This is a genomic window from Delftia sp. SD018, from assembly GCF_017355445.1.
Lineage (GTDB): Bacteria > Pseudomonadota > Gammaproteobacteria > Burkholderiales > Burkholderiaceae_C > Comamonas > Comamonas acidovorans.
In genome coordinates this window covers 112,981-167,968 of the sequence record NZ_JADDRN010000002.1, presented here as the reverse complement: position 1 = coordinate 167,968, position 54,988 = coordinate 112,981, and the positions used below count along the sequence as shown (strand labels likewise).

The window sequence follows — 54,988 nt, the reverse complement described above, 5'->3', positions numbered from 1 at the left end:
GCCGGCCGGGTACATGTCGAAGTAGCTGGACAGGTAGCGCTTGCCGTCCGCATCGCCCCACAGGTACAGGGGCATGGAGGGAATGGGCTGGGTGCAGACCAGCTCGCCCACCTCGTCGATGACGGGCTGGCCCTGCTCGTTCCACGCCTCCACGGCCGCGCCCAGCTGGCGGCACTGCATGATGCCCGGCTGCTGCGGCAGTTCGCGGTGGCCACCGATGAAGGCGCCCGCAAAGTCGGTGCCCCCCGAGATGTTGTTCCACCAGATGTCAGGCCGCCCCATGCTGGCGAACTGCGCCGTGCCCCAGCTTTGCACCTCCGGCGACAGCGGCGAGCCCGTGGTGCCCAAGCTGCGGATGCGCGACAGGTCGCCGCACTGGGCCAGGTCCACGCCGGCCTTCATGCAGTTGGCGTAGAAGGCCGCGCCCGAGCCGAAGCTGGTCACGCCGGTCTCGGCCGCGAAGCGCCACAGCACGCCCCAGTCGGGCCTGTCCTTGCTGCCGCCGGGGCTGCCGTCGAAGATCACGCAGGTGGTGCCGCCCAGCAGGCCCGAGACCTGGGCGTTCCACATCACCCAGCCCGTGGAGCTGTACCAGTGGTAGCGCTCGCCCCAGCTGTTGGGGTGGTAGCTGCAGCCCACGTCGTTGTGCAGGGCCTTGAGCTGCAGGGCCACCAGCACCATGCCGCCATGGCCGTGGACGATGGGCTTGGGCAGGCCGGTGGTGCCGCTGGAGTAGACGATCCACAGCGGATGGTCGAAGGGCAGCCATTCGGGCTCGAAGGCCGCCGTGGCCGCGTCGTCGCGCGCTGTGACTTGGCCGTAGTCGGCGGCATCGGCCAGCCTCGCCTGCAGATCCAGGTTGGGCACAAGGACCACATGCTCCACGCTGGGCAGGCCTGCGCGCAGCTCCGCCAGCACGGCCATGCGGTCGATATCGCGCCCGGCGTAGTGCACGCCATCGACGGCGATCAGCGCCTTGGGCGCGATCTGGCGAAAGCGGTCCAGCACCGCGTTGGTGCCCATGTCGGGCGCGCAGATGCTCCAGACGGCGCCCAGGCTGGCCGTGGCCAGCAGGGCGACCATGGCCTCGGGAATGTTGGGCAGGTAGGCGGCCACGCGGTCGCCGCGGCCCACGCCCTGGGCTTTCAGGTGCAGGGCCAGGGCGGCGACCTGCCGGCGCAGGTCGGGCCAGGACAGTTCGCGGTGGCGGCCCGTCTCGTTGCGGCTGACCACGGCGGGCATGCCTGCCGCATGGGCGGCATCCACATGGCGCAGCGCCTGGCGCGTGTAGTTGATCTGGGCACCCGGAAACCACTGGGCGCCGGGCATGGTGTTGCGCTCCAGCACGGCCGTGTGCGGCGTGGGCGACTGCAGCGCGTTGTAGTCCCAGATGCTTTGCCAGAAGGCGTCCAGGTCGGTGACCGACCAGCGCCACAGCGCGTCGTAGCTGTCGAACTGCAGGCCGTGGCGCTCGCGCAGCCAGTCCTGGTACAGGCGGATCTGGGGGATGAAGGCAGGGGTATGGCTCATGACCGGCCACGGTACGCGCGCGCTGCCCGCGAGCCCAGACGGGAAAGCCACTAGCCTGGCACCTGGGCGACAAAGTCTGCGGGCCGGATCGCGTATCTCCGCACAAACACTGGGAAAAAATTTCCGCTCCACCCCACCTGCCAGAAAACAAATGCCTCTAATATCGCGCCAATTTTTTACAAGGAGCGATGCCACATGGGCCTTTTCCAATGGACGGAAAAATCCGCCAACCAGCTGCAACGGGGAGGCGTGATCGGCCCCGATGAGCGCCTGCCCTGGCCCCAGACCGGGCTGATGGGCATACAGCACGTGATCGCCATGTTCGGCTCCACCGTGCTGGCGCCCATCCTCATGGGGTTCGACCCCAACGTGGCCGTGCTCATGAGCGGCATCGGCACGCTGATCTTCTTCCTGATCACGGGCGGCAAGGTGCCCAGCTACCTGGGCTCGTCCTTTGCCTTCATCGGCGTGGTGATCGCCGCCACGGCCTATGGCGGCAAGGGCGCCAACGGCAACATCGGCGTGGCGCTGGGCGGCATCATTGCCTGCGGCGCGGTCTATGCGCTGATCGGCCTGGTGGTGCAGATGGTGGGCACGCGCTGGATCGAGCGCTTCATGCCGCCCGTGGTCACGGGCGCCGTGGTGGCCGTGATCGGGCTGAACCTGGCGGCCATCCCCGTCAAGAACATGGCGGCCAACAACTTCGAATCGTGGATGCAGGCCCTGACCTTCGTCTGCGTGGGCCTGGTGGCCGTGTTCACGCGCGGCATGGTGCAGCGCCTGCTGATCCTGGTGGGCCTGATCGCCGCCAGCCTGCTGTACGGCCTGTTCACCAATGTGCTGGGCATGGGCAAGCCCGTGGACCTGTCGGGCGTGATCAACGCCGCCTGGTTCGGCCTGCCCCAGTTCCACGCGCCCGTGTTCAGCGGCCCGGCCATGGTGCTCATCGTGCCCGTGGTCATCATCCTGGTGGCCGAGAACCTGGGCCACATCAAGGCCGTGACCGCCATGACCGGCAAGAACCTGGACCAGTACATGGGCCGGGCCTTCATCGGCGACGGCGTGGCCACCATGGTCAGCGGCGCGGCCGGCGGCACCGGCGTGACCACCTATGCCGAGAACATCGGCGTGATGGCCGCCACGCGCATCTACTCGACGGCCGTGTTCTTCGTGGCCGCCGTCCTGGCGGTGCTGCTGGGCTTCTCGCCCAAGTTCGGCGCGCTGATCCAGGCGATCCCGCTGCCCGTGATGGGCGGCGTGTCCATCGTGGTGTTCGGCCTGATCGCCGTGGCCGGCGCCAAGATCTGGGTGGACAACCGCGTGGACTTCTCGCAGAACAAGAACCTGATCGTGGCGGCCATCACCCTGATCCTGGGCACGGGCGACTTCACGCTCAAGTTCGGCGACTTCGCGCTGGGCGGCATCGGGACCGCGACTTTCGGCGCCATCATCCTGTACGCGCTGCTGGATCATGCACGCGACGATCAGCCACTGATTCACTGAATGTGAGCACACGCAAACATTCTTTGAGCCTTTGACTGCGCGGCAGGGCCTTTACGGGGAAACCCGAAGCCCCCTGCCAGCGCTGCTACCATCGGTTTCCGGAGATATACCGCCCTTGCGTTCTTGCATGGGGCGGTTTTTTTTAGGCTTGCAAGCCAGCGCTGCGGCACCCTGCCGGCTGGCGCGAGCCGTCAGCCGGAGCCATAGATGTCCCTCGCAGACCGCGTACGTTTCCCAGAATTCCTTTCGCGCACCATGACGGCCGAGCAGGCCGCCGCCCTGATCCCCCACGGCGTCAACGTCGGCATGAGCGGATTCACGGGCGCGGGCTACCCCAAGGCCCTGCCCCAGGCCATCGCCCAGCACGCCAAGAGCGAACACGCGGCCGGCCGGCCCTACAAGATCAATGTCTGGACCGGCGCCTCCACGGCCGCCGAGATGGACGGCGCCCTGGCCGAGGCCGGCGCACTGGGCCAGCGCCTGCCCTTCAACACCGACCCGACCTGCCGCGCCAGGATCAATGCCGGCGAGATCGACTTCATCGACATGCACCTGTCCCACGTGGCCCAGCATGCGTGGTTCGGCTTCCTGGGCCCCATGAGCGTGGCCGTGGTCGAGGTGCTGGGCGTGACCGAGGACGGACGCCTCATCCCCTCCACCGCCGTGGGCAACAACAAGACCTGGCTGGAGATCGCCGACAAGGTGATCCTGGAGGTCAACACCAAGCCGCCGGCCAAGATGGAAGGCATGCACGACATCTACTACGGCACGGCCATCCCGCCGCGCCGCGTGCCCATTGCCCTGACCCATGCCGATGACCGCATCGGCGAGCCCTACCTGCGCGTGGACCCGGCCAAGGTGGTCGCCGTGGTCGAAACCCACAAGGGCGACCGCGACAACGTCTTCGCCCAGCCCGACGCCAACTCCAACCTGATCGCCGCGTCCATCATCGACTTCCTCGCGCACGAGATGAAGATGGGCCGCCTGCCCAAGGAGATGCTGCCCATCCAGTCGGGCGTGGGCAACGTGGCCAACGCCGTGCTGGCCGGCCTGCTGACGGGGCCGTTCGAGAACCTGCTGGGCTTCACCGAGGTGCTGCAGGACGGCATGCTGGACCTGCTGCGCGCAGGCAAGATGAGCCGCGCCTCGGCCACCTCGATCTCGCTGTCCGGCAGCGCCTACAGGGACTTCGAGGAGAACATCGACTTCTACCGCGAGCGCATCATCCTGCGCCCCCAGGAGATCAGCAACCACCCCGAGCTGGTGCGCCGCCTGGGCGTGATCGCCATGAACTCCATGATCGAGGCCGACATCTACGGCAACATCAACTCCACCCACGTCATGGGCACGGGGATGATGAACGGCATCGGCGGCTCGGGCGACTTCGCGCGCAACGGCTACCTGTCCTTCTTCGTCACGCCCTCGGTGGCCAAGGGCGGCAAGATCAGCTGCATCGTGCCCATGTGCTCGCATGTGGACCATACCGAGCACGACACGCAGATCATCGTCACCGAGCAGGGCCTGGCCGACCTGCGCGGCCTGTCGCCGCGCAAGCGCGCCCAGGTCATCATCGACCGCTGCGCCCATCCCGACTTCCGCCCCCAGCTGCAGGACTACTTCGACCGCGCCCAGCGCCAGGGCGCGCTGCACACGCCCCACATCCTGGGCGAAGCGCTGAGCTGGCACCAGCGCTTTGTCGAAACGGGCGACATGCGCGCCTGAACCGCGCAAGCGCGCCAGCGCGCAGTCTCCTGGGCTACAGGCGGCCATCGGCATGGCTGCCCGGACTGGCGTAGCATGCAAGGACGGCCCACGGGGCCGTCTTTTTCGTTGCACCCACAGGACTTCTCCCATGCCGATCTGGAAGCGCAGCTTCACCCTTGAAGACATCACCTCGCTGAGCGCCGACACGGCCGTCTCGCACCTGGGCATCGAGTTCACCGAGATCGGTGACGACTTCCTGCGCGGCCGCGTGCACGTGGACCAGCGCACCTGCCAGCCCTACGGCATCCTGCACGGCGGCGTGAACGTGGTGCTGGCCGAGACCCTGGGCTCGGTGGCCGCGGCCTGCTCCATCCCCGAGGGCTGGCGCAGCGTGGGCCTGAACGTCTCGGCCAACCATGTGCGCGCCGCGCGCCAGGGCTGGGTCACGGGCACGGCCCGCCCCGTGCACCTGGGCCAGACCACCCATGTCTGGGCCATCGAACTGCACGACGAAACCGGCCGCCTGACCTGCACCTGCAGCCTGACCATGGCGCTGCTGCCGCCCACGCATGCGCAGAACGTCAAGCTTGCCGCGCAGCCGCCGGTGGCGGCACAGCCCTGATCAAACCCCCAGCAACTCCGACAGGCGCTCCGGCTGCGCCAGCAGCTCCCGCGAGTCGGCCTGCAGCGCCAGTCGGCCCTTGGCCATGACCACGGCGCGGTCGGTGTGGGCCAGGACCTTTTTGTAGTCGCGGTCCACGATCAGGGTGGAGATGCCGGTGCTGCGGATGGCGGCGATCACGCGCCAGATTTCGGCGACGACCAGGGGGGCCAGGCCTTCGGTGGCTTCGTCGAGGATGAGCAGGCGCGGATGCGTCATCAGCGCGCGGCCTATGGACAGCATCTGCTGCTCGCCGCCTGAGAGCTGGTCGCCGCCGTTGGACAGCCGCTCCGCAAGCCGGGGGAAGGTGTCGAGCACGCGCTCCAGCGTCCAGTGGCGCTCTCCCTGCAGGCCGGGGCGGGCGCTCATGACCAGGTTCTCGCGCACGCTGAGGTTGGGGAAGATGCCGCGCCCCTCTGGCACATAGCCAATGCCCAGCCGCGCCATGCGCTCGGGCGGCGCGCCCGTGCAGTCGCGGCCATCGGCGCGCAGGCGGCCGGAGCGTGCCGGCACATAGCCCATGAGTGTGCGGATCAGCGTGGTCTTGCCCATGCCGTTGCGCCCCAGCAGGCCCACGGCCTGGCCCGCGCCCAGCGCCAAGCTCACGCCCTGCAGGATGTGGCTGTCGCCGTAGTAGGTATGCAGCTCGTCGATGGCGAACATGGGCTCAGTCATCGTCTTCTCCGAGATAGGCAGTACGGACCACGGGATCGACACGGATCTGCGCTGGCGTGCCCGTGGCCACCACGCTGCCGTTGACCATCACGGTGATGCGGTCGGCGATGCGGAACACGGCGTCCATGTCGTGCTCGACCAGCAGTACCGCATGGCCGCGCTTGAGCTCCTGCAGCAGGGCCAGCATGCGCTCGGTCTCCTCGGCGCCCATGCCGGCCAGCGGTTCGTCCAGCAGCAGCACGCGCGGGCCGGTGGCCAGGCACATGGCCACTTCCAGCTGGCGCTTGGCGCCGTGGCTCAGCGTGCCGGCCACGGCCTGGGCCTGCCCGGCCAGGCCCGCACGCTCCAGGGCCGCATGGGCCTGGCGCAGGCTGGCCGCGCAGCGCTGTGCGGACAGACCCAGCTGCCAGGGCCTGAGCGCCATCTGCGCCTGGGCCGCGAGCCGGCAGTTCTCCAGCGCCGAGAACTCGGGAAAGATGGTGGTGCGCTGGTAGCTGCGGCCCACGCCGGCACGCGCACGCCGGGGCTGGGGCATGCGCGTGACGTCCTGGCCGGCGAGCGCAATGCGCCCCGCGCTGGCCGCCAGTTCGCCCGAGAGCATGTTGACCAGGGTGGACTTGCCCGCGCCGTTGGTGCCGATCACGGCATGAACCTCGCCCTCGTGCAGGTCCAGGTCCACGTCGCCCACGGCCGTGAGCCCGCCGAAGCGGCGCGTGAGGCCGCGCACCGAAAGCAGTGCCGCATCAGCCATGTCCGGCCTCCTTGTGGTGGACCTCGTTGTGCACTCCAGCGCGTTGCCGTGCAAGGCCCGCCAGCCCGATCAGCCCCATCAGTCCTTTCGGCAGCAGGGCCACGAGCACGATGATGGCCAGGCCCAGGCTCAGCTGCCAGTGGTCGGCCATGGGGCCGACGATGGCATGCGTGGACAGCACCTCCTTGAGCGCGATGAAGGCCACCGTGCCCAGCACGGCGCCGCGCAGCGAGCCCAGGCCGCCGAGGATGACCATCAGCAGCACCTCGCCCGAGTGGTGCCAGGACAGCAGCTCGGGGTTGACCACGGCATCGCGCACCGCCAGCAAAAAGCCTGCCACGCCAGCCAGCATGCCGGCCAGCACGAAGGCCGCGAGCTTGTACCCGTAGGTGGTGAAGCCGGCCGCACGCATGCGCTGTTCGTTGACGCGTATGCCCGCCAGCGCCGCGCCTAAGCGCGACTGGCGCAGCCCGGCCAGGAAGGCATAGACCAGCATCAGGGCGGCCAGCACCACGTAGTACTGCACGCGCGGGATTTCCATGTCGATGGCGCCCAGCGCGGGCCGGGCCATCAGGTAGATGCCATCGCTGCCGCCGCCGATGCCCGTGTCATGGACCACGAAGTAGGCCATCTGTGCGAAGGCCAGCGTCACCATGATGAAGTAGATGCCGCGCGTGCGCAGGCTCAGCAGGCCCACCAGCAGCGCATAGCCGCCCGAGGCCAGCAGCGCCCAGCCCAGCATGGCCGGCAGGCTGCCGCCCTCGTTGCCTGCGGACAGCACGGCGGCATAGGCGCCCAGGCCCATGAAGGCCGCATGCCCCAGGCTCACCAGGCCCGTACCGCCCACCAGCAGCTGTAGGCTGAGCGCGAAGATGGCCAGGATCATGGTCTTGACCACCAGGCCCGACAGATAATCCGACCACCAGGGGCCGGCCAGCGCCAGCAGCGCCACGCAGGCCAGCGGCACGGCGCAGGCCTGCCATCGGCAGGCGCGCTGCGGCATCTCTACGGGCTGCACAGGCTGCAGGGGCTGCACGGCGGCCGCCAGCAGGGCCGGAGAAGGATTGGATACGGCCATTGTTCAGCTCCTTTGCCCCATCAGGCCCTGGGGCCGCCACACCAGCACCACCGCCATCAGCAGGTAGACGCTCATGCCGCTGAGCTCCTGGAAGAACAGCTTGCCGAAGGTATCGACAAAGCCCACCAGCAGCGAGGCCAGCAGCGCGCCCGTGATCGAGCCGATGCCGCCGATCACCACCACCACGAAGCAGATGATGAGCACGTTGCCGCCCATGCCCGGATAGACCGAACTCATGGGCGCGGCGATCATGCCTGCCAGTGCAGCCAGCGCCACGCCGATGGCGAAGACGATGCGGTACAGGCGCTTCACGTCGATGCCCAGGCCGCGCACCATGTCGCGGTTGCTGGCGCCCGCGCGCACCATCATTCCCAGGCGCGTGCGGTTGACCACCCAGTACAGCGCCAGCGCCACCAGCAGGCACACGCCCGAGGCGAACAGCCGGTACCACGGATAGCTCATGAGCCCGCCCAGCGAGAAGCTGCCCGACAGCCAGCCGGGCAGCGGCACGCCATGCACGTCGTTGCCCGCCAGCAGCGAGCGCAGCTCCTCGAACACCAGGATCAGCCCGAAGGTCATCAGCACCTGCTGCAGGTGCTCGCGCTCGTAGAGGTAGCTGAAGAAGGCCCACTCCAGCGCATAGCCCAGCACCACGGTCAGCGCCACGCCGGCCAGCAGCATGGTGATGAAGTGCTGGCCCAGCAGCGGGGACAGCGCAAAGGCCATGTAGGCGCCGATCATGTAGAAGCTGCCATGGGCCAGGTTGATCACGCCCATGATCCCGAAGATCAGCGTCAGGCCCGAGGCCAGCAGGAACAGCAGCAGCCCGTACTGGACGGCGTTCAGGCACTGCACGAGAAAGGTGGCAAGGTCCATGGCGATGTCCGTATGCGTCCGTATATGAGTGCGCCCCGCGCCTCACATGCGGCAGCCGCGGCCCGTATCGCCCAGGGCCTTGATGGCCACGCCCATGCGCTGGTTCTCCTTGCCCACGACCTTGCGCAGGTACATGTCCTGCACGGGGTTGTGCGACTTGCTGATGGTGAAGTCGCCGCGCGGGCTGGGGATGGTGGCCTTCTCGATGGCCTGGCGGAACTCGGCCTTCTTCGCGATGTCGCCGCCCGCCGCCTTCAGGCCCACGCCCAGCATCTGGGCGGCGTCGTAGCCCTGCACGGCATACACATCGGGCATCAGCTTGTAGGCCTGGGCATAGGCGGAGCGAAAGCGCCGGTCGCGCTCCGTGCCCAGCTCGTCGGCGTAGTGCAGCGTGGTCAGCACCCCCTGGGCGGCCTCGCCCTGGGCCTCCAGCGTGCCGTCGGTCAGAAAGCCCGAGCCGTACAGCGGGATGGTCTTGTGCAGGCCGGCCGCGTGGTAGTCCTTGACGAACTTGACGGCGCCCGCGCCCGCGAAGAAGGCAAACACCGCATCGGGCCTGGCGGCTGCGATCTCGGTCAGCAGGGCCTGGAACTCCACGTTGGGAAAGGGCACGGTGAGCTGCTTGCTGACCTTGCCGCCCTCCTTCTCGAAGCCTTCCTTGAAGGCATTGGTCATCTCCTCGCCGGCCGCGTATTTCCAGGTGATGGTCATGGCGGTTTTCCTGCCTTCCTGCCTGGCCGCCACCACGCCCATGGGATAGGAGGACTGCCAGTTGGAGAAGGACGAACGGAAGATGTTGGGCGCGCACATGGCGCCCGTGACCGCATCGGCGCCCGCATTGGGCACGATGAGCACGGTGCCGCTTTCCTTGGCCGCGCGCGCCATGGCCATGGCCACGCCCGAATGCACGGTGCCCACCAGCACATCGACCTTGTCGCGCTTGATCAGGCGGTTGACGTTGTCCGTGGCCTTGGCCGGATCGGACTCGTCATCGACCTTGAAGAACTCGATCTCGCGCCCGCCCAGCCTGCCGCCCTGCTCGCTCACGAACATGCGAAAGCCGTTCTCTATGGCCGAGCCCAGCGCCGCATAGGTGCCGCTGTAAGGCAGCATGAAGCCGACCTTGATCCTGTCCTGCGCATATGCGCCGCAGGACAGGGAGGCCGTCAGGGCGAGGACGGCCCAGTGTTTGCGATCGGTGTTCATGCGTGTCTCCTTGTGGTGGATGGGTCTTGCTTTGCGGGTCTTGCTCACACAATTCATTTCGGTTCTCCATGGCACTGCCACGCCCCTTGAAACTGGCGCGTCCCAAAGCGAGGGACACCGAGGAAGGGCCGCCCCGCACCGAGGGTGTCGTCCCCCTCCCTCGCTCAGCGAGTAGAGAGGGGGAAGCCGCGTAGCGGCTCAGGGGGTGTACTGGCCTCGCGCTCTCGGAGCCTGAAACGCTGGATCTTTCCGGTGGCGGTCTTGGGAAGTTCGTCCACGAACTCGATGAAGCGCGGGTACTTGTAGGCGGCCAGGCGCTGCTTCACGAAGGCCTTGAGTTCGGCCTCGGTGGCGCTGCAGCCGTCCTTGAGCACGACGAAGGACTTGGTCTTGAGCAGGCCGTCGGCGTCGGTCTTGCCGATCACGGCGGCCTCCAGCACGGCCGGGTGCTGCATCAGCGTGGCCTCGACCTCGAAGGGCGAGACATAGATGCCGCTGACCTTGAGCATGTCGTCGCTGCGCCCGGCATAGGTGTAGTAGCCATCGGCGTCGCGCACGTACTTGTCGCCGCTCTTGAGCCAGCCGCCCTGGAAGGTCTCGCGCGTTTTGTCGCGGTTGCCCCAGTACATGAGGGCGGCGCTGGGGCCCTGGATGAACAGGTCGCCCACCTCGCCATCGGCCACGGGGCGGCCGTCCTCGCCGCGCAGCTCCACGCAATAGCCGTCCACGGGCTTGCCCGTGGTGCCGTAGCGGATGTCGTCGGGCCGGTTGGACAGGAAGATGTGCAGCATCTCGGTGGAGCCGATGCCGTCCACGATGTCGGCGCCGAAATGCGCCTTGAAGCGCTGGGCGATCTCGGCCGGCAGCGCCTCGCCGGCCGAGGAGCACATGCGCAGGCTGACCTGCTCGCGCGCGGGCAGCAGCGGCGAGGCCAGCATGCCCGCAAAGCCCGTGGGCGCGCCGAAGAACACCGTGGGCCGGTGCTGCACCCAGCGCGCAAAGGTGGCCTCGGGTGTGGGCCGCTCGGCCATCAGCAGCACGGTGGCGCCCACGCTCAGCGGAAAGCTCAGGGCATTGCCCAGGCCGTAGGCGAAGTAGAGCTTGGCGGCGGAAAAGCAGATGTCGCCCGGCCCAGACCCAGCACCGGGCCGCCATAGAGTTCGGCCGTCCAGTACGGATTGGCATGCGTGTGGACCGCGCCCTTGGGCTTGCCCGTGGAGCCCGAGGAATACAGCCAGAAGCCCGGGTCATCGCCCAGCGTGGGCGCCGGTGCGGGCAGCGGCGGCTGCGCCGCCAGCCAGGGCTGCAGGGGCGCAAAGCCTGCGGCGCGCGCCGCCGCTTCGTCGCCGGCCACCCAGACATGGCGCACCTCGTTGGGCGCCCGGTCCAGCGCCTGGCGCAGCACGGGCAGCAGCGCATCGCAGGTCAGCACGGCCTGGGCGCGGCTGTGGCCCAGCATGTAGGCGTAGTCGTCGGCCGTGAGCAAGGTGTTCACCGCCACCGGCACCACGCCCGCATACAGCGCGCCCAGAAAGGCCACGGCCCATTCATGGCGGTCGTGCATGAGCAGCAGCACGCGTTCCTCGCGGTGGATGCCCGCCGCCAGCAGGCCGCTGGCCATGCGCTGCGCCTGCTGCTGCAGCTGGCCGTAGCTCAGCGTGCCGTGGTCGTCGATGTAGGCGATCTTGCCGGGCCGCCCCTCATCGAGCGCGAACAGGTGCGCGGCGAAATTGAAGGGCTGGGTGAAGTCGATCATCGGGGTCTCCTTCGACATCGGGCATCCGGCCCGACTTGTGATCTTCCGCACAACATGCAATATTGTGCGTGCATCAGAAAGATAGTTAGAACACCACCGAGCGTCAAGCACTATATTGCATGGCTGGTGTTAACCCCGACTGTTTATCATTCACGCCCTCTTCAAGGAAACTCTATGGACCAGTTCGAGACGGCAGCCCAGTCCGCCGGGGCGGCGGATTCCCTCTCAGAAGCCCCCAGGAACCAGGTGCTGCAGGCGCTGGGCGAGCGTGTGCGCAGCCTGCGCTCGCGCCGGGGCATGACGCGGCGCGCCCTGGCGGCGGCGGCCGATGTCTCGGAGCGCCACCTGGCCAACCTCGAATACGGCACGGGCAACGTGTCGGTGCTGGTCCTGCACCATATTGCACAGGCCCTGCAATGCTCCATGGCCGAGCTGCTGGGCGACGTGACCACCACCAGCGCCGAATGGCTGCTGATCCGCGAGCTGCTGGAAGGCCGCAATGAAGAGGACCTGCGCCGCGTGCGCCTGGCCGCAGGCGAGCTGCTGGGCACGGCGCCCAGCGACCGCCAGCGCCACACGCGCATTGCCCTGATCGGACTGCGCGGCGCAGGCAAGTCCACGCTGGGCCGCATGCTGGCCGAGCAGCTGGGCGTGCCCTTCCTCGAACTCAACCAGGAAATCGAGCGCATTGCGGGCTGCAGCGTGCGCGCCATCCACGACCTGTACGGTGCCAACGCCTACCGCCGCTACGAGCGCCGCGCGCTGGAGGAAGCCGTGCAGATCTACAGCGACGTGGTCATCGCCACGCCGGGCGGCATCGTCTCCGACCCGGCCACCTTCAACGAGCTGCTGTCGCACTGCACCACGGTCTGGCTCAAGGCCCAGCCCGAGGAGCACATGGCCCGCGTCGTGGCCCAGGGCGACACCCGCCCCATGGCCGCCAATCCCGAGGCCATGGACGATCTGCGCAGCATCCTCGAAGGCCGCGCCGGCTTCTACGCCAAGGCCGACCATGTGGTGGATACCAGCGGCCAGACGCTGGAGCAGAGCTTCGATCAGTTGAAGGCACTGTTCCTGCCCGTACGCTGAGACGGCGGCAGCAACCCACGGCATCCAGGCCCCAGGCCTGGATTTTTTTCGCCTGTGCTGGCTGGTGTTTACCCTGGATATGGCCAAAACACGCACTATCGTGCGTGTTGCTGCGTGCATCTTCTGGATGAATCTGCATAATTGTGCCTGCACCGTATCTGCGACTGCACTATTTTTCATCCAAGAGGCCGTCCATGCACCCGTCCAGCCCCACTGTCGATTACCGCACCGAGCCCGCCCAGTACCGCCACTGGTCGTTCACCGTCGAGGGCGCCATCGCCCGCATGCAGCTGAACATCGCCGAGGACGGCGGCATACGGCCCGGCTACAAGCTCAAGCTCAACAGCTACGACCTGGGCGTGGACATCGAGCTGCACGACGCGCTCAACCGCATCCGCTTCGAGCATCCGCAGGTGCGCACCGTCATCGTCACCAGCGGGCGCGACCGCATCTTCTGCTCGGGCGCCAACATCTTCATGCTGGGCGTGTCCAGCCATGCCTGGAAGGTGAACTTCTGCAAGTTCACGAACGAGACGCGCAACGGCATCGAGGACAGCTCGCGCCACTCGGGCCTGAAGTTCCTGGCCGCCGTCAACGGGGCCTGCGCGGGCGGCGGCTACGAGCTGGCCCTGGCCTGCGACGACATCGTGCTGATCGACGACCGCTCCTCCTCCGTCTCCCTGCCCGAGGTGCCGCTGCTGGGCGTGCTGCCCGGCACGGGCGGCCTCACGCGCGTGACCGACAAGCGCCATGTGCGCCATGACCTGGCCGACATCTTCTGCACCAGCGTCGAAGGCGTGCGCGGCCAGCGCGCCGTGGACTGGCGCCTGGTGGATGCCGTGGCCAAGCCCGCGCAGTTCGAGGCCGTGGTGGCCGAGCGCGCGCAGCGCCTGGCCGAGGGCAGCACGCGCCCCGCCAATGCGCAGGGCATCACGCTCACGCGCCTGGAGCGCGCGGCCACGGACGACGCGCTGCACTACCGCCATGTCAGCGTGCAGATCGACCGCGCGCGCCGCAGCGCCACGCTGACCGTGAAGGCGCCCACGCTTGGGCAAGGCCCGCAGCCCGCCACCCTCGAAGCCATCGAGCAGGCCGGCGACGCCTGGTGGCCGCTGGCCATGGGCCGCGAGCTGGACGACGCCATCCTGCACCTGCGCACCAACGAGCTGGACGTGGGCACCTGGCTGCTCAAGACCGAAGGCGATGCCGCCGCCGTGCTGGCCGCAGACGCAGCCCTGCTGGCCCACCAGGACCACTGGCTGGCGCGCGAGACGCTGGGCCTGCTGCGCCGCAGCTTTGCGCGGCTCGATGTGTCCTCGCGCACGCTGTTCGCGCTGATCGAGCCCGGCTCCTGCTTCGTGGGCATGCTGGCCGAGCTGGCCTTCGCGGCCGACCGCGCCTACATGCTGGTTCTGCCAGATGACACCGAGCGCGCCCCGCGCATCCAGCTGGACGAATTCAATTTCGGCCTGCTGCCCCTGGTCAACGACCAGTCGCGCCTGCAGCGCCGCTTCTACGAGGAGGCCGCGCCGCTGGAGGCCGCGCGCGCCGCCACGGGCCGCGCGCTGGACGGCGACCAGGCCCTGGCCCTGGGCCTGGTCACGGCCGCGCCCGACGACATCGACTGGGACGACGAGATCCGCATCGCCATGGAAGAGCGCGCCGCCATGTCGCCCGATGCGCTCACGGGCCTGGAAGCCAACCTGCGCTTTGCCAGCCGCGAGAACATGGTCACGCGCATCTTCGGGCGCCTGTCGGCCTGGCAGAACTGGATCTTCAACCGCCCCAATGCCGTGGGCGACAAGGGCGCTCTCAAGCTCTACGGCACGGGCCAGAAGGCCGGCTTCGACTTCAACCGCGTCTGACCGCAGGCACGCCCCGAAACATCCACGGAGACCCCACCATGAGCGCCATCAACTACAGCGAGAAGATCCCCAACAACGTCAACCTCGGCGAAGACCGCACCCTGCAGCGCGCGCTGGAGAGCTGGCAGCCCAACTTCCTGAACTGGTGGGGCGACGTGGGCCCCGAAGGCTCCACCGACTACGACGTCTACCTGCGCACCGCCATCAGCGTGGACCCCCAGGGCTGGGCCCAGTTCGGCCACGTGAAGATGCGCGACTACCGCTGGGGCATCTTCCTGAACCCGGCCGAGGCCGACCGCAAGGTGCACTTCGGCGACCACGCGGGCGAGAAGGCCTGGCAGGACGTGCCCGGCGAGCACCGCGCCAACCTGCGCCGCATCATCGTCACCCAGGGCGATACCGAGCCCGCCTCGGTGGAGCAGCAGCGCCACCTGGGCCTGACCGCGCCGTCCATGTACGACCTGCGCAACCTGTTCCAGGTCAACGTGGAGGAAGGCCGCCACCTGTGGGCCATGGTCTACCTGCTGCACAAGCATTTCGGCCGCGACGGCCGCGAGGAGGCCGAGGCCCTGCTGGAGCGCCAGTCCGGCGACGAGAACAACCCGCGCATCCTGGGCGCCTTCAACGAGAAGACGCCCGACTGGCTGTCCTTCTTCATGTTCACCTACTTCACCGACCGCGACGGCAAGTTCCAGCTGGCCGCGCTGGCCGAGAGCGCCTTCGACCCGCTGGCGCGCACCACCAAGTTCATGCTGACCGAGGAGGCCCACCACATGTTCGTGGGCGAGTCCGGCGTCTCGCGCGTGCTGCAGCGCACCTGCCAGGTCATGAACGAGCTGCGCACCGACGACGTGGGCCGCCTGCGCGCGGCCGGCGTGATCGACCTGCCCACGCTGCAGCGCTACCTGAACTTCCACTACAGCGTGACCATCGACCTGTTCGGCGCCGACCAGTCCAGCAATGCCGCCACCTTCTACAGCAGCGGCCTCAAGGGCCGCTACGAGGAAGGCAAGCGCACGGACGACCACCGCCTGCACGACCAGCACTACAAGGTGCTGGAGGTCGTGGACGGCAGGCTGCAGGAAAAGGAAGTGCCCATGCTCAACGCGCTCAACGAGGTGCTGCGCGACGACTACATCAAGGACTCCAACGCAGGCGTGGGCCGCTGGAACAAGGTCATGGAAAAGGCCGGCATCGACTTCCGCCTCACCGTGCCGCACAAGGCCTTCAACCGCCAGATCGGCGCGCTGGCCGGCGTGCGCATGAGCCCCGACGGCCGCGTGGTCAGCGAGCAGGAATGGCGCATGCGCGAGGCCGAATGGCTGCCCACGGACGCCGACCGCGCCTTCGTCGCCTCGCTCATGGGCCGCTGCGTGGAGCCGGGCCAGTTCGCGGGCTGGATCGCGCCGCCGGTCATGGGCATCAACCGCCAGCCCGTGGATTTCGAATACGTGCGCTTCAACTGAAGCGCCGCGCCAGCAGGGAGTCGCCCATGACAGTCGCCTTGGTAGAACACGGCATCCTCACGCAGCACCTGATCGACCCGGAGATCTGCATCCGCTGCAACACCTGCGAGGCCACCTGCCCCGTGGGCGCCATCACGCACGATGACCGCAACTACGTGGTCCTGGCCGAGCAGTGCAACGGCTGCATGGACTGCGTCTCGCCCTGCCCCACGGGCGCCATCGACAACTGGCGCAAGGTGCCGCTGGCGAGCGCCTATCCCGTGGCCGAGCAGTTGCTCTGGGACGAGCTGCCCGAGGAACTGCCGCCTGAGGCGCTGGTCCAGGCACAGGACGCAGGGGATGCGCCCGCCGCCGAGGACCTGAGCCAGGCCCAGGCCGTGATCGCGGCGGCGGCCACGCGCGGTGCGGATGCGGCCCGGCCCGACGACCAGGCCGATACCCAGGTGTTGCGCAGCGCCAGCTACGGCGCCACCGTGCCGCCCTGGTCGGCCGCCCATCCGTACACCAACCTGCATGGCCCCAGGAGCCCCGTCACGGCCACCGTGGTCGGCAACCTCAACTGCACGGAGGCGGGCTTCGACAGCGAGACCCACCACATCGTGCTGGACTTCGGCAGCCAGCCGTTCCCCGTGCTCGAAGGCCAGTCCATCGCCGTCATCGCGCCCGGCACCGATGCCCAGGGCCGCCCGCATGTGGCGCGCCAGTACTCGGTGGCCAGTGCGCGCAATGGCGAGCGGCCCGGCTACAACAACCTGGCGCTGACCGTGAAACGCGTCACCCAGGACCACCAGGGCCGCCCCGTGCGCGGCGTGGCCAGCAACTACCTGTGCGACGCACGCATCGGCGACAGGGTCCAGGTCATAGGCCCGTTCGGCCAGTCGTTCCTGATGCCCAACCATCCCCGCTCGCACATCGTGATGATCTGCACGGGCACGGGCAGCGCCCCCATGCGCGCCATGACCGAATGGCGCAGGCGGCTGCGCAAGAGCGGCAGGTTCGAAGGCGGCAAGCTCATGCTGTTCTTCGGCGCACGCACGCCGCAGGAGCTGCCCTACTTCGGCCCGCTGCAAAGCCTGCCGCGCGACTTCATCGACAACAACCTGGCCTTCTCGCGCGTGGCCGGCCAGCCCCGGCGCTACGTGCAGGATCTGCTGCGCGAACGTGCGGCCGACCTGGCGGCCCTGCTGCGCGACGACAACGCGCACTTCTACGTCTGCGGGCTCAAGAGCATGGAGGAAGGCGTGGTGCTGGCACTGCGCGACGTGGCGCAGCAATCGGGACTGGACTGGGAACAGATCGGTACACGCCTCAAGCGCGAAGGCCGGCTGCATCTGGAGACTTATTGAATCGCCACAGGCCCATACGCATCGCTGGCCAGGGCCTGGGCCAGGATCCAGGCCGGGTCCACCAGCTCGGCACCGCGCGCCAGCGGCGACTGCGGCAGGGCCAGCGGGATCTCGGTGCAGCCCATGATCACGGGCACATCGCCATGGCGCTGCAGCAGCGGCGCCAGCACCTCGCCGAAGCAGCGCGCGGCCAGGTCCATGTCGCCCTGCTTGACGCCGTCGTAGATGCCCTGCATGAGCCGCGCGCGGCCCTGCGCATCGGGCTGCAGCGCGGTGATGCCGCACTCGGCCAGCGCCGCGTCGTACAGGCCGCTGTCATAGGTGCCCTGCGTGGCCAGCACGATGGCCTGCTGCGCGCCGCCGGCCTGCAGGTGCAGGGCAGCCTGGCGCGCGATGTGCAGCACATGCAGCTGCGGAAACAGCGCCTGCAGCTGCCCATGCCAGGCATGGGCCGTGTTGCAGGCCAGGGCCACGCTGCGCACGCCCAGCGCCGCCATGCGGCCCACGCCCTGCAGCAGGTGCTGGGCCGGCCCCGTGGGCGACTGCGGGTCCGCGCGTAGCGCGGCGCTGCGGTCGGGCATGGGCAGCTGCACCAGCCAGTGCTCGGGATAGGCCTGGTCATGCACGGGCAGGCCCTGCTGCTGCAGGTGCGCCGTGCAGGCCTGCACGAACAGGCGCACGAAATCCGCGCCTGCGGCCGGACCCATGCCCCCGAGAATGCCCACCGCGCGCGGGGGCTGAAGCTGCTGCTGCATGCTGCGATCCGAAATCAAAAAGCGGGTTTGTCGCTGAGGTCCTGCAGGTTCTTCTGCAATTGCTCGCTCATCGGCAGACCCAGGGCCACGTTCCTCGGGGCAATGGGCTGCATGAACCACTTGTCATAAAGCCTGGCGAACGCGCCCGACTTCATCATGTCGCCGATCACGCCATCGACCAGCTGCTTGAACTGGGGGTCGTCCTTGCGCAGCATGCAGGCATAGGGCTCGACCTGCAGCGAGTCGGCCACCACCTCGAAGTCCCCGGGGTTCTTGGCCGTGGGGATCAGGCCGAAGAGCAGGATGTCGTCCATGCCGAAGGCCGCGGCGCGGTCGTTCTCCACCAGCAGAAAGCCGTCCGCATGGTCCTTGGCCATGACGATGTTCATGCCCCAGGCCTTGTCGGCATTGGCCTTGCGCAGCACCTGCAGGTTGGTGGTTCCCGTGGTGATGGCCACGGTCTTGTCCTTGAGGTCGGCGTAGTTTTTGATGCCCGAGCTCTTCTTCACCAGCAGCCGCGTGCCCGTGTAGAAATGGTTGATGGCAAAGGCCACCTCCTTGCCGCGCACCGTGTTGTTGGTGGTCGAGCCGCATTCCAGGTCGATGGTGCCGTTGGCCAGCAGCGGCATGCGGTTCTGCGAGGTCACGGCTTGCCACTGCACCTTGAGATCGGGCCGGTTCACCGCTTTCTTCACGGCCTCGGCCACGGCCTGGGACATCTCCACCGTCATGCCGATGGGCTTGCCGTTGTCCAGGTAGCTGAAGGGCACGGAGGACTCGCGGTAGGCCAGCGTGATGCGGCCGCTGTCGCGCACCTTGGCCAGCGTGTCGGCATGGGCCGCAGCCAGGCCTCCCAGGGCCAGGGCCGCGCACAGCGCGGTGGTGTGAAGTTGCATGCTTGTCTCCTCGTCTTTGGTGGATGTGCGGCCAGTGTAGGAAGGGCGGCGGCCTTTGCGGAATGACAATATCGGGCCGGTCCATGCCCGCCGGTTATGGGCTGTCGCCCTGCCCTGAGCAGCAGCCGCCGGCCATAACCTGCGTGCATGACCCGTGTGCCAAATGCCATGGCCCGGCCTGCCGCGCGCGGCCTACAGTGCGGCTGCATGGAGAAACGATCAATGCATGTCTGCATCGTGGGCGCCGGCATCGTCGGCCTGGCAACGGCCTGGGCGCTGCAGCGGGCCGGCCACCGCATCACCGTGCTGGACCGCGCACCGGGCCCCGCCCAGGGCGCCAGCGGCGGCAATGGCGCGCAGCTGAGCTATTCCTACGTGCAGCCGCTGGCCGATCCCGGCATCTGGAAGATGCTGCCCCGCCTGCTGCTGGAAAAGGATTCGCCGCTGGCCTTCCGCCTGCGTGCCGACCCCGCGCAATGGGCCTGGGGACTGCGCTTTCTGGGCGCCTGCAATGCCCATGCCTCGGCCGAGGGCACGCGCGCCCTGCTGGCCCTGGCTGCCGAAAGCCGCCAGGCCTTCGAGTCGCTCCAGGCCGACGAAGCACTGGCCTGCGACCTGCACACGCCGGGCAAGCTGGTGCTCTACCCCACCCAGCAGGCGCTGGAAGCCGCCGCGCAGCAGGTGGCACTGCAGGCGGGCCTGGGCGGCGCGCCGCAGCGCATCGTCAACGCCGCCGAAGTGGCGCGCATCGAACCCGCGCTCGCCGGCTACGCCCAGCGCATTGCAGGCGCCGTGCACACGCCCAGCGAGGCCGCCGCCGACTGCCGCCTGCTGTGCGAGCAACTGGCCGCCCGGCTCACCGCACGCGGCGCCGAACTGCGCTACGGCGTGGAGCTGCAGGGCTTCGAGCGCGAAGGCGACGCCATCACCGGCCTGCGCACCGCCGCAGGCCCGTTGCCGCTGCGCGCCGACCACTACGTGCTGGCCAGCGGCTGGGAAAGCGCGGTCCACGCGCGCCAGCTGGGCCTGCGCATTCCCGTCTATCCGCTCAAGGGCTACAGCATCACCGCCGATGCAGCCGCGCAGCTGCCGCACGCCGCGCCCCGGGTCAGCGTCACCGACACCGCACGCAAAGTCGTCTTCGCACGCATCGGCGAACGCCTGCGCGTGGCCGGCATGGTGGAGATCGTGGGCCGGGACACGCGCACCGACCCGCGCCGCATCGCCAGCCTGCGCCGCTCCACGCAGGAGGTCTTCGCCGACCTGCCGCTGGACGGCAACCTCCACCCCTGGACCGGCATGCGACCCGCCACACCCACCGGCTTGCCCCTCACCGGCCGCCAGCGCGGCGGGCCGCGCAACCTGTGGCTGCAGACAGGGCACGGCGCGCTGGGGCTGACGCTGGCGTTCGGGTCGGCGCAGAGGCTGGTGGGGCAGATGGAGGCGGACGATCTGTAGAACCCGGTCCCGCAGCCACCTATGTCATGTCGCCGCTCAATCTCCGTACGAGTTGCCAGTCGTCCTTGGACCAGCCATGTCGGGCATCCACCGATATGGCTGCGGCGCCAATCAAGGCAAGCCAACCGCTGGCCTCCACACTTCGCAACGGCTCCCATGCCGGCCGCTGGGCTATTTGCTGCCAATCCGAACCATGGCAACCAGTGCACTTTGTCAGCGTGTCATCAGGCCGCAGTGGTTCGACCGTGACCGTCCCTGCCGGCACTTCGCCCCATTCAGCGATAAGCGTCTCCAGCGAAACCGTTGAAGGCACGCCGCCTCGACCCAAAAACCACTTGAGAAAGCGCTCCCAGAGCGAAACATCGGGCGGCGCATTCCGTGAATCGGTGTCGCGCGCTTTAAGCCAAGCGTCGTGAGACATTATGTTGGCGTAGACCACCAAAATGCATCTGCTGGATCCTGCCTGACAGATGGTCACCGTATCTCCACGCTTCCATTGTCCAATCGACAACGATGAGTTGACCGTCCCCAAGATAAATTTAGCAATATCGGCATCGTTCCAACCGCGCGGATCTTCTTGGGTGTCGGATACGCCACGCCAACTCGCGGCAATGAGCAGTGCGGCAAGCGCGATGATCACCAGTGAGCGCCACGTTTCGGAGAGGCGTGGTGAGATTGATGTTGTCTGACTAGCCACCACAGCATCTCCTCACTAGCTCCTGAGCCATATCAGTCGCACGCTGGCGCCCTTCCGGCGGCACCCGCTGGTCTATGCTCTGAAGCAAATTGGCTTGCAAGGACACATCGCCGCTGGCTTTGGCATTGGCATATAAGTAGGCCCATACCTCGGCCGGCCGCGGCTCTCCCCATGTGGGGTTGTATCGGATGGAGGCCATCATGATCAGCGCATCGACATAGCCTCGGTCGATCAGGGCATTGAGGTAGGCCAGGGTGGTGCGCCGGAATTCGTCGAGGCGCTCTGGGTCCTTCATCACATGCTCCAGATCACGGGTCCAGTAGGCCCCCCCGTAATTCATCATGCTCTGGGGATCGCCCTGGGCCGCTAGCAGGGCGGTCCATTCATCTGCCCTGGCATATGCGTCCTCGGGAAGCTCACCGCAGCCGGGCCGCGCCTTGGCCCCTTCCTCACGCAGCAGCGTCTGGGCCATCGCATGTCCTTCAGGATCGGAAGCCGGGGAAGCCCACTGCGCCATGCGCCCGTAGAGGGACACCATCCAGCAACGCTCCAATGCCTTGTGGAGTTTGGCGACTTCGCCGGCCTGGTCCAGCGTGACCTCGCTGCGGGCAAGCCGGTTGTACAGAATCTCCGCCGATGCATCCACGACAACGGCAGGAAACGCCTTGGCTCTAGGTGCCGTGGGGGGCGCCACCGGCACGGGCGCCGGTACGGAAGCGATCGCCGGTGGAGCGGGAGTTTCAGGTGCTGGCGCAGCAGGCCCGGAAGCTTGCGCAGGTGGCTTGGTTGCACTCACCTGTGCATGCCTGACCTCAGGCGCTGGTTCGGCAAAAAAGATGAGCGCCAGCCCGCCGGCAAAGGCAAGAGCAGCGCATGCCCAGGCAACGACCTGCCAGCGCGGACGCAAAGCTCCTGAATTTCTCATGACCCTCCTTCATGACGATGCAGTTGTCAGATCCCGGGTAATGATTGTGAATAATTCTCATTAACAAATCAATCGATCATGAGAATTCAGTTGAATTTGACAATCGATCGTGCCAATGACCACGGCGCATCAGCCGCAGTCCAGCAGGCATGCTTGTATGAACGGCCTCAACCAGCCAGCAACTCGCGCAAGGCCTTGCGCATTTCCTCGGTCATTGCCCGCGCCAGCACCGACCCCGGCCGCTGGGGCAGGCTGAGTGCATTGACGCCCACCGTGATGCGCGGCAGCAGGGGGACGACATGGACCTTGCGGCGGTCGGCGGCCAGGGCGGTGCAGCCGTCCATGATGGCGGCGCCCAGGCCGTACTCGGCCATGGACAGGGCCGCGTGGTAGGTCTGCACGGTGACCACGGGCGACAGGCCCACGCCGTGCTCGCGGCAGGCCTGGCCCAGGCGCATGCCCAGCGGGTCGCGCGCATCGAGAGCGACCACGGGCAGCTCGGCCAGGTCCTTGAGCTCCATGCCCTCTTCGCGCACGCGCGAAGGCGGCAGCAGGCCCTTGGGCAGCACGCAGAACATGTCCACCTCGGCCAGCAGTTCATGCTCCAGCGCGGGCTGGCCCACGGAGCTGATGACGAAGCCCACGTCGGCCTCCTGCAGCAGCAGGGCCGAGACCACCTGGGGCGTGTGCAGCGCCTGCACATGGACCTGCACCTGGGGGTGGCGGCGCCGAAATCCGGCCACGGCGCGCGGCAGTACCTCGCGGCTGAGCGCGAAGACGGTGAGCACGGTGAGCCGGTCCGCGGCCTGGCCATGGCGCAGGTTGTCGGCCAGGCGCTGGACCTCGTCGAGCTGCTCGAACAGCTTCTCGATGTGGGGGAACAGCGCCAGCGCCTCATTGGTGGGCGTGAGCCGGCCGCGTGCGCGCTGGAACAGCGCAAAGCCCAGCTGCAACTCCGCGTGCTGCAGGGTGCGGCTGACGGCCGGCTGGGTGATGTTGATCAGCCGTGCGGCAGCGCTGACGCTGCCGGTCTGCATGACGGCATTGAAAACCTCGATGTGGCGCAGGCGCATGGGCCGTCCTAAATGCGGAATTGGCGCGGGATTCGCGCAGGTTCAGCGCGGGTTCACTCTTCGGCGGACTGCGCGCGGGCCATCCGCTCGCTCTTCCAGTAGACGTCGTCGCCGCCATCCATGCGGTTGAGCACGCGCGCCAGCACGAACAGCAGGTCCGACAGGCGGTTCAGGTATTGGCGCGGCGCGGGCCGCATGGCCTCGCCCTGCTCCAGCGCCACCACCATGCGCTCGGCGCGGCGTGCCACCGTGCGGCAGACATGGGCCTGGGCCGCGGCGCGGCTGCCGGCCGGCAGGATGAATTCCTGCAGCCGGGGCAGCTGCGCGTTGTAGTGGGCCAGCGCTTCATCAAGCTGCAGCAGGGCGTCGTCCTTGAGCAGTTCATAGCCGGGAATGGACAGCTCGCCACCGAGGTTGAACAGCTGGTGCTGCACATCGACCAGCAGCTCGCGCACGTCGTCGGGCAGGGCCTCGCACAGCAGCAGGCCGATGTGGGAATTGAGCTCGTCCACATCGCCCATGGCGTGCGGGCGGCCGCTGTTCTTGGAGACGCGCGTGTTGTCGCCCAGGCCCGTGCTGCCGTCGTCTCCGGTGCGCGTGGCGATCTGTGTCAAACGGTTGCCCATGGGGGTTCTCCTTGGCGGTGCGGGGTGAAAAGCAGGACCCGTGACGGTCCATCGCCTGATTGTGCGTTACAGGCGGCACGCAAATGTTGTAGCAGGCAACAGCCGGCAAAAGTGCTGGCCCTGCTGCGCTGCAACAGGTGGAATGCAGTCATGTTCCACGTTCGACAAGGAGTTCGACACATGACCTCTCAACTGCGCAAAGTCTCTGGTTTTGAAATCCGCAGCGTGATGTTGTTCGCGGCCATTTCGCTGGGCAGCGTCACTGCCATGGCGCAGACACAGGCACCTGCCGCGCCCCCGCCTCCCGCCGCCCAGATGGGACCTGCCGCTGGCGTGCAAAGTGCCCCCGCCCCCGCTGGCACCAACGATGTCCAGGCCGCATTCGACCGCGCCGACACCAACCGGGACGGCAAGCTCAGCAAGAAGGAGGCCGAGGCCCTGCCCGCCGTGAGCAGCAATTTCGCCCAGATCGATGCCGACAAGAACGGATCGCTGTCGCGCGATGAATTCAGCAAGGCTGTCCAGCCGCGCTGACACCCGGATGCCTGGCGGCTGACCCACACGGTTGGGCGGCAGGGCCGGTGGTATTCTTTCCAGTTCCCCCTGGAGAACACCGATGAACGCCCCTGTCGCCCCCGTCCGCCTGCAGCCTGACTTCGCTCAGCGCCCCATCCCCGAAGCCTTCCTCCAAGCCCTGGCCCAGCGTTTCGGCGCCCAGTGCTCCACGGCTTTGGCGGTGCGCGAACAGCACGGCCGCGACGAGGGCGCCATCCAGGCGCCCCCGCCTGCGGCCGTGGTCTTTGCCGAAAGCACGCAGGACGTGCAGGACGCGCTGAAGCTGGCCGACCAGCATGCCGTGCCGGTCATCCCCTACGGCGCAGGCTCCTCGCTCGAAGGCCATCTGCTGGCCGTCGAGGGCGGCATCAGCCTGGACCTGAGCCGCATGAACCGCATTCTTTCGGTCAACACCGAGGACCTGACGGTCACCGTGCAGCCCGGCATCACGCGCAAGCAGCTCAACGATGCCATCAAGGACACGGGCTTCTTCTTCCCCATCGATCCCGGCGCAGATGCCTCCATCGGCGGCATGACCGCCACGCGCGCCAGCGGCACCAATGCCGTGCGCTACGGCACCATGCGCGAGAACGTGCTGGCGTTGGAACTGGTCACGGCCAGCGGCGAGCTGATGCGCACCGGCACGCGCGCCAAGAAAAGCAGCGCGGGCTACGACCTCACGCGCCTGATCGTGGGCAGCGAAGGCACGCTGGGCGTGGTCACCGAGATCACGGTGCGCCTGTACCCGCTGCCCGAGGCCGTGAGCGCGGCCATCTGCTCCTTCCCCAGTATCGAGGCCGCCGTGCGCACGGTGATCCAGACCATCCAGATGGGCGTGCCTATTGCCCGCGTGGAGCTGGTGGATGTGAACTCGGTGCGCATGGTCAATGCCTACAGCAAGCTCACGCTGCGCGAGGAGCCCATGCTGCTGATGGAGTTCCACGGCTCGCCCACGGGCGTGAAGGAGCAGGCCGAGATGGTGCAGGACATTGCGGGCGAGTTCGGCGGCAATGCCTTCGAATGGGCCGAGCGTCCCGAAGACCGCACGCGATTGTTCACGGCCCGCCACAACGCCTATTTCGCGGCTGTCTCCAGCCGCCCCGGCTGCCGCTGCATCACCACCGATGCCTGCGTGCCCATCAGCCGCCTGGCCGATGCGCTGCTGGACTCGGTGCGTGAGGCCGATGACAGCGGCATTCCCTACTTCCTCGTCGGCCACGTGGGCGACGGCAACTTCCACTTCGGCTACCTGATCGACCCGGACAACGAGGACGAGCGCTCGCGCGCCGAGCAGCTCAACCACCAGCTGGTGTCGCGCTCCATTGCGCTGGGCGGCACCTGCACGGGCGAGCATGGCGTGGGCATCCACAAGATGGATTTCCTGCGCGAGGAAGCTGGCGACGGCGCGGTGCAGATGATGCGCTCCATCAAGCAGGCGCTGGACCCGAAGAACATCCTGAACCCCGGCAAGATCTTCAGCCTCTGAGTCCCTCCGCCGCGGCCTTCTCGCGCAGGAAGTCGATCAGCGTGGTGATGGCCCGCGTCTGGTAGTGGGACGGCATGTACAGCAGGTACTGGCGCGTGGCCAGAAAGTCCAGGCTGCCCGGCGGCAGCGGCAGGCGCTCAAGCGCGCCGCTGGCCAGTTCGGCCGCCACCATGTAGCGCGGCACCACGGCCACGCCCAGGCCCTGCAGCACGGCATCGCGCAGGAAGTGGAAGTTGGGCGACATCAGGCGCGGGCGTATGCGCAGCTCGGTGGGTCGGGCGCCGTTCATGCCCGCCGTGCGCAGCTTCTGGCCCGTGAGCGCCGAGGTGATCAGCGGCACGCGCTTGAGCGCCAGCAGCGAGTCGGGATGGCCATGCTGCGCCAGGAACTGCGGCGTGGCGCAGGCCTCGTAGAGCACATCGCCGAGCTTGCAGGCCACCAGGCTTTCAGGCGGCTCGGTCATCACGCGCACGGCGAAGTCCACGGCGCCCTGCATCAGGTCCTCGATGTCGTTGTCGAAGATCACCTCCAGCGTGATGCCCGGATGCATGCGCATGAACTCCGTCAGCCAGCCCGACATCTGCAGCTGGCCGTAGCCGCTGGGCACGCTCAGCCGCACGGTGCCCTGCAGGCTCTGGCCCAGGCTGTCCACCGACTCGTCCGCCGCCATGGCTTCCTGGCGTATCGCGCGGCCATGGGCATACAGGCGCAGGCCCAGCTCGGTGGGCTCGACCTGGCGCGTGGTGCGGCGCAGCAGCTGCTGGCCGATCTGGCGCTCGAACTGGTTGAGCCGGTGGCTGACGTTGGCACGGCTCATGCCCAGGCGCACGGCGGCGCGGCTCAGGTTGCCGGCTTCGATGATGTCCACCAGCAGGGACAGTCCGCCCAGATCCATTGTCAAACCTCAGTACACACAATGTCCATTTTTTAGCACGATTGTCAAAGTCCATAAACGAATGAAGAATGCGGGCCTGCCCGGGCATCACCGGCCCGTTGCGGTTTTCGTGGTTCGACAAGGTTTCGCATGAGTGCTCTCCCCTCTTCCCTGCCGCTGGACGGCGTGCGCGTCCTGGATCTTTCGCGCGTGCTGGCCGGCCCCATGTGCGCCATGGCGCTGGCCGACCTGGGCGCCGATGTCGTCAAAGTCGAGCACCCGGGCCGCGGCGACGACACGCGCGACTGGGGCGTGCGCGTGGGCCAGCGCAACACCTCCTACTTCAACAGCGCCAACCGCAACAAGCGCTCGGTCACGCTGGACCTGCAGGCCGAAGAGGGCCTGCGCATCGCACGCGAGCTGGCGGCCGACAGCGATGTGGTCATCCAGAACTTCAAGGTCGGCGGCGCCGAGAAGCTGGGCCTGGGCTACGAGCAGCTGTCACAGCTGAACCCGCGCCTGGTGTACTGCTCCATCTCGGGCTACTCGCGCAGCGGCCCCGAGGCCACGCGGCCCGGCTACGACCTGGTGGTGCAGGGCGAGTCCGGCATCATGGCCATGAACGGCGAGCAGGGCCAGGGGCCGCTGAAGTTCGGCGTGGCCGCCGTGGACATGTTCACGGGCATGTACTCGGCCCAGGCCATCCTGGCCGCGCTCTACGAGCGCGAGCGCAGCGGGCGCGGCCGCCATGTGCAGATGGCCCTGTACGACTGCGGCCTGATGATCACCAGCTACTACGGCATGGAGGCCTTGCTCAAGGCCGGCGACCCGCCCAAGTTCGGCAACGCCCATCCGTCCATCGTGCCCTACGGCGTGTTCGAGGCGGCCGACGGCCCGCTGGTCATCACCGTGGGCAACAACGGCCAGTTCCAGCGCTTTTGCACCGACGTCATCGCCAAGCCCGAGTGGGCCGCCGACGAACGCTTTGCCACCAATACCGCACGCTCGGCAAACCGCGAGCTGCTGATGCCGCTGGTGCAGGCCGAGCTGCTGCGCTTCACGCGCGCCCAACTGCTCGAATGCCTGACGGCCGCGCAGATTCCCTGCGGCGAGGTGCTGGGCCTGTTCGAGGCCCTGAACTCGCAGCGCACGGCCGACGCCGGCCTGCTGCACCGCTTCGAGGACAGCGAGGCCGGCAGCCAGTCCGTGCTGGCCCCGCCCTATGCGCTGGACGGCCAGCGCCTGCCCGTGCGCCGCCCGCCGCCGCACCAGGGCGAACACACCGACGAGGTGCTGCAGCAGCGCCTGGGCCTGGACGAACAGGCCCGCGCCGCACTGCGCGCCAAAAACATCATCTGAGAGCGCGCAGACGTTCCCACCCAGACCGCTCCACGGCTCTCATTTCCACCCCTTCCCGCTTGAGGAGACATATGACTTCCACCCCCTTCCAGGCCTCGCGCCGCCAGATCCTTTCCGCCGCCTGCGCCACCGCCATCGCCACGCTGGCCCCCGCCGCCCGGGCCCAGAGCCAGTGGCCCGACAAGCTGATCAAGCTGACCGTGGCCTTCCCGCCCGGCGGCCCCACCGACACGGCCGCGCGCATCGTCGCCCAGCGCCTGACCGAGCGCCTGGGCCAGACCATCGTCATCGACAACCGCCCCGGCGCCTCGGGCTCGGTGGGCACGGCGGCCTTCATCAAGTCGCAGCCCGACGGCTACTCGCTGTCCATGTTCGGCATGCCCGCGCTGCTGGCGCCCATGCTGTTCAACAACAACCTGTACGACGTGCGCAAGGACTTCCTGCCCGTGGCCACGGTCTATGACCTGCCCATGGCCATCGTCATCAACCCGCGCGAGCTGCCGGACGTGACCAACCTGCAGCAGCTGATCGAGCACGCCAAGAAGGCCAAGCCGGCGCTGAACTACACCAGCTCGGGCACGGGCAGCTTCGGCCACCTGTCCATGGAGCAGCTCAAGGACCTGGGCGGCTTCGACATGCAGCACGTGCCGTACCGCGGCAGCGCGCCGGCCGTGACCGACCTGATCGGCGGCCAGATCGCCGTGATGTTCGCCGACGTGGTCGCGGCCCTGCCCCACATCCAGGCCGGCAAGCTGCGCGCCATTGCCGTCAGCTCGCAAAAGGCCAAGCAGCTGCTGCCCAATGTGAAGTCGGTGGCCGAGCAGGGCTTCCCCGGCTTCGACGCCGACACCTGGGGCGGCCTGATCGCCCCGCTGAACACGCCGCCCGCCGTGGTCCAGCGCCTGAACCAGGAGCTCAAGCTCATCCTGGCCGAGCCCGAGCTGCAAAAGAAGATGCTGGCCGCAGGCGCCATCGCCACCTACCAGGACGGCGCGGCCATGAAGGCGCGCCTGAACGCCGACTTCACGCGCTGGAGCAAGATCGCGAAAGACAAGAACATCTCTTCGCAGTAAAGAACACAGAGCGCCCCACGATGCGCCTTCAGGGCATGCCGCAAGGCATGCCCTTTTTTGCGTCCGCAAATGCTCGGCGCCTGCTGTTCACTCCCGTATGGCCGCGCCCGCAGCGAAGCGCAGGGGTCGCGGACATCCGGGTCGCCTTCTTTGACCTGCCCTTTCCTGGCGAATCAAGAAAGGGCTGTCGGCTGCCGGGCCGAAACCCGGCCTCGAAAAACAACCATCCGGCAGGGTCAGAAAAGGCGACTCAAGCCACCGTCTGGCTTTGGCTTAACGCAGGAGTGCAGCCTGATAGCCGACGCTTACTTGGAAAGATCCATGATCATGCGCGTGGCCAGGTACAGGCGGGGCACGATGGTGTTCAGCTGCACATACTCCGCATCATTGGAGTGCGCACCGTAGCCGCTCAGGCCAAAGCCCTCGATGACCGCACCCTTGGCCTTGAGCGCCGCAAACGCCGCGTCGGTGCCGCCGCCCGTGGCCTTTTCCATCACGCTCATCTTCAGGCCCAGCTCATCGCTGTAGATGGTCTGCGCCTGTTTGGCCAGGCTGCGCGAGGCCTCGTTGGCCTCCAGCGGCGGGCGGCGCACTTCGAACTTGAGCTGCACCTTGCTGGCGTCCAGCAGCTTGTGGCCCACCTTGGCCTGCATGGCCTGCTCCAGCGCCGTGAAGTCGGCCACGCGCAGCGCGCGGGCGTCGGCCTGGGCCGTGGCCTCGGCGGGAATGACGTTGCGGTTGGTGCCGGCCTTGGCCACGGTCCAGTTGAGCTTGAGGCCGGTCTCGGGCTTGGACAGGTCCTTCATCTGCAGCAGCTGGTGCGACAGCTCGTACAGCGCGTTCACGCCGTCCTCGGGCTTGGCGCCCGCGTGCGAGGCCTTGCCCTCGACCTTGAGGTAGGCCGCGCCGATGCCGCTGGTGGCCAGGCGCACGCCGCCGTCGGTGCCGCCGCCTTCGAACGAGAAGACCGCATCCTGCTCGGCGCCCATGCGCGTGATGGTGCTGCGCGCGCCGGGCGAGCTGATTTCCTCGTCGCTGTTCATCAGCACGGTCAGCGTGCCGTAGTTGTCGAAGCCCAGCTGGCGCAGCATGGCCACGGTGTGCAGGATCAGGGCCACGCCCTGCTTGTCGTCGGCAATGCCCAGGCCGTAGGCGCGCTCGCCGTCGATGCGAAACGGCTGGTCCTTGAGCATGCCGCGCAGGTAGACCGTATCCATGTGGGCGATCAGCATGATGCGGCTGCTGCCCTTGCCCTTGAACTCGGCATGCACCATGGGACCGATCTTCTCGGGCGTGTCACCCAGCCGGTAGACGTCGGTGGGCTGCAGGATCTCGACCTTGCCGCCCTGCTCGCGCAGCTTGCCGGCCACGTAGTTGGCGATCTGCTCCACGCCCTCCATGTCCTTGCTGCCCGACTCGATGTGCACCAGGTCGCGCAGCGTGTCCAGCAAGGGCTGCTGGTGCTTTTGCGCCAGCGCCTGGATATCGGCCTTGGGCGCAGCCAGGGCACTGCCGGACAGGCCGGCCATGGCAAGGGCCAGCGCCAGCGGGGCGCTGCGGAACATGAGGGAAAGCGGTGCGAAGGCGGAACGCATGGACAGGTCTCCTATGTTGAAAAAGTTGTGCCTGCACGATAGCAGGCGCCGCGCACGGCGCACGCAATTGCCGTGCCTGTTTTGCCCATCTCCCCGCCCAAAGCAAAGGCCCCGCAAGCCTTGGCCTGCGGGGCCTTGTGGGGAGCGAGACCCGGGATCAGCCCGCGCTCAGCGCCATGCCACCCTTCTTGCTCACGCCATCGCCCACGACCACGGCCGACACCACGCTCAGCACCAGGGCAATGGCCGATCCGTAGAACACGCCGTGGCTCATGCCGTGGTCCAGCATGTAGCCGAACACCGGCGCCGCCAGGCAAAAGCCCAGGTCCAGGCCCGAATACACCGTGCCGTAGACGCGACCCGTGGCGCCGGGCGGGGCGGCGCGCTTGATCAGCATGTCGCGCGAGGGGCCGGCCAGGCCCGTGCCCAGGCCCGCGATGGAGGCCACGGCCACGGCCGCCATGGCCGGCAGCCAGCCCGTGCCGACCAGGAACAGCGCAACGCCCGAGCCCAGCATGCAGATGGAGATCACCTTCTCCAGCCGCTGCACGCGGCCCACGAGGAAGCCGCCGGCCAGCATGCCTGCCGCGCCGCAGAGCATGTAGCCCGTGACGATGAGCGCCGTCACGCTCAGCGGCAGTCCGTACATGGACTGCATGGCGGGGCTGGCAAAGCTCTGGATGGCGCTGAGCGCGCAGGTGCTCCAGAAGAAGAACGAGAAGCACAGCCAGACCGAGGGCAGCTTCAGGAAGGCCATGGGATGCTCCTGCGGCACGGCGGCCGCAGCGGCGCGCGCCGCGGGGGCCTGGGCATCGGCCGCACGGTCGTCCAGCACCTCGCGGTTGAGCACCATGATGGTGAGGATGACGGCGGCCAGGGCCGCGCCGCACAGGCAGGCCAGGCGCCACGAGCCCGTGGCCGTGGTGATGCCCGCCATGAACAGCGGCGCCAGCGCCCAGCCGATATTGCCCGACAGGCCGTGCACCGAGAACGCATGGCCGATGCGCTTGGCCGACACGCGCTTGTTGAGGATGGTGAAGTCCACCGGGTGGAAGGGCGCATTGCCCAGGCCCGCGAAGAAGGCCGCCAGCAGCAGCATTCCATAGCCCTGTGCCAGGCTGGCGACCACGCCCGCCACGGTGAAGCTGCCCAGCGCCGCAAACAGAATGGGGCGCGCGCCGAAGCGGTCCACGGCAAAGCCGGCCATGGCCTGTCCCACGCCGGAGACCACGAAGAACAGCGACACCATCACGCTGAGTTCGGCATAGCTGTAGCCGAACTCGGCGATCAGCCAGGGGAACAGCGGCGGCAGCAGCAGGTGGAAGAAATGCGAGGAACCATGCGCCAGGCCGATCAGGCCGATGGTACGCACATCGCTGCGCAGCGGGTCCGGAGCCACGGCGTCCGGCATGGAAGAAGAAGAGGCGGTCATGGGCCGCATCTTAGGCAGCAGCGTTTCGTCTTGTATGCGATAGTCTGCCAACTTCTGTCGCAAACATGCCAAAGCCTGTCTCCACGCCCGGCACCACTGCCCACACCCTTGCCGACACCCTTGCCGACACTTCTGCCGACACCCTGCCCAGCGCCTGTCCCGCAGCCGCACTGCGGTCGGTGCGCAGGGCCCGGCCGATGGAGCCGGTGGAGGCCTTGCATCCGCACCTGTTCGTGCCCACGCCCCAGCGCCCCGTGCGCGCCAAGCAGCACCGCCTGTCGGCACGCACGCGCGTCATACCGCACAGCCACAGCTGGGCACAGATCGCCATCTCGCTGGACGGCGTGCTGCACCTGTCGGCCCCCCAGGGCACGCTGATCGCACCGCCGTCCAAGGCCGTGTGGATTCCGCCCGGCCTGGTCCACGCCGTGGCCATGGTCGAGGAAGCCGATCTCGTCTCCATCTACGTGCTGCAGGACGATCCGGCCCAGGGCCCCGTACTGCCGGACCTCCCGTCCTGCGGCGTGGCCTGCAACCCGCAGGACTGGGCACGCTGCCGCGTGCTGGAGGTTTCGCCGCTGATGCGCGAGCTGATCACGGCCCTGCCCAAGCAAAGCGATGACCAGCCCGCACCCGACGCCGCCACGCTGCAGCGCGAGCACCACCTGAGCGCCCTGCTGCTGGAAGAACTGCGTCGGGCCAGCGAAGTCCACCTTGGCGTGAACATGCCCCAGGACAAGCGGCTGCGCATGCTCTGCGAGGCCGTGGTGGCCGACCCCACCCAGCACGAGAGCCTGGCCGACTGGGCGGCAGACACCGGCGCCAGCCCGCGCACCGTGGCCCGGCTGTTCCAGCAGCAGCTGGGCTGCAGCTTCACCACCTGGCGCCAGCAAGTCGTGCTGGCCCATGGCCTGAGCCTGGCCGCGCGCGGCCTGCCCATACAGCAGATCGCGGCCGAGCTGGGCTACAGCCCCAGCGCCTTCAGCGCCATGGTGCACCGCACGGTGGGCATGCCTCCGGCACGGTTCTTCGGGCAGCAGGCCGGCTCCGCTGCCCACAGGGTCGGAACAGGCGCTGTATCGCGGCCGACCAGGGAATGACAGGGAGCCATCGCCTCTTCGCGATAGCTGATCCGATATAGGGTTTGCCGATGGGCAGGCCATGGAATGCGGCGGCGCCCTGCGTGCTCTTATGCCGCATGATCTCCACCGCCGAGTCGCGCTACAACCAGTGGGTGCGCGAGCACTACCGATTCCTGCTGCGCAGCGCCTGGGCGCTGACCGGCTCGCGCGCGCTGGCCGAGGACGTGGTGCAGGACTGCTTCACCAGCGCCTGGCGCTTTCGCCACCAACTGCGCGAGGCCGCAATGGCGCGGGCCTGGCTGTTCCAGATCATGCGCCGCCATGCCTTCCGGCACCTTGCGCCATCGGCCCATCTGGTCAGCGATGACGAGGCGCTGGACCAGCATCCCTCCCCCGCCCCCTCGCCTTCGGCGCTGGACGACCGGCTCGACGTGGTCAAGGCGCTGTCGCGCATCGCGCCCATCCACCGCGAAGTGCTGGTGCTCTACTACTTCGACGACATGCCCACGGCCCAGATGGCCGAGGCCCTGGACATTGCGCCGGGCACGGTGCTGTCGCGCCTGTCACGCGCCCGCGATGCGCTGAAGGCGGCGCTGGAGCAGGCGGCCCCGGCGCCTGCTCCAGAGACTGCCAGCGTGATTCCGCTGCGCCCCACCCCACTGCGCGCCACCCGATACCAAGGCTTGAAATGACTGCCCCGGACACGACCGACGAATCGGCCTTCGACCTGCGCGCACGCGCCGAACTGGCCCTGGCCTTCGACCCCGGACCGCACGGCGAGCCGCCCGCCCATCTGCTGCGCCACACGCCCTGGCATGCGCGCAGCGGCGTGCGCCGGCTGATCGCCGCGTTGCTGGTGGGCAGCTCGGCCGCCACGGCCGTGTTCGCCATGCGCCCGCCCGAGCTGGTGCGCGCCGCCATCGAGCATGAGTACTACGAGCGCACGCTGCGCGGCAGCTTCATGCCCGAGGCCGAGGTCGCGCGCCGCATGGACCTGCCGGCCGGCGAGAAGCTGCCCGGCTACACCCAGCTGATGCGGCCCTGCGACATCGACGGCACGCGCGCCTACCACCTGACCACCTTCTTCGAGAAGGGCGGCATCGTCACCGTGCTGGCCTTCGACCAGCCCCAGCGCCTGGCCGATGGCCAGGGCTGGTGGGCCAACATGCACTGGCAGGTCGTTCGCTCGCGCGAGGGCCGGCCGCTGGTGCTGGTGGCCCAGAAGAAACAGGCCCTGGCCGTGGCCAGCAAGGCCCTGGGCACCCCTGCCCCATGAGATGCCCCATGACAACCACCACGAGGAGACACCCATGAACCACTTGCCGACATCCCCCACCTCCCCCGCGCGCCGCAGCCTGCTGGCCGGCAGCGCCAGCGCACTGGCCGCCGCAGGCCTGGCCGGCCTGCACCAGGGCGCACTGGCCCAAGCCCAAGCCCAGGCACCCGCAGCTGCGGCAGCACCGGCGGCCAAGCCCCTGCCCGGCTACGCGGGCTGGAAGAAGGCCGATGCCCTCATCGTCCACAGCTCCACCACCATAGAGACGCGGCGCGGCGCCTTCGGCACCAGCGTGATCACGCCCAGCGACCAGCTCTATGTGCGCAACAACCTGCCCACGCCGCCCGAATCCATCGTGGCCGACCGCGATGCCTGGCAGCTGCAGGTGGAGGGCGTGCGCCAGCCCCGCAGCCTCAGCGTGCGCGAGCTCAAGTCCCTGGGCCTGGAGACCGTGGCCATGGTGCTGCAGTGCTCGGGCAATGGCCGGGCCTTCTTTCCCAGCAAGCCCAGCGGCACGGCCTGGACCGTGGGTGCGGCCGGCTGCGTGGTCTGGAGCGGCGTGCCCGTGCGCGAGGTGGTCAAGGCCCTGGGCGGTGTGTCAGACGGCGGTCTCTACATGACCGGCACGGGCGGCGAGGTGCTGCCTGCGGGGCTGGACCCCAAGAGCGTCATCGTCGAGCGCTCGGTGCCGCTGGCGGCCCTGGAAGACGCGCTGCTGGCCTGGGAGATGAACGGCGAGCCCATCCCGCTGGCCCACGGCGGGCCGCTGCGCCTGATCGTGCCCGGCTACACGGGCGTGAACAACATCAAGTACATCAAGCAGCTGGCCTTCACGCCGCGCGAGAGCGAGGCCCACATCATGTCCCACGGCTACCGCATCTCGCCACCCGGCAGCAAGGGCGACCCGAGCCAGCCCTCGGTGCAGGAGATGAGCGTCAAGTCCTGGATCAACTCGCCCCTGCCCGAGGACGGCGGGCAGGCCGCCGGCCTGGTGCAGATCCACGGCGTGGCCTTTGGCGGCATGGATGCCGTCAAGGGCGTGGAAGTGTCCACGGACGGCGGCAAGAGCTGGCAGGCCGCGCGCCTGGTCGGCCCCGACCTGGGCAAGTACGCCTGGCGCCAGTTCGTGCTGCAGGCGCGCCTGCCCAAGGGCACGCATGTGCTGGCCAGCCGCGCCACCGACGCGCGCGGCCGGGTCCAGCCCGAGACGCGCGGTGAAAACCAGAGTGGCTACAACAACACCAGCTGGGCCGACCACGCCGTGACCGTCACCGTGGCCTGAGCACGGCCCGCGCGCTCATCCCGCCACCTCTTCTCTTCACTCCCGTCACTTCCCGCACACGGCGCCAGACCGTGGCGGGCCCGTACCCCCATTGCCATGTTCACGATGAAACACCTGATCCACACCGCCCTGCTGGGCAGCACTTTGCTCGGCAGCGCCCTGCTGTCCGCCCCCGCCTTGGCCGATGAAGCGGCCCAGATGGCCCTGGGCAAGAAGCTGTTCTCCACGGCCACGCCCGCCTGCGCGCTGTGCCACACGCTCAAGGACGCGGGTGCCGAGGGCGCCATCGGCCCCGTGCTCGACGAGCTCAAGCCCGACCCCGCGCGCGTGGCGCGCGCACTGCGCGACGGCATAGGCGCCATGCCCTCGTTCAAGGCCACGCTCAGCGAGGCCGATATCGCCGCGCTGTCGCTCTACGTGAGCAAGGCCAGCGCGAAGAAGTAGGCGGCACGGCCCCTCACCGCCGTTCCTGCAGTTCCCGCAGGGCCTTTTCGTAGGGCGTTTCCTCGGGCTCGGGAACATGCACCACGGCCTCGCCGGCACCGCCCAGCGGCATGCGGTAGACCCAGAGGCTGTGCCGGCCCGGGCCCTGGCGCTGCCAGGAGGGCTCCACGCCGGGCAGCGCAAAGTCCAGGCTGACCAGCCAGGCGCCCTCAGGCAGCTCCGTGGCGGCCTTGACGGCCGCACGGCCCATGCTTTCGGGGCGCTGGAACAGGTAGACCATCTGGTAGCCGCTCCAGTCGGCCAGCCAGATATCGGCGCGGCGCACGCGGGCCCAGGGGCAGCGCAGCGCGCACAGCCAGCGCAGCGGCCAGCTCCACTCCATGCCGTTGAGCCGCGCCTGCGGGTACTGGCCGCGCAGCGCGCGCAGGCCGTCACCCAGGCCGCAACCGGCATCGAGCACGGCGGCGCCGTCCGGCAGCGGCGCAGCATCGGCCAGGCCTTGCAGCGCATCGGTCGGCGTGGGAAACAGCGGCGCATCGCGCCAGGCGTTGAGCGGGTAGACCAGGGTCAGCAGACCCAGCGCCGCCAGCCACAGCCAGGGGCTGATGGCGGCCAGGCCGCCCGGCCCCCACAGCATCAGGCAGGACAGCGGAAATCCCGCCGCCACGGCCAGGCGCCGCCACCAGGGCGTGGCCAGCAGGCTGGCGAGCACGCCCAAAAAACAGGCCGCCAGCCAGGCGGCCAGCGGCCCTAGAGTCGATTGCAGCGCGGCGTAGACAAGCCAGGCGCCCGCCCAGGCAAGAAGGGCCGGGGCCGGCCAGGGAAGGCGCCGCATCATGCGCGCCCTCCGGCCGGGAGCCGCTTATTGCTGTTGCAGGGCTTGCGAGGTGGCACGGTCGAGGCGGCCGGTCTGCGGCAGGCTCTGGTCGCGCTGGAACTCGCGCAGGGCGTTCTGGGTGTTCTTGCCCATGGAGCCGTCAGGCGTGCCTGCGGTGTAGCCCAGGGCATTGAGCTTTTGCTGTGCGGCGCGCAGCGACATGCCGGCGGCATTGGCGCCCGGAGCCGATGTCTGCGACGGTGCGGCACCGCCGTCCACGCCCAGGCGTCCACCGCCGCCCAGGCCCTGGCCCTTGACGGTCTGCGCCTTGTAGTTGCGCAGCGAGCGCACCATCTGGTTGTAGGCGTCCATGAAGGCGGCGGCGATCACCTTGCCTTCGGCCGTGCGTGTGTAGCCGCCCAGCGAGGCGCCGGCGGAGCCGCCGAACAGCGCGCCCATGCCGCCCCAGTCGGTCTTGGAGGACGAGCCTTCGGAAGCCGACACCTGCACGCCCGAGCGGTTGTCCACCAGGGCCAGCATGACCGAGGCCTCGCGCGTCTTGGTGGCTGCAGCCAGCGCGCCGAAGATGCCGCCTGCGCGGCCGCCGATGGCGCCGCCCATGCCGCCGGCATCGCTCTGGTTGAAGATCACTTCGGGGGACAGGCCGTAGTCGGAGGCCACCATCTGGCCCTTGCCCAGGTTGCTGCCGCCGCGCATTTCGCCCGAGTCCATCAGCGCGCGTTCACGCGCCATGGCGCCCATGCCGGCCGCGCCGCGTTCCACGACGATGAAGCAGTTGGACTGCTGGATCATCAGGCGCAGCAGCTGCGAGGTGGGCGGCAGGCGGTACTGCTGGGTGAGGATGGTGTACCAGCCCGCGGTCTGGTTCTCGACCAGGGAGATGGTGCCCAGCGAGGAGTCGCAGCGCTCCAGCTCGGTGTTGGCGTTCTCGGCGCTGGCACCGCCTGCGGCGCCCGTGGCCACGGTCTTGGCTTCCGGCGAGCCCATGCGCATGTCGGTGGTCACGCAGCCGGTCAGCGCCACGGCAGCGATGGCAGTCAGGGCAAGATACTTCTTCACGTTGTAATCCTCTTGGTCTGGTCTAGGTGAATCAGCGCCAGGGCAATGGGCGTCCACGCACTGGCAGCGTCGCCAGTCAGCGATTACACACAATTACCCCGCATAACAGCGCGCAAATATACCGGGATTCACCCTTGCGAAAAAGCGCTGCATTGCTGGAGAACGACAGATCACAGACGGTTACAAGCTGTTGTCATCACTCGGATGCATCGCCGCGCAAACGTTCGATCAGCCCGTTGAGCGCATCGAGCGAGCCGAACTGGATCGCCACTTCGCCCATTTCCTGCAGCTTGCCGCCACGGCGCACGGACTTCTTGATGCGCACTTCGACATCGGCCATGAGCAAGTCGGACAGCTCTTCTTCCACGCGCTTGATATCGCGCGACTTACCGTCCTTCTTGGACTTCTGGCGCACCAGGCTGAAGTCGGCGCCGATCTTCTTGACCAGGGCCTCGGCCTCGCGCACCGACAGCTTCTTGGCCGCGATCTGGTTGCCGGCCGTGATCTGGGCCGCGCGGTCCAGCGACAGCAGGGCGCGCGCATGGCCCATGTCGATGTCGCCGGCCATGAGCATGGTCTGCACCGGGTCCGCCAGGTTGAGCAGGCGCAGGATGTTGGTGGCCGCGCTGCGCGAGCGTCCCACGGCCTGGGCCGCCTGCTCGTGCGTGAGGCCGAACTCCTTGACCAGGCGCGACAGGCCCTGGGCCTCTTCCAGCGGGTTGAGGTCCTCGCGCTGGATGTTCTCGATCAGCGCCATGGCGGCGGCAGCCTCGTCGGGCACCTCGCGCACCAGCACCGGCACCTCGGCCAGGCCGGCGATGCGGGCCGCACGGAAGCGCCGCTCGCCCGCGATGATTTCGTACTTGCCGGCGTGGTCGCCCTTGGCCAGGCGGCGCACCAGGATGGGCTGCATGATGCCCTGGGCCTTGATGCTTTCGGCCAGCTCGTAGAGCGCGCCCTCGTCCATGTGGGTGCGCGGCTGGTACTGGCCGGGCACCATGACGTCGAGCTGCAGGATGCTGGGCAGGCCGGTCTCGGCCACCGGGCCGCCGCCCTCTTCCTTGTCGTGGACCTTGGGTCCGAGCAGGGCTTCCAGCCCGCGTCCCAGTCCCTTGGGTTTCTTGGTCACCATGGTGTTGTCCTTGTCAAAGCGATGCCAGCAGCGCGTGTCCGCTGTCCCAGTCGCCCAGCCCGCTGGCCGTGTTGAGATGGCCCGAAGGCCCTGCGTCGACGAAGCGTGCGCCCCAGGCATCGGCCATGGCTTGCACGCGCTGGGCGCTGCAGTAAATGTCGTTGTCGCTGCCGACCACGATGGAGGCAAACGGCAGGCGCTGCATCATCACGGGAGACCAGCCGGGCAGTTGCTCGCGCAGCTGGGGCTGCTCGGTATCGCCGGGGGCCACCAGCAGCGCGCCGCGCACCTTGCGGGCGGCCAGCGGAGAATGCGCCGCCCACCAGGCCACAAGGATGCAGCCCAGGCTGTGCGCCACCAGCACCACGGGGCGCGGCGCGTCGAGCACCGTCTCCTGCAGCCTGGCGCTCCAGTCGCCGCGCAGCGGGCGGTCCCAGTCGTTTTGCTCCAGGCGGCGGTAGCCGTGGCGCTGCTCCCAGCGGCTTTGCCAGTGGTCGGCGTCCGAGTTCTGCCAGCCGGGCAGCAGCCAGACGTCCTCGGCAGCAACGCCCTGCCCCGGCGTTTCATGTGGCACCTGCATGGCTCTCACATCTTCTTGATGCGGCGCACCATCTCGTGCGCGAAATCGATGAAAGCCTTGCTGCCCTTGGCGCCCGGGTCGAAGACCACGCCCGGCACGCCATAGCTGGGCGCCTCGGCCAGGCGCACGTTGCGCGGGATGACGGTGTCGAACACCTTGTCGCCGAAGTGCTCCTTGAGCTGGTCGCTGACCTGCTGCTGCAGCGTGGTGCGCGGATCGAACATCACGCGCAGCAGGCCGATGATCTGCAGGTCGGGGTTCATGTTGGCGTGCACCTGCTTGATCGTGTTGACCAGGTCGGTCAGGCCTTCGAGCGCGAAGTACTCGCACTGCATGGGCACGACCACGCCATGGGCCGCGCACAGGCCGTTCAAGGTGAGCATGGACAGGCTGGGCGGGCAGTCCACCAGCACGAAGTCGTAGTCGGCATCGACCGCCTTGAGGGCGCCCTTCAGGCGATCGTTGCGGCGCTCCAGGGTGACCAGCTCGATCTCGGCGCCGCTGAGTTCGCGGTTGGCGCCCAGCACGTCGTAGCCCACGGCCTCGGAACGCACGGCGGCTTCCTTGACGCTGGCGTTCTCCAGCAGCACGTCATAGACCGACAGCTCCAGCGCACGCTTGTCCACGCCCGAGCCCATGGTGGCATTGCCCTGCGGGTCCAGGTCGATCATCAGCACGCGCTGGCCGACCTTGGCCAGGCCCGCTGCAAGGTTGACGGCGGTGGTGGTCTTGCCGACCCCGCCCTTTTGATTGGCGACACAGAAGATTTTGGCCATGGTATTTACACGCTTATTTGGCGATGGCCAGCTTGAGGCCAAAACCGATCAGGAACACGCCCGCAGTCTTTTCGAGAACCCGGGAAACCGCAGGATTGGCGCGCATGCGCTCGGCCAGATGCGCGGTCAGCAGCACCACGATCAGGCAATAGAGAAAGGTCAGAGCGGCCACCGTGGCCGCCATCACCGCGAACGTGAGCAGGCCCTGGTGGCTTGCGGGATCCACGAACAGCGGGAAGAAGGCCATGTAGAACACGATGGACTTGGGGTTCATCAGGGTGATCAGGCCGGCCTGGCGAAAGTAGTGGCGCGGCTCGATGTGCAGCACGGGCTTGTCGCCGGGCTTGGCGGTGAGCATCCTGAAACCCAGCCAGCCCAGGTAGGCGGCGCCCAGCCACTGCACGGCATGGAAGGCCGTGGGATAGGAGGCCAGCAGCGCGGCAACGCCCGCCACGGCCATCCAGATCAGCACCTGGTCGGCCGCCAGCACGCCGGCGCAGGCCGCCATTCCGGCACGTATGCCGCCCTTGCCGGTGGAGGTGATCAGCGCCAGATTGCCCGGCCCCGGAATCAGCAAAAACAGAAGAATGGCAACAACGAATGCGCTGAAATCGGAGATGCCGAACATGCTGACCCCTGAGCGATGAAAGCTGGGAGTTTATGCGAGGGCCATGGCCAGCGCATGTGGAACATGGCCCCGCCGCAACGCGGCAGTGTGCCATTCGGTAAAAAAATCAGGCGCAAACGCGCAGCCAGAGGATGCAGCGCTCGGCATCCAGGCCCGGCACCTTCAATGGTTCCACGTGAAACACCTGCACGTCGGCGGGCAGCGCGGCGATTTCATCGTCGGGGTGCTTGCCCTTCATGGCCAGCCAGGTGCCGCCCTCCTCCAGCGCCTGGCGGGACCAGCTGGTGAAGTCCGCCAGCGAGGCAAAGGCACGGCAGCTGATCAGCGGATAGCGCGTGGTCAGCTGCTCCACGCGGCTGTGGATGCCGCGCAGGTTGGGCAGGCGCAGCGTGGCCGCTGCCTGCTGGATGAAGGCGGCCTTCTTGCCCACCGTGTCCACGCAGTGCACGTCGATCTGCGGGCAGCAGATGGCAAAGACCACGCCGGGCAGGCCGCCGCCCGAGCCCACGTCCAGCATGGCGGTGCGGCCTTCGCGCGCAGGCATCTGTGCCAGATGGCGCTGCAGCGCCGGCACGGCAGCCAGGCTGTCGAGCAGGTGATGGGTCAGCATCTCCTGCGGATCACGCACGGCCGTGAGGTTGTAGACCTTGTTCCACTTGCCCAGCAGGGCCTGGAATTCCATCAGCGTATCGATCTGGGCGGGGGTGAGGTCCAGCCCCAGCGCCTGCAGGCCGGCTTCGAGCGGAGCGCGCAGTTCCTGGCTCATGCGGATGCCTCCTCGCCCTTCGCGTCAGTCACATCCGGTGCAAAGCCCCGAAAGCCGCCCTTCTTCAGATGCACCATCAGCAGCGAGATCGCCGCCGGCGTCACGCCCGACATGCGCGATGCCTGGCCCAGCGTCTCGGGCCTGTGCTTTTGCAGCGACTGGCGCACCTCGAAGGACAGGGCCGGCACCTGCATGTAGTCCAGCTCGGCCGGCAGGCGCAGGTTCTCGAAGTGGGCGGCGCGCTGCACCTCGTCCTTCTGGCGGTCGATGTAGCCTGCGTACTTGGCCGCGATTTCCACCTGCTCGACCACGGAGCCGCTGAGATCGCCCAGCACCTCGGGCTGCACATCGGCCGAGGCATAGCGGCCCTCGTTCAGGCTCATCAGCTTGCCGTAGCCCACGTCGGGCCGGCGCAGCAGGTCGAACAGGTTGTACTCGCGCTCGATGGACTTGCCCAGCACACGCTCCGATTCCTCGGGCGTGACGATGCGCGGATTGACCCAGGTGGACTTCAGGCGCTCTGTTTCACGTGAAACAGCATCGCGCTTGCGGCTGAAGGCATCCCAGCGCGCATCGTCCACCAGGCCCATGGCGCGGCCCGCTTCGGTCAGGCGCATGTCGGCGTTGTCCTCGCGCAGCTGCAGCCGGAACTCGGCACGGCTGGTGAACATGCGGTAGGGCTCGGTCACGCCCTTGGTGATCAGGTCATCGACCAGCACGCCCAGATAGGCCTCGTCGCGGCGCGGCAGCCAGGCTTCCTGGCCGCGGCATTGCAGTGCGGCGTTGAGGCCGGCGAACAGGCCCTGGGCCGCCGCCTCCTCGTAGCCGGTCGTGCCGTTGATCTGGCCCGCGAAGAACAGGCCCTGGATCTGGCGCGTCTCGAAGCTGCTCTTGAGCGAGCGCGGATCGAAGTAGTCGTACTCGATGGCGTAGCCGGGGCGCAGGATGTGCGCGTTCTCCAGCCCCTTCATGCTGCGCACCAGTTCGTACTGGATGTCGAAGGGCAGGCTGGTGGAGATGCCGTTGGGATAGAACTCGTTGGTGGTCAGGCCTTCGGGCTCCAGGAAGATCTGGTGGCTTTCCTTGTCGGCAAAGCGGTTGATCTTGTCCTCGACGCTGGGACAGTAGCGCGGGCCCACGCCCTCGATCTTGCCCGTGAACATGGGGCTGCGGTCAAAGCCGCTGCGGATGATGTCGTGCGTGCGCTCGTTGGTGTGGGTGATCCAGCAGGGCATCTGGCGCGGGTGCATGGCCGCATTGCCGATGAAGCTGAACACGGGCAGCACGCCTTCGTTGACACCACCGGGCATGCCGTCGCCGGGCTGCTCCTCGCACTGCGAGAAATCGATGCTGCGGCCATCCAGGCGCGGTGGCGTGCCGGTCTTCAGGCGCCCCTGGGGCAGCTGCAGCTCCTTGAGCCGCGACGACAGGCTGACGGCCGGCGGGTCGCCCGCGCGGCCTGCCGCGTAGTTGTTCAGGCCCACGTGGATCTTGCCGTCCAGGAAGGTGCCCGCCGTGAGCACCACGGTGCGGCTGCGAAAGCGCACGCCGACCTGCGTGACGGCGCCCACCACGCGGTCGCCCTCGACCATGAGGTCATCCACCGCCTGCTGGAACAGCCACAGGTTGGGCTGGTTCTCCAGCATATCGCGGATGGCGGCCTTGTAGAGAATGCGGTCGGCCTGGGCGCGCGTGGCACGCACGGCCGGGCCCTTGGAGCTGTTGAGGATGCGGAACTGTATGCCGCCGATATCGGTGGCCAGCGCCATGGCGCCGCCCAGCGCATCCACTTCCTTGACCAGATGGCCCTTGCCGATCCCGCCGATGCTGGGATTGCAGCTCATCTGGCCCAGGGTCTCGATGTTGTGGCTCAGCAGCAGCGTCCTGCAGCCCATGCGCGCAGCCGCCAGCGCGGCCTCGGTGCCGGCGTGGCCGCCACCGACCACGATCACATCAAATTCCTGTGGGTACAACATGCTTATCACTCCGGGGGCCTGCCCGGCCCAAGCCCCCGACACGGAGCACTCACGCTCCGGCGCTCATGGCAGGTGGCCCTCGTTCATGTAGCGAGGGGAACCCAGCGGGGAACCCGCGATTTTCCCACCTTTGCCGCACCAATGCCTTGCAAGGGGTCGGCCGGCCCTGCCACCGGGCCGGCACTGCGCCGGTGTTCCACGTGAAACAGTGCGGCGGACACAGCGCGTGCACCGCAGGATGCTGCGCGCCGCCGCCCGCAGGACGGCCCGCTTGCAAGAAACATGTGCAGGGCCTGTGATGCAATGGCGGCCATGCAGATCCTCATCTTCGCGGGCAGTACCCGCCAACAATCGCACAACCGGCGCCTGGCCGCCGCCGCCGCCGACATGGCGCGCGAACTGGGCGCCCAGCCCACGCTGCTGGAGCTGTCGGATTTCGACATCCCCATGTACAACGCCGACCTGGAGGCCGGCGGCACGCCGCCCGACGTGCTGCGCTTCAAGGCCGCGCTGCACAGCCACCCGGCCTGGCTGATCTGCTCGCCCGAGTACAACGGCAGCTACCCCGCCCTGCTCAAGAACGCCATCGACTGGGCTTCCAGCCCCGTGGCCGGTGATCCGGTCTGGTCCGATGGCACCCTGCCCTTTCGCGGCAAGGTCGTGGGCATGGCCAGCGCCTCGCCCGGCGGCCTGGGCGGCCTGCGCGCCCAGTCGCACCTGGCGCCGCTGCTGCTGAACCTGCAGTGCTGGCTGGCCCCCGTGAGCCACGCCGTCGGCCAGGCAGGCCAGGCATTCGACGACGCCGGCCGCCTGCAGCGCCCCCAGGACCAGCAAGGCATGAAGGCCGTGCTGGAACAGGTGCTCTGGGCTGCACAGCGCCTGTCGGCCTGAACCCTGCCGCCAGCGCGGTCCCATCATGCGCAGCCCCTGCACATGGGGTTAGCATGGGCGCTTGTCTTTCTTACCCTGATCGGAAGCCATCCACCATGAAGCTCTACTACAGCCCTGGCGCCTGCTCTCTGTCTCCCCACATCGTCCTGCACGAGGCAGGCCTGGCCTACGAGCCGGTCCTGGCCAGCACCAAGACGCACAAGCTGCAGGACGGCACGGACTACTACGGCATCAACCCGCTGGGCTATGTTCCCTTCCTCGTGCTCGACGACGGCGACACGCTGCATGAAGGCCCGGCCATCGTCCAGTACCTGGCCGATCTGGTCCCCGAGAAGAAGCTGGCGCCTGCCAACGGCACCATGGCCCGCTACCACCTTCAGGAGTGGCTGAACTTCATCGGCACCGAGCTGCACAAGGGCTTCGGCCCCCTGTTCAACCCCGCCACGCCCGACGACTACAAGCCCGTGGTGCGCCAGCGCGTGCTGGACCGCCTCAAGTGGGTGGACGGCGAGCTCAATGGCCGCGACTACCTGATGGGCGAGCAGTTCACCGTGGCCGACGCCTACCTGTTCACCGTGACGGGCTGGGCCCAGTTCGTGGGCGTGGACATCTCCGAGCTGACCAACCTCCTGGCCTACCGCGAGCGCGTGCTGGCCCGCCCTGCCGTGCAGGCCGCGATGAAGGCCGAAGGCCTGCTCAAGTAAGCAGCGCCGAGCCCGGGCTCGGCGGCACAAGGGGCCGACAAGGGGCCGGCTGGTGTGAACCAGCCGGCCCCTTATCTTTTGCGCGTGCGGATGCGCAGCTCTATCTGGGCCGCCGCAGCGCGCACCTGCTGGGCGATGCGCCGCACGCGCGCCGCCGTCATCCGCTGGGTCAGCGCGGCCACGCTGACCGCCCCCATGGCCTGGCCCATGCTGTCGCAAAAATGCGCGCCCACGGCCGTCACGCCCAGGCTCACGCGGTTCTGTATCACGGCCACGCCTGCGCGGACCGTTTCCTCGCAGGCCAGGCGCAGCCCCGCATCGGTGAGCTTGCCAAAGGCCGGCAGGGCGGGCGCCACGCGCTCGATGATGGCCTCGCGCTCCTCGGGCGCAATGGCGGCCAGCACGGCCAGTCCCCCGGCGCCCACGCCCAGCGGGCGCCGGCTGCCGACCTGCAGCACCAGCGTGCGTATGGGGAAGTCGCCTTCGAGCCGGTGCAGGCACACGGCCTCGAATCCGCTGCGCACCACCAGGTAGGCCGTGTCCTCGGTTTCACGTGACAGCGCCGCCATGGCCGGCTCGCACAGGTCGCGTATGTCGTGCAGCATCGACCCGGCCAGGCCCAGCTCGAAGGCCAGCGGCCCCAGCCGGTAGCGGTGGGTCTGGGCGTCGTGCACCACCAGGCGCTCGGCAATCAGCTGCTTGAGGATGCGGTGGGCCGAAGGGTGGGGCACGCCGGATTTTTCGGCCAGATCGCTGAGCGGGCAACCGCGCACGCCCCCGGTCGCCAGCAGCTTGAGAAAGGCCACGCCCCGCTTGAGGGAGCCGGCATCGGACGATGAGGTCATGTTCGTTTATCGGACAACTGAATGGCGCCGCCGGGCGATTTGAAAACAATCGGAATGGCCGATCAACCACGGCCCGGCCAGGGCACGGCAAGGCCGGGCGCCACGGATTTCCGAATGATGCAACTCTCCCATCTGCCATTGCAAGACAGAATCGCCGTCGTCACCGGCGCCAGCAGCGGCATAGGTGCCGCCACGGCGCGGGCCCTGGCCCGCGAGGGCGCCACCGTCGTGATCGGCTACCACCAGGGCCGCGACCGCGCCCAGGCGCTGCGCGAGGAACTGCCGGGCAGCCACCACACGCTGCAGCTGTCGCTGCAAGACGAGGCCAGCCACGCCATCGCCGCCCAGTGGCTGCAGCAGCACCTGGGCCGGGTGGACCTGCTGGTCAACTGCGCGGGCTTCACCGAGCGCATCGCGCACGCGCAGATCGATGCGCTGGAGCCCGCGCTGTTCAACCGCATCCTGTGCGCCAACGTGGGCGGCACCTATGCCGTGACGCGGGCCCTGCTGCCGCTGCTGCGCGCCTCGCAGGACGCCGCCGTGGTCAACGTGTCCTCGGTCTCCGCCTTCACGGGCCTGGGCAGCAACATGGCCTATTGCGCCGCCAAGGCCGCGCTGGACACGCTGACGGTGTCCATGGCGCGCGCCTTCGGCCCGGTGCGCTTTCTGTGCGTCTCGCCCGCCGCCGTGGACACGGGTTTCGTAGGGGGCCGCAGCCGCCAGGAGCTGGAGAAAAAGGCCGCGCACACGCCGCTGGGCCGCGTGGTCGAACCCGGCGATGTGGCGCAGGCCATCCTCGCCTGCGCCACGCATCTGCGCACGGCCACGGGCACGCGCATCGTGATCGACGGCGGCCACAGCCTCGGTTGAAAGAAGGCACGTCATGCTCGTCGAACAACGCACCTACACCGCCCACCCCGGCAAATGGCGGGACTACCTGGCGCTCTACCAGGCCGAGGGCCTGGAGCTGCAGCAGCGCATTCTGGGCCGCATGGTCGGCTACTACACCAGCGACTCGGGGCCACTCAACCAGATCGTCCACCTGTGGGCCTATACGGACCTGAACGAGCGCGCCGAGCGCCGCGCCCGCCTGCTGGCCGAGCCACGCTGGCAGGCCTATGTGGCGCGCATGCTGCCGCTGCTGCAAAGCCAGGAATCGAAGTTCCTGGTCCCGGCCCCCTTCTTCCAGCCCCAGTGGAGCGGCTGCCAGGAGCCGCTCCACGGCGCCACAGGCCCCGATTCCGCTTCCGGCCCCCTTTCCACCGACTGACAGGAGACATCCATGCTGTGCAAAAAGCTTCACCACGCCGCCTACCGCTGCAAGGACGCGGCCGAGACCGTGCGCTTCTATACCGAGGTGCTGGGCCTGCGCTTCACCCACGCCATGGGCGAGGACCATGTTCCTTCCACGGGCCAGTACAGCCCGCACATCCACATCTTTTTCGAGATGGAGGACGGCAGCTCCATCGCCTTCTTCGAGTGCCCCAGGGACCCGGGCCAGATGAAGGACATGGAGTCGCCGGGCTGGATACAGCACTTCGCCTTCGAGGTCGCCGACGTGGACACCGTGCTGCGCGCCCGGCAGGACCTGCTGGACCGGGGCATTGACGTGGTGGGCCCCACCAACCACGACGACTTCATCACCTCCATCTACTTCTTCGACCCTTCGGGCCACCGCCTGGAGCTGACCGCGCGCACGGCCGACGCGGCGCGCCACCAGGTCTTCGAGCAAGAGGCCATGCAGGTGCTGGCCCTGTGGAATGAGACCCACGACTGGTCGCAGCGCGAAAAGCTCTACGGCGCCCAGACCGGCTACGCGCGCGCGGACCGCTAGCCGCAACACCAGCCAGACCAGCCAAGCCACTACACGGCCACAGCGCGCAATACAAAAAAAGGAGACATGACATGACTGCCATCACCCGACGCACGGCCCTGCTTGCAGGCGCCGCCTCACTCGCCCTGCCCACGGCCCGGGCCCAGGGCGGTTTTCCCAACCGGCCCATTCAATTGATCCACGGCTTTGGCGCGGGCGGCAACGCCGACGTGGTGGCCCGGCTCGTGGCCCAGAAGCTGCAGGAATCGCTCAGGCAGCCCGTGGTGGTGGAGATCAAGAGCGGCGCGGGCGGCTCCATTGCCAGCAACTTCGTGGCCAAGGCGGTGCCGGACGGCTACAGCCTGGTCATGCTCACGGGCGCGCACACCGTGTCGGCCGCGCTGCGCAAATCGCTGCCCTACGACGCGGTCAAGGACTTCGCCTTTGTCTCCACCGTCTCGTCCTTTCCCTTCGTGGTGGCCGTGCGCGCCGAGCATCCCGCCAGGACCCTCGCCGATCTGCTGGCCATGGCGCGCAAGGAGCCGGGACGCATCACCTTCACCTCGGTGGGCGTGGGCTCCACCCAGCACATGGCCGGCGAGCTGCTGGGCTCCACGGCCAAGGTACAGCTGCTGCACGTGCCCTACCGGGGCGGCGGCGCACCTGTGCAGGCCGTGATAGCGGGCGATGTGGACGTGCTCAGCGACACGCTGACCGTGGCCATGCCGCACATCAAGTCGGGCCGGCTGCGCGCCCTGGCCGTCACCAGCGCCCAGGCCTGGCCCACCCTGCCCGAGGTGCCGCCGGCCTCGGCCGTGCTGCCCGGCTTCGAGGTGCACTCCTGGCTGGGCCTGGCCGCGCCCGCAGGCACGCCCGCCGACGTGGTGCAAAGGCTGGCCGCCGAAGCCCACAAGGCCCTGAAGGAGCCCGACCTGCTCCAGGCCCTGGCCAGCGCCGGCAGCGCGGCCACGCCCTGCAGCCCCGAGGAGATGCGTGGCATGGTGGGCGCCGAGATCGCGCGCTGGCGCGGCGTCATCCAGCAGGTCGGCATTCCGCTGCAGGCCTGACGCCATGGACATCATCGGCCTGTGCGGCAGCCTGCGCCGCCATTCCCTGAACCGCATGCTGCTGGAGCTGGCGGGCGAATGCCTGCCACCCCAGGCCACGATGCAGGTCTGCGACTGGCGCGCGCTGCCGCCGCTGGATGCCGACCTGCTGGCCACGGGCATGCCCGCATCCGTGCACCAGTTGCGCGAGCGCATCCGCCGCGCCGACGCCGTGGTGCTGGCCACGCCCGAGTACAACTTCTCCATTCCAGGCATGTTCAAGAATGCGCTGGACTGGATCTCGCGTGGCGACGACCAACCCTTTCGGCACAAGCCCGTGGCCCTTGTCTCGGCCTCGCCCGGCCCGCTGGGCGGGGCGCGCGTGCAGTACGAACTGCGCAAGGTATTGCAGTGCATGGAAGCCGACGTGCTGGCCCGGCCCGAGGTGTTCGTGGGCCAGGCGGCGCAGAAATTCGACAGCCAGGGCCTGTGCACCGATGCCGCCACGCGCAGCTTCGTGACGGCGCAGATGCAGGCGCTGGGGCGACTCGTGGCACAGCACCGTCGCCTGCACGACAGCGCGCAAATCCCTGGCCTGCACGATTGATTCCATGGGCGTAATCTGTGCCGTACGCCGCGCCGCCCGCACGGGTGGCGCTTTTGCTTCACGCACAGAAAGCCCCGTTGCATGACCTCTCTGTTCGATCCCATACAGGCCGGCGAGCTGCGCCTGCCCAACCGCATCGCCATGGCGCCCCTGACGCGCAACCGCGCACCCCAGGCCCTGCCCAACGACATCATGGTCACCTACTACGCCCAGCGCGCCAGCGCCGGCCTGCTGATCAGCGAAGGCACGGCCATCAGCCACCAGGGCCAGGGCTATGCCCATGTGCCGGGCCTGTACGGCAGCGAGCAGCTCGACGGCTGGAAGCGCGTGACCGACGCCGTGCACAAGGCCGGCGGGCGCATCGTCACCCAGCTGTGGCATGTGGGCCGGGTCTCGCACACCTCGCTGCAGCCCGAAGGCCAGGCGCCCGTGGGGCCGTCCCCGGTGGCGGCCAAATCCAAGACCTATGTGATCGACGAGGACTCGGGCAAGGGCCAGTTCGTGCCCACCTCCGCGCCGCGCGCGCTCGCCCAGCACGAGCTTCCCGCCATCGTCCACAGCTTCGCCGTGGCCGCGCGCAATGCCGTGGAGACGGCCGGCTTCGACGGCGTGGAGCTGCACGGCGCCAACGGCTATCTGCTGGACCAGTTCCTCAAGACCGGCGCCAACCAGCGCGATGACGACTACGGCGGCAGCATCGAGAACCGCGCCCGCCTGCTGCTCGAATGCACGCGCGCCGCCGCCGATGCCGTGGGCGGCGGCCGCGTGGGCATCCGCCTGTCGCCCGTGACGCCGGCCAACGACATCGCCGATGCCGACCCCCAGCCGCTGTTCGAATACGTGGTGCGTCAGCTGGCGCCGCTGGGCCTGGCCTACATCCACATCATCGAAGGCTCCACCGGCGGCCCGCGTGAATTGCCCGACCGGCCCTTCGACTACGCGGCCCTCAAATCCGCCTACCGCGAGGCCGGCGGCCAGGGCGCCTGGATGGTCAACAACGGCTATGACCGCGACATGGCGCTGCGCGCCGTGGAAAGCGGCCACGCCGATATCGTGGCCTTCGGCAAGGCCTTCATCTCCAACCCCGACCTGGTCCACCGCCTGCGCGACGACCTGCCGCTGAACCCCTGGAACTCCAGCCTGTTCTACGGCGGCGGCGCCGAGGGCTATACCGACTACCCGTTCGCGCGCCAGGCCTGATTTGCGGCGCTGCAAAGCAAAAAGCCCGCAGGCATGGCCTGCGGGCTTTTTTCGTTCGCGCGATTCACGGGGTCACGTGAAACAGGGCCGCTGGCCCCTGCCTTCTCAGGCGTGTTCCAGCAGCTGGGTCTCGCGGGCCGAAGCCAGCGGGGCGCGGCCTGCAGCCGGCGCCAGGCTGGGCTGGCCCTGGGAGGGACGGCCATAGGAAGCATGCGAGCCCATGGACGCCACGGCCGCACCGGCAATGCGGAACTGGCCCACCACCTGCGCCAGGCGCGCGGCCTGCTCGCGCAGCGACTCGGCGGCGGCAGCCGATTCCTCGACCAGGGCTGCGTTCTGCTGCGTCATGCGGTCGATATCGCCCACGGCCTGGTTGACCTGCCCGATGCCCCCCGACTGCTCGCTGGAAGCCGCCGTGATCTCGCCAATGATGTCGCCCACGCGCTGCACGCTGTCCACGATTTCCTTCATGGTCTTGCCCGCGTCCTCGACCTGGCGCACGCCCACGTCCACGGCCTGCACGCTGGTCTGGATCAGCGCCTTGATCTCGCTGGCCGCCTGGGCCGAGCGCTGGGCCAGCGAACGCACCTCGGCCGCCACCACGGCAAAGCCGCGGCCCTGCTCGCCGGCACGCGCCGCTTCCACGGCGGCGTTCAGCGCCAGGATGTTGGTCTGGAAGGCGATGGAGTCGATCAGGCCGATGATGTCGCCGATCTTGCGGCTGGAGGTCGTGATCTCCTGCATGCTCACCACGGCCTGGGCCACCACGTCGCCACCGCGCGTGGCCGTGGTCGAGGCAGAGGCCGCCAGCTGGTTGGCCAGCTGCGAGGACGATGCCGTCTGCTGCACCGTGGCCGTGAGCTGGGACAGCGAGGCCACGGTCTCCTGCACATTGCTGGCCGTCTGCTCGGTGCGCGAGGACAGGTCCTGGTTGCCCGTGGCGATCTCCTGGCTGGCCGTGGCGATGTTGCCGCTGGCGTCGCGCACCTGGGTCACCATGGAGCCCAGGCTCTGCTGCATCTGGTCCAGCGCGCGCTGCAGGTCAGCCACCTCATCCTTGCCCTCCACCTTCACGCTCTGCGACAGATCGCCCTGGGCAATGGTCAGCGCCGTCTGGCGCGCCTGCACCAGGGGGCGGCAGATGGACAGCATGTTCATCAGCGTCAGCGGCACCACCACCAGCACCGTGAGCACCACGGCCGCCACGAAGATCCACTGCGTCTGCTCGGCCACGCCCTGCTCCTCCGCGGCCATGGCATCGACCTGCTGGCGCAGCAGCTGGTCCAGCTGTGCGATGAGCTTTTCGACCTCGGCCACCTCGGCCATGGCCTTGCCGCTCATGCGGTTGGCCGTGGTCGCCGTGTCATAGCCACCGGCCTCCAGCTGTCGCGCAATGTGCTCGAACTGCTGGCGGTAGCGGTCCACGCGCTCGGAGATGCCGCTGACGATGGCATCGTCGGCCGGGTCCTCGTCCTTCAGAAAGCGCTCGGCCACGGATTTCACGCGGTCGATGGCGGCCAGCCACTGGGTGTGGGCCTTGCGCACCTCTTCGGCACGCTCGTACTGGATGATCATGTCCTTTTCATGGGCGCGCACGGCACCCAGCTCGGCGCGCAACTCCACCATGTAGCCCATCTTGGCGTACGAGGTATGCATGAACTGCTGACTCATGCCATGGATGCGGAACATGCCCAGCATCCCGGCTCCGCCCAGCAGACCCAGCAGTACCAGCACCATGGCGATGGCACCCAGCATCCGCGTGCGGATCGTGAAAGCCCGCATCATTCCCAACAAGTTCATGACCGTTTTCCTCTCTGTCAGTCAAGGCGCCCGCACGGTCTCCAAATGCATAGCGCCAACGTAAATACAAATTGTTGCAGTTTGTCAGATGATCGCCAATGGCCTATGACGGTTTTTGCCTATTCACGGCTCTTTTCGATCTATCGGCCATTGCAGCGGATCATTGAGCCGGCCGACTCACATCGAATTGGGCCAAATCAACCCTTGTCCAGCCAGACGCTTGACCTTGCCATGGTGTCAGGGTTCAACATGCCGTCCATGGCTTGCGCCACTTCGGCGCGCCCCAACCAGGAGCGAGAGATGCAACATGTTTTCACCGTGCAGGGCATGACCTGCGGCCACTGCGAACGCGCCGTCACCCAGGCCGTGCAGGGCGTGGATGACCAGGCCCAGGTAAAAATCGATCGCGCCGCCCAGCGCGTGGAAGTCGACAGCAGCGCCAGCCGCGAGGCACTGGGCGCCGCCATTGCCGAAGAAGGCTACAAGGTCGCCTGAGAGACACCTCAAAGACACCCGAAGGCATCCGAAAGGCACGCACCATGTCCGCCCACCCCGCACAGCACTGGCCCGTCTCCATCGGCGAGGCCGCGCGCCGCGCCGGTGTCTCGGCGCGCATGGTGCGCCACTACGAAGCCCAGGGCCTGCTGCCGCCCATGCACCGCACGGACGGCGGCTACCGCCAGTACGCCGAGGCCGACGTGCACGCCCTGCGCTTCATCCGCCGGGGGCGCGACCTCGGCTTTTCCATGGACGAGATCGCCACCCTGCTCGGCCTGTGGCAGGACAAGAGCCGCGCCAGCAGCCAGGTCAAGGCCATCGCCCAGCGGCACATCGACGAACTGACCGAGCGCATCGCCGCCATGCAGGCCATGCAGCGCACGCTCAAGACCCTGGTGCACTGCTGCCACGGCGACGACCGGCCGGACTGCCCGATATTGGATGATCTGGCGGCGCAGGAGAGTGCGGCGCCGTAGCGTGTCTCAAGGCAGGGAACGGCGCTTCAGCCGCCCGCCTTCGCACGCTTTGCAGGCTTGCCCACCTTGGGTGGCTTGGATAACTTGGGCGTATCGAGAACATCCGCCCGCCGCAACACGCCCCCCATCAAGGTATCAATGCACTGCTGCGCCACTTCCTCGGCCGAGTACTGGCCGCCAGGCTGGTACCAGCGGCCTATCCAGCTGAGTGCGCCGGCAATCACGAAGGCCGTCATCTTGGGGTCGCAGGGGGCCAGGGAGCCCTCCTGCACGCCGGCGGCCACCAGGCGGCGGAAGGCCTGGTCTATGGCGGCCTTCTGGCGGCGCAGTTCGCGGCGGCTGTCGGGGGGGACCTGTTCGTCGCCCACGCGGATCAGGCACATGCCGAAGTCCATGGTGACGATGCGCGCATAGACCTGCATGCAGGCGCGCAGCTGGTCCACGGCCTGGCCGCCCGCGCGGCGCGAGGCCTCGATGCCTTCCAGCGTCATGGCCAGGCCCTGGTTCACGCACTGCAGCAGGATCTCGTCCTTGTTCTTGACGTAGTAGTACAGCGTGGGCTTGCTCACGCCCAGCCGTGCGGCGATGTCGTCCAGCGAGGTGGCGGAGAAGCCGCGTTCGTTGAACAGCTGCGCGGCGGCCTGCAGCACGGCCTGGCGCTTGGCCTCGCGCTGCTGCTCGCGGTCGGGCGTGCCGCTCCAGGGCGAGTCCACGGCGGGCGCCGCACGGCCTTTGCGGGTGCGGGTTCCGGGGCTGGGTCGGGTCTTGGTTTCAGGGCTCGATGGCTTCATGGCGACGGGTGCACCGGGGAAATCACCGATGCTGCATGCGGAGGGCGACAACCAGAATCTACTCCAAAGTAAACAGCCTACGCATCAGTAGGCTCCTGCCCGGCTCGACGAACCAACGCACGAGAGCGCCATGGAGACACACCCCGACGGCGGCCCGCCCGCCCCCTT

At 68.2% G+C, this 54,988-nt stretch carries 54 protein-coding genes and 1 pseudogene (2 of these 55 running past the window's edge); 28 read left to right on the top strand and 27 right to left on the bottom strand.

Annotated elements, in window-relative coordinates:
- Positions 1 to 1,530, bottom strand: the 5' portion of a protein-coding gene (locus INR38_RS03805) for an acetoacetate--CoA ligase (RefSeq protein ID WP_207442502.1). 534 nt of this gene lie to the left of the window's left edge; the window shows 1,530 of its 2,064 coding nt (coding positions 1-1,530); its start codon is at positions 1,528 to 1,530; its stop codon lies beyond the left edge, outside the window.
- Positions 1,531 to 1,725: 195 nt separating this feature from the next.
- On the opposite strand from INR38_RS03805, the gene INR38_RS03800 reads away from it, so the two are divergent.
- From INR38_RS03800 to INR38_RS03790, 3 genes are all read left to right on the top strand, one after another.
- Positions 1,726 to 3,033, top strand: coding sequence for a solute carrier family 23 protein (locus tag INR38_RS03800; RefSeq protein WP_012202026.1), 1,308 nt, complete (start codon positions 1,726 to 1,728; stop codon positions 3,031 to 3,033).
- Between the two features lie 207 nt (positions 3,034 to 3,240).
- Positions 3,241 to 4,755: an acetyl-CoA hydrolase/transferase family protein gene (locus INR38_RS03795; RefSeq protein ID WP_012202025.1), complete on the top strand. Its 1,515-nt coding sequence runs from the start codon at positions 3,241 to 3,243 to the stop codon at positions 4,753 to 4,755.
- Between the two features lie 130 nt (positions 4,756 to 4,885).
- Positions 4,886 to 5,359 (top strand): hotdog fold thioesterase, encoded by a 474-nt coding sequence (locus tag INR38_RS03790; RefSeq protein WP_012202024.1) that lies wholly within the window; start codon positions 4,886 to 4,888, stop codon positions 5,357 to 5,359.
- Here INR38_RS03790 and INR38_RS03785 read toward each other — a convergent pair whose 3' ends face one another.
- The 6 genes and pseudogenes from INR38_RS03785 to INR38_RS03760 form a co-directional block, all read right to left on the bottom strand.
- Entirely contained in the window at positions 5,360 to 6,061 is a 702-nt protein-coding gene (locus INR38_RS03785; protein WP_207442547.1) for an ABC transporter ATP-binding protein, read from the bottom strand. It abuts the gene before it with no gap.
- Between the two features lie 4 nt (positions 6,062 to 6,065).
- The gene (locus tag INR38_RS03780; protein ID WP_180318462.1) at positions 6,066 to 6,824 is read right to left on the bottom strand and encodes an ABC transporter ATP-binding protein; all 759 of its coding nucleotides are present in this window, start codon (positions 6,822 to 6,824) and stop codon (positions 6,066 to 6,068) included.
- Entirely contained in the window at positions 6,817 to 7,902 is a 1,086-nt protein-coding gene (locus tag INR38_RS03775; protein ID WP_207442501.1) for a branched-chain amino acid ABC transporter permease, read from the bottom strand. Before INR38_RS03775 ends, INR38_RS03780 begins: the two co-directional genes overlap by 8 nt.
- A 3-nt stretch (positions 7,903 to 7,905) precedes the next feature.
- Positions 7,906 to 8,778 (bottom strand): branched-chain amino acid ABC transporter permease, encoded by an 873-nt coding sequence (locus INR38_RS03770; protein WP_013799989.1) that lies wholly within the window; start codon positions 8,776 to 8,778, stop codon positions 7,906 to 7,908.
- Positions 8,779 to 8,820: 42 nt separating this feature from the next.
- The gene (locus tag INR38_RS03765) at positions 8,821 to 9,984 is read right to left on the bottom strand and encodes an ABC transporter substrate-binding protein (protein ID WP_207442500.1); all 1,164 of its coding nucleotides are present in this window, start codon (positions 9,982 to 9,984) and stop codon (positions 8,821 to 8,823) included.
- Positions 9,985 to 10,148: 164 nt separating this feature from the next.
- A pseudogene (locus INR38_RS03760) lies at positions 10,149 to 11,740 on the bottom strand (benzoate-CoA ligase family protein).
- A gap of 174 nt (positions 11,741 to 11,914) precedes the next feature.
- Here INR38_RS03760 and INR38_RS03755 point away from each other — a divergent pair.
- From INR38_RS03755 to boxA, 4 genes are all read left to right on the top strand, one after another.
- Positions 11,915 to 12,829 carry a helix-turn-helix transcriptional regulator gene (locus INR38_RS03755; RefSeq protein ID WP_207442499.1) on the top strand — a complete coding sequence of 305 codons (915 nt, stop codon included), beginning with the start codon at positions 11,915 to 11,917 and terminating at the stop codon, positions 12,827 to 12,829.
- 194 nt (positions 12,830 to 13,023) lie between these two features.
- On the top strand, positions 13,024 to 14,694 hold the full coding sequence (gene boxC, locus INR38_RS03750) for a 2,3-epoxybenzoyl-CoA dihydrolase (protein ID WP_207442498.1): 1,671 nt from the start codon (positions 13,024 to 13,026) through the stop codon (positions 14,692 to 14,694).
- A 38-nt stretch (positions 14,695 to 14,732) separates the two neighbouring features.
- Complete coding sequence (boxB, locus tag INR38_RS03745) at positions 14,733 to 16,160, top strand: benzoyl-CoA 2,3-epoxidase subunit BoxB (RefSeq protein WP_099732588.1); 1,428 nt, start codon at positions 14,733 to 14,735, stop codon at positions 16,158 to 16,160.
- A 26-nt stretch (positions 16,161 to 16,186) separates the two neighbouring features.
- On the top strand, positions 16,187 to 17,506 hold the full coding sequence (gene boxA, locus INR38_RS03740) for a benzoyl-CoA 2,3-epoxidase subunit BoxA (RefSeq protein WP_207442497.1): 1,320 nt from the start codon (positions 16,187 to 16,189) through the stop codon (positions 17,504 to 17,506).
- Here boxA and INR38_RS03735 read toward each other — a convergent pair.
- Both INR38_RS03735 and INR38_RS03730 read right to left on the bottom strand, forming a co-directional pair.
- Entirely contained in the window at positions 17,500 to 18,261 is a 762-nt protein-coding gene (locus INR38_RS03735; RefSeq protein WP_160851031.1) for an amino acid racemase, read from the bottom strand. The genes boxA and INR38_RS03735 overlap by 7 nt on opposite strands.
- Positions 18,262 to 18,275: 14 nt before the next feature.
- Positions 18,276 to 19,157, bottom strand: a complete 882-nt coding sequence (locus INR38_RS03730; protein ID WP_012202010.1) for an amino acid ABC transporter substrate-binding protein — start codon at positions 19,155 to 19,157, stop codon at positions 18,276 to 18,278.
- 222 nt (positions 19,158 to 19,379) lie between these two features.
- Between INR38_RS03730 and INR38_RS03725 the strand changes: the two genes are divergently transcribed.
- Positions 19,380 to 20,615, top strand: a complete 1,236-nt coding sequence (locus INR38_RS03725; protein WP_207442546.1) for a D-amino acid dehydrogenase — start codon at positions 19,380 to 19,382, stop codon at positions 20,613 to 20,615.
- 19 nt (positions 20,616 to 20,634) lie between these two features.
- Here the strand turns inward: INR38_RS03725 and INR38_RS03720 are convergent, their stop codons facing one another.
- From INR38_RS03720 to INR38_RS03705, 4 genes are all read right to left on the bottom strand, one after another.
- Positions 20,635 to 21,255 (bottom strand): hypothetical protein, encoded by a 621-nt coding sequence (locus INR38_RS03720; RefSeq protein WP_207442496.1) that lies wholly within the window; start codon positions 21,253 to 21,255, stop codon positions 20,635 to 20,637.
- 49 nt (positions 21,256 to 21,304) lie between these two features.
- Positions 21,305 to 21,958: a hypothetical protein gene (locus INR38_RS03715; RefSeq protein WP_207442495.1), complete on the bottom strand. Its 654-nt coding sequence runs from the start codon at positions 21,956 to 21,958 to the stop codon at positions 21,305 to 21,307.
- 446 nt (positions 21,959 to 22,404) lie between these two features.
- On the bottom strand, positions 22,405 to 23,310 hold the full coding sequence (locus tag INR38_RS03710) for a LysR substrate-binding domain-containing protein (protein ID WP_012202007.1): 906 nt from the start codon (positions 23,308 to 23,310) through the stop codon (positions 22,405 to 22,407).
- 53 nt (positions 23,311 to 23,363) lie between these two features.
- On the bottom strand, positions 23,364 to 23,936 hold the full coding sequence (locus INR38_RS03705; protein WP_013799980.1) for a cob(I)yrinic acid a,c-diamide adenosyltransferase: 573 nt from the start codon (positions 23,934 to 23,936) through the stop codon (positions 23,364 to 23,366).
- Positions 23,937 to 24,116: 180 nt separating this feature from the next.
- Between INR38_RS03705 and INR38_RS03700 the strand changes: the two genes are divergently transcribed.
- Together INR38_RS03700 and INR38_RS03695 are read left to right on the top strand one after the other, a co-directional pair.
- Complete coding sequence (locus tag INR38_RS03700) at positions 24,117 to 24,470, top strand: EF-hand domain-containing protein (RefSeq protein WP_043823412.1); 354 nt, start codon at positions 24,117 to 24,119, stop codon at positions 24,468 to 24,470.
- 82 nt (positions 24,471 to 24,552) lie between these two features.
- Complete coding sequence (locus INR38_RS03695; RefSeq protein WP_013799978.1) at positions 24,553 to 25,977, top strand: FAD-linked oxidase C-terminal domain-containing protein; 1,425 nt, start codon at positions 24,553 to 24,555, stop codon at positions 25,975 to 25,977.
- On the opposite strand, the gene INR38_RS03690 is transcribed toward INR38_RS03695, so the two are convergent.
- Complete coding sequence (locus tag INR38_RS03690; RefSeq protein ID WP_071953945.1) at positions 25,967 to 26,872, bottom strand: LysR family transcriptional regulator; 906 nt, start codon at positions 26,870 to 26,872, stop codon at positions 25,967 to 25,969. The genes INR38_RS03695 and INR38_RS03690 overlap by 11 nt on opposite strands.
- A gap of 129 nt (positions 26,873 to 27,001) precedes the next feature.
- On the opposite strand from INR38_RS03690, the gene INR38_RS03685 reads away from it, so the two are divergent.
- Together INR38_RS03685 and INR38_RS03680 are read left to right on the top strand one after the other, a co-directional pair.
- Complete coding sequence (locus tag INR38_RS03685; protein WP_012202002.1) at positions 27,002 to 28,210, top strand: CaiB/BaiF CoA-transferase family protein; 1,209 nt, start codon at positions 27,002 to 27,004, stop codon at positions 28,208 to 28,210.
- 71 nt (positions 28,211 to 28,281) lie between these two features.
- Complete coding sequence (locus tag INR38_RS03680; RefSeq protein ID WP_013799975.1) at positions 28,282 to 29,283, top strand: tripartite tricarboxylate transporter substrate binding protein; 1,002 nt, start codon at positions 28,282 to 28,284, stop codon at positions 29,281 to 29,283.
- Between the two features lie 305 nt (positions 29,284 to 29,588).
- Here the strand turns inward: INR38_RS03680 and INR38_RS03675 are convergent, their stop codons facing one another.
- On the bottom strand, positions 29,589 to 30,878 hold the full coding sequence (locus INR38_RS03675) for a M20/M25/M40 family metallo-hydrolase (RefSeq protein ID WP_071953948.1): 1,290 nt from the start codon (positions 30,876 to 30,878) through the stop codon (positions 29,589 to 29,591).
- Between the two features lie 157 nt (positions 30,879 to 31,035).
- The gene (locus INR38_RS03670; protein ID WP_207442599.1) at positions 31,036 to 32,310 is read right to left on the bottom strand and encodes an MFS transporter; all 1,275 of its coding nucleotides are present in this window, start codon (positions 32,308 to 32,310) and stop codon (positions 31,036 to 31,038) included.
- Between the two features lie 65 nt (positions 32,311 to 32,375).
- On the opposite strand from INR38_RS03670, the gene INR38_RS03665 reads away from it, so the two are divergent.
- The 5 genes from INR38_RS03665 (at position 32,376) to INR38_RS03645 (ending at position 36,394) form a co-directional block, all read left to right on the top strand.
- Positions 32,376 to 33,410: a helix-turn-helix transcriptional regulator gene (locus INR38_RS03665; protein WP_207442598.1), complete on the top strand. Its 1,035-nt coding sequence runs from the start codon at positions 32,376 to 32,378 to the stop codon at positions 33,408 to 33,410.
- Positions 33,411 to 33,508: 98 nt separating this feature from the next.
- On the top strand, positions 33,509 to 34,084 hold the full coding sequence (locus tag INR38_RS03660; protein ID WP_207442597.1) for a sigma-70 family RNA polymerase sigma factor: 576 nt from the start codon (positions 33,509 to 33,511) through the stop codon (positions 34,082 to 34,084).
- Complete coding sequence (locus INR38_RS03655) at positions 34,081 to 34,668, top strand: hypothetical protein (RefSeq protein WP_012201996.1); 588 nt, start codon at positions 34,081 to 34,083, stop codon at positions 34,666 to 34,668. The genes INR38_RS03660 and INR38_RS03655 overlap by 4 nt, the downstream gene beginning before the upstream one ends.
- A 34-nt stretch (positions 34,669 to 34,702) precedes the next feature.
- Entirely contained in the window at positions 34,703 to 35,950 is a 1,248-nt protein-coding gene (locus INR38_RS03650; protein ID WP_207442596.1) for a sulfite oxidase, read from the top strand.
- Between the two features lie 96 nt (positions 35,951 to 36,046).
- Complete coding sequence (locus INR38_RS03645) at positions 36,047 to 36,394, top strand: cytochrome c (protein ID WP_207442595.1); 348 nt, start codon at positions 36,047 to 36,049, stop codon at positions 36,392 to 36,394.
- 13 nt (positions 36,395 to 36,407) lie between these two features.
- Here the strand turns inward: INR38_RS03645 and INR38_RS03640 are convergent, their stop codons facing one another.
- The 8 genes from INR38_RS03640 to mnmG form a co-directional block, all read right to left on the bottom strand.
- On the bottom strand, positions 36,408 to 37,232 hold the full coding sequence (locus INR38_RS03640; protein WP_123694837.1) for a class I SAM-dependent methyltransferase: 825 nt from the start codon (positions 37,230 to 37,232) through the stop codon (positions 36,408 to 36,410).
- 24 nt (positions 37,233 to 37,256) lie between these two features.
- A complete protein-coding gene (locus INR38_RS03635) occupies positions 37,257 to 38,291 on the bottom strand; it encodes a peptidoglycan-binding domain-containing protein (RefSeq protein WP_013799966.1) in 1,035 nt (344 codons plus the stop codon).
- A gap of 196 nt (positions 38,292 to 38,487) precedes the next feature.
- Positions 38,488 to 39,423 carry a ParB/RepB/Spo0J family partition protein gene (locus tag INR38_RS03630; RefSeq protein ID WP_012201991.1) on the bottom strand — a complete coding sequence of 312 codons (936 nt, stop codon included), beginning with the start codon at positions 39,421 to 39,423 and terminating at the stop codon, positions 38,488 to 38,490.
- A gap of 13 nt (positions 39,424 to 39,436) precedes the next feature.
- Positions 39,437 to 40,003, bottom strand: a complete 567-nt coding sequence (locus INR38_RS03625) for an alpha/beta fold hydrolase (protein WP_207442594.1) — start codon at positions 40,001 to 40,003, stop codon at positions 39,437 to 39,439.
- A 5-nt stretch (positions 40,004 to 40,008) separates the two neighbouring features.
- On the bottom strand, positions 40,009 to 40,779 hold the full coding sequence (locus tag INR38_RS03620; protein ID WP_012201989.1) for an AAA family ATPase: 771 nt from the start codon (positions 40,777 to 40,779) through the stop codon (positions 40,009 to 40,011).
- A 13-nt stretch (positions 40,780 to 40,792) separates the two neighbouring features.
- A complete protein-coding gene (locus INR38_RS03615; protein WP_012201988.1) occupies positions 40,793 to 41,407 on the bottom strand; it encodes a LysE family transporter in 615 nt (204 codons plus the stop codon).
- A gap of 106 nt (positions 41,408 to 41,513) precedes the next feature.
- Positions 41,514 to 42,173 carry a 16S rRNA (guanine(527)-N(7))-methyltransferase RsmG gene (gene rsmG / locus INR38_RS03610; protein ID WP_012201987.1) on the bottom strand — a complete coding sequence of 220 codons (660 nt, stop codon included), beginning with the start codon at positions 42,171 to 42,173 and terminating at the stop codon, positions 41,514 to 41,516.
- Positions 42,170 to 44,149 (bottom strand): tRNA uridine-5-carboxymethylaminomethyl(34) synthesis enzyme MnmG, encoded by a 1,980-nt coding sequence (mnmG, locus tag INR38_RS03605; RefSeq protein WP_088166421.1) that lies wholly within the window; start codon positions 44,147 to 44,149, stop codon positions 42,170 to 42,172. The genes rsmG and mnmG overlap by 4 nt, the downstream gene beginning before the upstream one ends.
- A gap of 303 nt (positions 44,150 to 44,452) precedes the next feature.
- Here mnmG and INR38_RS03600 point away from each other — a divergent pair, with 303 nt between their 5' ends.
- On the top strand, positions 44,453 to 45,040 hold the full coding sequence (locus INR38_RS03600) for an NAD(P)H-dependent oxidoreductase (protein WP_207442593.1): 588 nt from the start codon (positions 44,453 to 44,455) through the stop codon (positions 45,038 to 45,040).
- A 95-nt stretch (positions 45,041 to 45,135) separates the two neighbouring features.
- On the top strand, positions 45,136 to 45,744 hold the full coding sequence (gene gstA, locus INR38_RS03595; protein WP_013799958.1) for a glutathione transferase GstA: 609 nt from the start codon (positions 45,136 to 45,138) through the stop codon (positions 45,742 to 45,744).
- A gap of 71 nt (positions 45,745 to 45,815) precedes the next feature.
- Here the strand turns inward: gstA and INR38_RS03590 are convergent, their stop codons facing one another.
- Entirely contained in the window at positions 45,816 to 46,589 is a 774-nt protein-coding gene (locus tag INR38_RS03590; RefSeq protein WP_207442592.1) for an IclR family transcriptional regulator, read from the bottom strand.
- Positions 46,590 to 46,727: 138 nt separating this feature from the next.
- Between INR38_RS03590 and INR38_RS03585 the strand changes: the two genes are divergently transcribed.
- The 6 genes from INR38_RS03585 to INR38_RS03560 all read left to right on the top strand — a co-directional run bounded on the left by INR38_RS03585 (position 46,728) and on the right by INR38_RS03560 (position 51,255).
- Positions 46,728 to 47,459: an SDR family oxidoreductase gene (locus INR38_RS03585; RefSeq protein WP_242698951.1), complete on the top strand. Its 732-nt coding sequence runs from the start codon at positions 46,728 to 46,730 to the stop codon at positions 47,457 to 47,459.
- Positions 47,460 to 47,472: 13 nt separating this feature from the next.
- Complete coding sequence (locus INR38_RS03580; protein WP_199958657.1) at positions 47,473 to 47,859, top strand: NIPSNAP family protein; 387 nt, start codon at positions 47,473 to 47,475, stop codon at positions 47,857 to 47,859.
- 12 nt (positions 47,860 to 47,871) lie between these two features.
- Positions 47,872 to 48,423, top strand: a complete 552-nt coding sequence (locus tag INR38_RS03575; RefSeq protein ID WP_012201980.1) for a VOC family protein — start codon at positions 47,872 to 47,874, stop codon at positions 48,421 to 48,423.
- A 71-nt stretch (positions 48,424 to 48,494) separates the two neighbouring features.
- Entirely contained in the window at positions 48,495 to 49,469 is a 975-nt protein-coding gene (locus tag INR38_RS03570; RefSeq protein WP_207442590.1) for a tripartite tricarboxylate transporter substrate binding protein, read from the top strand.
- A 4-nt stretch (positions 49,470 to 49,473) separates the two neighbouring features.
- Complete coding sequence (locus tag INR38_RS03565; RefSeq protein ID WP_207442589.1) at positions 49,474 to 50,055, top strand: NADPH-dependent FMN reductase; 582 nt, start codon at positions 49,474 to 49,476, stop codon at positions 50,053 to 50,055.
- An 81-nt stretch (positions 50,056 to 50,136) separates the two neighbouring features.
- On the top strand, positions 50,137 to 51,255 hold the full coding sequence (locus INR38_RS03560) for an alkene reductase (protein WP_207442588.1): 1,119 nt from the start codon (positions 50,137 to 50,139) through the stop codon (positions 51,253 to 51,255).
- 105 nt (positions 51,256 to 51,360) lie between these two features.
- Here the strand turns inward: INR38_RS03560 and INR38_RS03555 are convergent, their stop codons facing one another.
- Positions 51,361 to 53,055, bottom strand: a complete 1,695-nt coding sequence (locus INR38_RS03555) for a methyl-accepting chemotaxis protein (RefSeq protein ID WP_207442587.1) — start codon at positions 53,053 to 53,055, stop codon at positions 51,361 to 51,363.
- Between the two features lie 300 nt (positions 53,056 to 53,355).
- On the opposite strand from INR38_RS03555, the gene INR38_RS03550 reads away from it, so the two are divergent.
- Both INR38_RS03550 and cueR read left to right on the top strand, forming a co-directional pair.
- Positions 53,356 to 53,550, top strand: coding sequence for a heavy-metal-associated domain-containing protein (locus INR38_RS03550; RefSeq protein ID WP_012201975.1), 195 nt, complete (start codon positions 53,356 to 53,358; stop codon positions 53,548 to 53,550).
- Positions 53,551 to 53,594: 44 nt separating this feature from the next.
- Positions 53,595 to 54,029 carry a Cu(I)-responsive transcriptional regulator gene (cueR, locus tag INR38_RS03545; RefSeq protein ID WP_012201974.1) on the top strand — a complete coding sequence of 145 codons (435 nt, stop codon included), beginning with the start codon at positions 53,595 to 53,597 and terminating at the stop codon, positions 54,027 to 54,029.
- 26 nt (positions 54,030 to 54,055) lie between these two features.
- On the opposite strand, the gene INR38_RS03540 is transcribed toward cueR, so the two are convergent.
- Complete coding sequence (locus INR38_RS03540; protein WP_207442586.1) at positions 54,056 to 54,820, bottom strand: TetR/AcrR family transcriptional regulator; 765 nt, start codon at positions 54,818 to 54,820, stop codon at positions 54,056 to 54,058.
- A gap of 130 nt (positions 54,821 to 54,950) precedes the next feature.
- Between INR38_RS03540 and INR38_RS03535 the strand changes: the two genes are divergently transcribed.
- Positions 54,951 to 54,988, top strand: the beginning of a protein-coding gene (locus tag INR38_RS03535; protein ID WP_034397519.1) for an ABC transporter ATP-binding protein. The gene runs 847 nt beyond the window's last position; 38 of the gene's 885 nt are visible here — the first part of the coding sequence; the start codon lies at positions 54,951 to 54,953; the stop codon falls past the right edge of the window.

What these genes read in the sequence shown, in the direction of transcription:
- cueR (WP_012201974.1), top strand. Translation starts at nt 53,595, where the DNA reads ATGTCCGCCCACCCCGCACAGCACTGGCCCGTCTCCATCGGCGAGGCC.
- INR38_RS03735 (WP_160851031.1), bottom strand. Translation starts at nt 18,261, where the DNA reads ATGCAGCAGCAGCTTCAGCCCCCGCGCGCGGTGGGCATTCTCGGGGGC.
- INR38_RS03555 (WP_207442587.1), bottom strand. Translation starts at nt 53,055, where the DNA reads ATGAACTTGTTGGGAATGATGCGGGCTTTCACGATCCGCACGCGGATG.
- INR38_RS03640 (WP_123694837.1), bottom strand. Translation starts at nt 37,232, where the DNA reads ATGATGCGGCGCCTTCCCTGGCCGGCCCCGGCCCTTCTTGCCTGGGCG.
- INR38_RS03550 (WP_012201975.1), top strand. Translation starts at nt 53,356, where the DNA reads ATGCAACATGTTTTCACCGTGCAGGGCATGACCTGCGGCCACTGCGAA.
- INR38_RS03800 (WP_012202026.1), top strand. Translation starts at nt 1,726, where the DNA reads ATGGGCCTTTTCCAATGGACGGAAAAATCCGCCAACCAGCTGCAACGG.
- INR38_RS03625 (WP_207442594.1), bottom strand. Translation starts at nt 40,003, where the DNA reads ATGCAGGTGCCACATGAAACGCCGGGGCAGGGCGTTGCTGCCGAGGAC.
- INR38_RS03565 (WP_207442589.1), top strand. Translation starts at nt 49,474, where the DNA reads ATGGACATCATCGGCCTGTGCGGCAGCCTGCGCCGCCATTCCCTGAAC.
- boxA (WP_207442497.1), top strand. Translation starts at nt 16,187, where the DNA reads ATGACAGTCGCCTTGGTAGAACACGGCATCCTCACGCAGCACCTGATC.
- INR38_RS03765 (WP_207442500.1), bottom strand. Translation starts at nt 9,984, where the DNA reads ATGAACACCGATCGCAAACACTGGGCCGTCCTCGCCCTGACGGCCTCC.
- INR38_RS03775 (WP_207442501.1), bottom strand. Translation starts at nt 7,902, where the DNA reads ATGGCCGTATCCAATCCTTCTCCGGCCCTGCTGGCGGCCGCCGTGCAG.
- INR38_RS03665 (WP_207442598.1), top strand. Translation starts at nt 32,376, where the DNA reads ATGCCAAAGCCTGTCTCCACGCCCGGCACCACTGCCCACACCCTTGCC.
- INR38_RS03630 (WP_012201991.1), bottom strand. Translation starts at nt 39,423, where the DNA reads ATGGTGACCAAGAAACCCAAGGGACTGGGACGCGGGCTGGAAGCCCTG.
- INR38_RS03795 (WP_012202025.1), top strand. Translation starts at nt 3,241, where the DNA reads ATGTCCCTCGCAGACCGCGTACGTTTCCCAGAATTCCTTTCGCGCACC.
- INR38_RS03695 (WP_013799978.1), top strand. Translation starts at nt 24,553, where the DNA reads ATGAACGCCCCTGTCGCCCCCGTCCGCCTGCAGCCTGACTTCGCTCAG.
- INR38_RS03705 (WP_013799980.1), bottom strand. Translation starts at nt 23,936, where the DNA reads ATGGGCAACCGTTTGACACAGATCGCCACGCGCACCGGAGACGACGGC.
- INR38_RS03600 (WP_207442593.1), top strand. Translation starts at nt 44,453, where the DNA reads ATGGCGGCCATGCAGATCCTCATCTTCGCGGGCAGTACCCGCCAACAA.
- INR38_RS03790 (WP_012202024.1), top strand. Translation starts at nt 4,886, where the DNA reads ATGCCGATCTGGAAGCGCAGCTTCACCCTTGAAGACATCACCTCGCTG.
- INR38_RS03575 (WP_012201980.1), top strand. Translation starts at nt 47,872, where the DNA reads ATGCTGTGCAAAAAGCTTCACCACGCCGCCTACCGCTGCAAGGACGCG.
- INR38_RS03680 (WP_013799975.1), top strand. Translation starts at nt 28,282, where the DNA reads ATGACTTCCACCCCCTTCCAGGCCTCGCGCCGCCAGATCCTTTCCGCC.
- INR38_RS03685 (WP_012202002.1), top strand. Translation starts at nt 27,002, where the DNA reads ATGAGTGCTCTCCCCTCTTCCCTGCCGCTGGACGGCGTGCGCGTCCTG.
- INR38_RS03690 (WP_071953945.1), bottom strand. Translation starts at nt 26,872, where the DNA reads ATGGATCTGGGCGGACTGTCCCTGCTGGTGGACATCATCGAAGCCGGC.
- INR38_RS03725 (WP_207442546.1), top strand. Translation starts at nt 19,380, where the DNA reads ATGCATGTCTGCATCGTGGGCGCCGGCATCGTCGGCCTGGCAACGGCC.
- INR38_RS03645 (WP_207442595.1), top strand. Translation starts at nt 36,047, where the DNA reads ATGTTCACGATGAAACACCTGATCCACACCGCCCTGCTGGGCAGCACT.
- boxB (WP_099732588.1), top strand. Translation starts at nt 14,733, where the DNA reads ATGAGCGCCATCAACTACAGCGAGAAGATCCCCAACAACGTCAACCTC.
- INR38_RS03730 (WP_012202010.1), bottom strand. Translation starts at nt 19,157, where the DNA reads ATGCAACTTCACACCACCGCGCTGTGCGCGGCCCTGGCCCTGGGAGGC.
- INR38_RS03660 (WP_207442597.1), top strand. Translation starts at nt 33,509, where the DNA reads ATGATCTCCACCGCCGAGTCGCGCTACAACCAGTGGGTGCGCGAGCAC.
- gstA (WP_013799958.1), top strand. Translation starts at nt 45,136, where the DNA reads ATGAAGCTCTACTACAGCCCTGGCGCCTGCTCTCTGTCTCCCCACATC.
- INR38_RS03670 (WP_207442599.1), bottom strand. Translation starts at nt 32,310, where the DNA reads ATGACCGCCTCTTCTTCTTCCATGCCGGACGCCGTGGCTCCGGACCCG.
- INR38_RS03710 (WP_012202007.1), bottom strand. Translation starts at nt 23,310, where the DNA reads ATGCGCCTGCGCCACATCGAGGTTTTCAATGCCGTCATGCAGACCGGC.
- mnmG (WP_088166421.1), bottom strand. Translation starts at nt 44,149, where the DNA reads ATGTTGTACCCACAGGAATTTGATGTGATCGTGGTCGGTGGCGGCCAC.
- INR38_RS03650 (WP_207442596.1), top strand. Translation starts at nt 34,703, where the DNA reads ATGAACCACTTGCCGACATCCCCCACCTCCCCCGCGCGCCGCAGCCTG.
- rsmG (WP_012201987.1), bottom strand. Translation starts at nt 42,173, where the DNA reads ATGAGCCAGGAACTGCGCGCTCCGCTCGAAGCCGGCCTGCAGGCGCTG.
- INR38_RS03785 (WP_207442547.1), bottom strand. Translation starts at nt 6,061, where the DNA reads ATGTTCGCCATCGACGAGCTGCATACCTACTACGGCGACAGCCACATC.
- INR38_RS03770 (WP_013799989.1), bottom strand. Translation starts at nt 8,778, where the DNA reads ATGGACCTTGCCACCTTTCTCGTGCAGTGCCTGAACGCCGTCCAGTAC.
- INR38_RS03780 (WP_180318462.1), bottom strand. Translation starts at nt 6,824, where the DNA reads ATGGCTGATGCGGCACTGCTTTCGGTGCGCGGCCTCACGCGCCGCTTC.
- INR38_RS03580 (WP_199958657.1), top strand. Translation starts at nt 47,473, where the DNA reads ATGCTCGTCGAACAACGCACCTACACCGCCCACCCCGGCAAATGGCGG.
- INR38_RS03560 (WP_207442588.1), top strand. Translation starts at nt 50,137, where the DNA reads ATGACCTCTCTGTTCGATCCCATACAGGCCGGCGAGCTGCGCCTGCCC.
- boxC (WP_207442498.1), top strand. Translation starts at nt 13,024, where the DNA reads ATGCACCCGTCCAGCCCCACTGTCGATTACCGCACCGAGCCCGCCCAG.
- INR38_RS03655 (WP_012201996.1), top strand. Translation starts at nt 34,081, where the DNA reads ATGACTGCCCCGGACACGACCGACGAATCGGCCTTCGACCTGCGCGCA.
- INR38_RS03620 (WP_012201989.1), bottom strand. Translation starts at nt 40,779, where the DNA reads ATGGCCAAAATCTTCTGTGTCGCCAATCAAAAGGGCGGGGTCGGCAAG.
- INR38_RS03570 (WP_207442590.1), top strand. Translation starts at nt 48,495, where the DNA reads ATGACTGCCATCACCCGACGCACGGCCCTGCTTGCAGGCGCCGCCTCA.
- INR38_RS03675 (WP_071953948.1), bottom strand. Translation starts at nt 30,878, where the DNA reads ATGCGTTCCGCCTTCGCACCGCTTTCCCTCATGTTCCGCAGCGCCCCG.
- INR38_RS03755 (WP_207442499.1), top strand. Translation starts at nt 11,915, where the DNA reads ATGGACCAGTTCGAGACGGCAGCCCAGTCCGCCGGGGCGGCGGATTCC.
- INR38_RS03700 (WP_043823412.1), top strand. Translation starts at nt 24,117, where the DNA reads ATGACCTCTCAACTGCGCAAAGTCTCTGGTTTTGAAATCCGCAGCGTG.
- INR38_RS03540 (WP_207442586.1), bottom strand. Translation starts at nt 54,820, where the DNA reads ATGAAGCCATCGAGCCCTGAAACCAAGACCCGACCCAGCCCCGGAACC.
- INR38_RS03590 (WP_207442592.1), bottom strand. Translation starts at nt 46,589, where the DNA reads ATGACCTCATCGTCCGATGCCGGCTCCCTCAAGCGGGGCGTGGCCTTT.
- INR38_RS03615 (WP_012201988.1), bottom strand. Translation starts at nt 41,407, where the DNA reads ATGTTCGGCATCTCCGATTTCAGCGCATTCGTTGTTGCCATTCTTCTG.